45 protein-coding genes and 1 riboswitch are annotated in these 48,492 nt (G+C 66.3%); of the genes, 24 read left to right on the top strand and 21 right to left on the bottom strand.

The genetic code is table 11. The features are described 5' to 3' along the window. Nucleotides 1-695, top strand: a 695-nt coding sequence (locus EG885_RS11805) for a PfkB family carbohydrate kinase (RefSeq protein WP_131574710.1), incomplete at its 5' end; no start/stop codon positions are given. On the opposite strand, the gene aroC is transcribed toward EG885_RS11805, so the two are convergent. Both aroC and mutS read right to left on the bottom strand, forming a co-directional pair. Then, entirely contained in the window at nt 683-1,798 is a 1,116-nt protein-coding gene (gene aroC, locus EG885_RS11800; RefSeq protein ID WP_131574708.1) for a chorismate synthase, read from the bottom strand. The genes EG885_RS11805 and aroC overlap by 13 nt on opposite strands. Next, on the bottom strand, nt 1,795-4,422 hold the full coding sequence (gene mutS, locus EG885_RS11795; RefSeq protein ID WP_131574706.1) for a DNA mismatch repair protein MutS: 2,628 nt from the start codon (nt 4,420-4,422) through the stop codon (nt 1,795-1,797). Before mutS ends, aroC begins: the two co-directional genes overlap by 4 nt. A gap of 59 nt (nt 4,423-4,481) precedes the next feature. Then, a riboswitch (TPP riboswitch) is annotated at nt 4,482-4,580 on the top strand. A 29-nt stretch (nt 4,581-4,609) separates the two neighbouring features. Between mutS and EG885_RS11790 the strand changes: the two genes are divergently transcribed. The 3 genes from EG885_RS11790 to EG885_RS11780 are packed head-to-tail and all read left to right on the top strand — an operon-like array spanning nt 4,610 to nt 7,831. After that, nucleotides 4,610-5,614, top strand: coding sequence for a thiamine ABC transporter substrate-binding protein (locus EG885_RS11790; RefSeq protein WP_131574704.1), 1,005 nt, complete (start codon nt 4,610-4,612; stop codon nt 5,612-5,614). Between the two features lie 17 nt (nt 5,615-5,631). Beyond that, nucleotides 5,632-7,155: a thiamine/thiamine pyrophosphate ABC transporter permease ThiP gene (locus tag EG885_RS11785; RefSeq protein WP_131574720.1), complete on the top strand. Its 1,524-nt coding sequence runs from the start codon at nt 5,632-5,634 to the stop codon at nt 7,153-7,155. Next, nucleotides 7,148-7,831, top strand: a complete 684-nt coding sequence (locus EG885_RS11780; RefSeq protein WP_131574702.1) for a thiamine ABC transporter ATP-binding protein — start codon at nt 7,148-7,150, stop codon at nt 7,829-7,831. Before EG885_RS11785 ends, EG885_RS11780 begins: the two co-directional genes overlap by 8 nt. Nucleotides 7,832-7,834: 3 nt before the next feature. Here EG885_RS11780 and EG885_RS11775 read toward each other — a convergent pair whose 3' ends face one another. From EG885_RS11775 to EG885_RS11760, 4 genes are all read right to left on the bottom strand, one after another. Continuing rightward, nucleotides 7,835-7,939 (bottom strand): DUF2474 family protein, encoded by a 105-nt coding sequence (locus EG885_RS11775; RefSeq protein WP_131574700.1) that lies wholly within the window; start codon nt 7,937-7,939, stop codon nt 7,835-7,837. Beyond that, entirely contained in the window at nt 7,939-8,970 is a 1,032-nt protein-coding gene (gene cydB / locus EG885_RS11770) for a cytochrome d ubiquinol oxidase subunit II (protein ID WP_131574698.1), read from the bottom strand. The genes EG885_RS11775 and cydB overlap by 1 nt, the downstream gene beginning before the upstream one ends. Before the next feature lie 2 nt (nt 8,971-8,972). Next, on the bottom strand, nt 8,973-10,412 hold the full coding sequence (locus tag EG885_RS11765) for a cytochrome ubiquinol oxidase subunit I (protein WP_131574696.1): 1,440 nt from the start codon (nt 10,410-10,412) through the stop codon (nt 8,973-8,975). Between the two features lie 185 nt (nt 10,413-10,597). Then, complete coding sequence (locus EG885_RS11760) at nt 10,598-11,518, bottom strand: LysR family transcriptional regulator ArgP (RefSeq protein ID WP_131574693.1); 921 nt, start codon at nt 11,516-11,518, stop codon at nt 10,598-10,600. Nucleotides 11,519-11,615: 97 nt separating this feature from the next. Between EG885_RS11760 and EG885_RS11755 the strand changes: the two genes are divergently transcribed. The 4 genes from EG885_RS11755 to EG885_RS22725 all read left to right on the top strand — a co-directional run bounded on the left by EG885_RS11755 (nt 11,616) and on the right by EG885_RS22725 (nt 14,273). Continuing rightward, nucleotides 11,616-12,245 carry a LysE/ArgO family amino acid transporter gene (locus EG885_RS11755; RefSeq protein WP_131574691.1) on the top strand — a complete coding sequence of 210 codons (630 nt, stop codon included), beginning with the start codon at nt 11,616-11,618 and terminating at the stop codon, nt 12,243-12,245. Between the two features lie 99 nt (nt 12,246-12,344). Continuing rightward, nucleotides 12,345-13,625 (top strand): hemolysin family protein, encoded by a 1,281-nt coding sequence (locus EG885_RS11750; protein WP_131574689.1) that lies wholly within the window; start codon nt 12,345-12,347, stop codon nt 13,623-13,625. A gap of 9 nt (nt 13,626-13,634) precedes the next feature. Beyond that, nucleotides 13,635-14,036, top strand: coding sequence for a hypothetical protein (locus tag EG885_RS11745; protein ID WP_131574687.1), 402 nt, complete (start codon nt 13,635-13,637; stop codon nt 14,034-14,036). A 63-nt stretch (nt 14,037-14,099) separates the two neighbouring features. Beyond that, a complete protein-coding gene (locus EG885_RS22725) occupies nt 14,100-14,273 on the top strand; it encodes a hypothetical protein (protein ID WP_165571122.1) in 174 nt (57 codons plus the stop codon). 49 nt (nt 14,274-14,322) lie between these two features. Here the strand turns inward: EG885_RS22725 and EG885_RS11740 are convergent, their stop codons facing one another. Next, nucleotides 14,323-15,711 (bottom strand): phosphohexomutase domain-containing protein, encoded by a 1,389-nt coding sequence (locus tag EG885_RS11740; protein ID WP_131574685.1) that lies wholly within the window; start codon nt 15,709-15,711, stop codon nt 14,323-14,325. A 155-nt stretch (nt 15,712-15,866) separates the two neighbouring features. Between EG885_RS11740 and EG885_RS11735 the strand changes: the two genes are divergently transcribed. The 6 genes from EG885_RS11735 to EG885_RS11710 all read left to right on the top strand — a co-directional run bounded on the left by EG885_RS11735 (nt 15,867) and on the right by EG885_RS11710 (nt 20,120). Beyond that, complete coding sequence (locus tag EG885_RS11735; RefSeq protein ID WP_131574718.1) at nt 15,867-16,268, top strand: ketosteroid isomerase-related protein; 402 nt, start codon at nt 15,867-15,869, stop codon at nt 16,266-16,268. Continuing rightward, nucleotides 16,265-16,849 (top strand): GNAT family N-acetyltransferase, encoded by a 585-nt coding sequence (locus EG885_RS11730; protein WP_131574683.1) that lies wholly within the window; start codon nt 16,265-16,267, stop codon nt 16,847-16,849. Before EG885_RS11735 ends, EG885_RS11730 begins: the two co-directional genes overlap by 4 nt. Then, the gene (locus EG885_RS11725) at nt 16,846-17,697 is read left to right on the top strand and encodes a carbon-nitrogen hydrolase family protein (protein WP_131574681.1); all 852 of its coding nucleotides are present in this window, start codon (nt 16,846-16,848) and stop codon (nt 17,695-17,697) included. The genes EG885_RS11730 and EG885_RS11725 overlap by 4 nt, the downstream gene beginning before the upstream one ends. Nucleotides 17,698-17,773: 76 nt before the next feature. Beyond that, the gene (arfB, locus tag EG885_RS11720; RefSeq protein ID WP_131574679.1) at nt 17,774-18,196 is read left to right on the top strand and encodes an alternative ribosome rescue aminoacyl-tRNA hydrolase ArfB; all 423 of its coding nucleotides are present in this window, start codon (nt 17,774-17,776) and stop codon (nt 18,194-18,196) included. After that, entirely contained in the window at nt 18,193-18,681 is a 489-nt protein-coding gene (locus EG885_RS11715; protein WP_131574677.1) for an NUDIX hydrolase, read from the top strand. The genes arfB and EG885_RS11715 overlap by 4 nt, the downstream gene beginning before the upstream one ends. Beyond that, a complete protein-coding gene (locus tag EG885_RS11710) occupies nt 18,678-20,120 on the top strand; it encodes an inorganic phosphate transporter (RefSeq protein ID WP_131574675.1) in 1,443 nt (480 codons plus the stop codon). Before EG885_RS11715 ends, EG885_RS11710 begins: the two co-directional genes overlap by 4 nt. A 6-nt stretch (nt 20,121-20,126) precedes the next feature. Here EG885_RS11710 and pncB read toward each other — a convergent pair whose 3' ends face one another. Then, on the bottom strand, nt 20,127-21,419 hold the full coding sequence (pncB, locus tag EG885_RS11705) for a nicotinate phosphoribosyltransferase (protein WP_131574673.1): 1,293 nt from the start codon (nt 21,417-21,419) through the stop codon (nt 20,127-20,129). Between the two features lie 60 nt (nt 21,420-21,479). Beyond that, the gene (gene pncA, locus EG885_RS11700) at nt 21,480-22,076 is read right to left on the bottom strand and encodes a bifunctional nicotinamidase/pyrazinamidase (RefSeq protein ID WP_131574671.1); all 597 of its coding nucleotides are present in this window, start codon (nt 22,074-22,076) and stop codon (nt 21,480-21,482) included. Between the two features lie 139 nt (nt 22,077-22,215). Here pncA and EG885_RS11695 point away from each other — a divergent pair, with 139 nt between their 5' ends. Then, nucleotides 22,216-23,811, top strand: a complete 1,596-nt coding sequence (locus EG885_RS11695) for an SLC13 family permease (RefSeq protein ID WP_131574669.1) — start codon at nt 22,216-22,218, stop codon at nt 23,809-23,811. A gap of 58 nt (nt 23,812-23,869) precedes the next feature. After that, entirely contained in the window at nt 23,870-24,760 is an 891-nt protein-coding gene (trhO, locus tag EG885_RS11690; RefSeq protein ID WP_131574667.1) for an oxygen-dependent tRNA uridine(34) hydroxylase TrhO, read from the top strand. 110 nt (nt 24,761-24,870) lie between these two features. Here the strand turns inward: trhO and EG885_RS11685 are convergent, their stop codons facing one another. Together EG885_RS11685 and EG885_RS11680 are read right to left on the bottom strand one after the other, a co-directional pair. After that, complete coding sequence (locus EG885_RS11685; RefSeq protein WP_165571121.1) at nt 24,871-27,150, bottom strand: NADP-dependent malic enzyme; 2,280 nt, start codon at nt 27,148-27,150, stop codon at nt 24,871-24,873. 149 nt (nt 27,151-27,299) lie between these two features. After that, complete coding sequence (locus tag EG885_RS11680; RefSeq protein WP_131574665.1) at nt 27,300-28,025, bottom strand: proteasome-type protease; 726 nt, start codon at nt 28,023-28,025, stop codon at nt 27,300-27,302. 205 nt (nt 28,026-28,230) lie between these two features. Here EG885_RS11680 and EG885_RS11675 point away from each other — a divergent pair, with 205 nt between their 5' ends. Next, entirely contained in the window at nt 28,231-30,204 is a 1,974-nt protein-coding gene (locus EG885_RS11675; protein ID WP_242679626.1) for a bifunctional 2',3'-cyclic-nucleotide 2'-phosphodiesterase/3'-nucleotidase, read from the top strand. Nucleotides 30,205-30,298: 94 nt separating this feature from the next. On the opposite strand, the gene EG885_RS11670 is transcribed toward EG885_RS11675, so the two are convergent. From EG885_RS11670 to EG885_RS11655, 4 genes are all read right to left on the bottom strand, one after another. Continuing rightward, nucleotides 30,299-31,111: a transglutaminase family protein gene (locus EG885_RS11670; protein ID WP_131574661.1), complete on the bottom strand. Its 813-nt coding sequence runs from the start codon at nt 31,109-31,111 to the stop codon at nt 30,299-30,301. Nucleotides 31,112-31,114: 3 nt separating this feature from the next. Next, on the bottom strand, nt 31,115-32,071 hold the full coding sequence (locus tag EG885_RS11665) for an alpha-E domain-containing protein (RefSeq protein WP_131574659.1): 957 nt from the start codon (nt 32,069-32,071) through the stop codon (nt 31,115-31,117). Nucleotides 32,072-32,085: 14 nt separating this feature from the next. After that, nucleotides 32,086-33,495, bottom strand: coding sequence for a circularly permuted type 2 ATP-grasp protein (locus tag EG885_RS11660; RefSeq protein WP_165571120.1), 1,410 nt, complete (start codon nt 33,493-33,495; stop codon nt 32,086-32,088). A 178-nt stretch (nt 33,496-33,673) separates the two neighbouring features. Continuing rightward, nucleotides 33,674-34,840: an acetyl-CoA C-acyltransferase gene (locus tag EG885_RS11655; protein WP_131574655.1), complete on the bottom strand. Its 1,167-nt coding sequence runs from the start codon at nt 34,838-34,840 to the stop codon at nt 33,674-33,676. A gap of 73 nt (nt 34,841-34,913) precedes the next feature. Here EG885_RS11655 and EG885_RS11650 point away from each other — a divergent pair, with 73 nt between their 5' ends. Continuing rightward, complete coding sequence (locus tag EG885_RS11650; RefSeq protein WP_242679625.1) at nt 34,914-35,261, top strand: STAS domain-containing protein; 348 nt, start codon at nt 34,914-34,916, stop codon at nt 35,259-35,261. Nucleotides 35,262-35,320: 59 nt separating this feature from the next. Beyond that, the gene (locus tag EG885_RS11645; protein WP_242679624.1) at nt 35,321-35,767 is read left to right on the top strand and encodes an ATP-binding protein; all 447 of its coding nucleotides are present in this window, start codon (nt 35,321-35,323) and stop codon (nt 35,765-35,767) included. Nucleotides 35,768-35,791: 24 nt separating this feature from the next. Here the strand turns inward: EG885_RS11645 and hspQ are convergent, their stop codons facing one another. The 6 genes from hspQ to EG885_RS11615 all read right to left on the bottom strand — a co-directional run bounded on the left by hspQ (nt 35,792) and on the right by EG885_RS11615 (nt 42,692). Beyond that, nucleotides 35,792-36,139, bottom strand: a complete 348-nt coding sequence (hspQ, locus tag EG885_RS11640; protein WP_379105835.1) for a heat shock protein HspQ — start codon at nt 36,137-36,139, stop codon at nt 35,792-35,794. Between the two features lie 76 nt (nt 36,140-36,215). Beyond that, the gene (locus EG885_RS11635; protein WP_131574651.1) at nt 36,216-36,680 is read right to left on the bottom strand and encodes a CreA family protein; all 465 of its coding nucleotides are present in this window, start codon (nt 36,678-36,680) and stop codon (nt 36,216-36,218) included. A gap of 4 nt (nt 36,681-36,684) precedes the next feature. After that, on the bottom strand, nt 36,685-37,407 hold the full coding sequence (locus tag EG885_RS11630; RefSeq protein ID WP_131574650.1) for a metallophosphoesterase: 723 nt from the start codon (nt 37,405-37,407) through the stop codon (nt 36,685-36,687). 70 nt (nt 37,408-37,477) lie between these two features. Further along, nucleotides 37,478-39,067 (bottom strand): phosphoglycerate dehydrogenase, encoded by a 1,590-nt coding sequence (gene serA / locus EG885_RS11625; RefSeq protein WP_165571119.1) that lies wholly within the window; start codon nt 39,065-39,067, stop codon nt 37,478-37,480. Between the two features lie 122 nt (nt 39,068-39,189). Further along, the gene (locus EG885_RS11620) at nt 39,190-40,335 is read right to left on the bottom strand and encodes a phosphoserine transaminase (RefSeq protein WP_131574648.1); all 1,146 of its coding nucleotides are present in this window, start codon (nt 40,333-40,335) and stop codon (nt 39,190-39,192) included. A gap of 146 nt (nt 40,336-40,481) precedes the next feature. Then, nucleotides 40,482-42,692, bottom strand: coding sequence for a hypothetical protein (locus tag EG885_RS11615; RefSeq protein WP_131574647.1), 2,211 nt, complete (start codon nt 42,690-42,692; stop codon nt 40,482-40,484). Nucleotides 42,693-43,136: 444 nt separating this feature from the next. Here EG885_RS11615 and EG885_RS11610 point away from each other — a divergent pair, with 444 nt between their 5' ends. The 5 genes from EG885_RS11610 to serB all read left to right on the top strand — a co-directional run bounded on the left by EG885_RS11610 (nt 43,137) and on the right by serB (nt 48,444). Then, complete coding sequence (locus EG885_RS11610; protein WP_165571118.1) at nt 43,137-44,492, top strand: glycosyltransferase family 61 protein; 1,356 nt, start codon at nt 43,137-43,139, stop codon at nt 44,490-44,492. Beyond that, a complete protein-coding gene (locus EG885_RS23450) occupies nt 44,455-45,342 on the top strand; it encodes a serine O-acetyltransferase (protein ID WP_278248480.1) in 888 nt (295 codons plus the stop codon). Before EG885_RS11610 ends, EG885_RS23450 begins: the two co-directional genes overlap by 38 nt. Before the next feature lie 208 nt (nt 45,343-45,550). Next, complete coding sequence (locus EG885_RS11600) at nt 45,551-45,742, top strand: hypothetical protein (RefSeq protein WP_131574644.1); 192 nt, start codon at nt 45,551-45,553, stop codon at nt 45,740-45,742. 321 nt (nt 45,743-46,063) lie between these two features. After that, nucleotides 46,064-47,485: an NCS1 family nucleobase:cation symporter-1 gene (locus EG885_RS11595; RefSeq protein WP_131574643.1), complete on the top strand. Its 1,422-nt coding sequence runs from the start codon at nt 46,064-46,066 to the stop codon at nt 47,483-47,485. Between the two features lie 80 nt (nt 47,486-47,565). After that, nucleotides 47,566-48,444: a phosphoserine phosphatase SerB gene (gene serB / locus EG885_RS11590; RefSeq protein WP_131574642.1), complete on the top strand. Its 879-nt coding sequence runs from the start codon at nt 47,566-47,568 to the stop codon at nt 48,442-48,444. The last annotated feature ends 48 nt before the right edge of the window (nt 48,445-48,492 follow it).

Raw genomic sequence — 48,492 nt, 5'->3', positions numbered from 1 at the left:
CGGGCGACGCTTGGGTGGCCGCGCGGTTGCAGGACAGCGGCGTCGATGTGTCGGGCATCGCGCGCCTTGACGATCAGGTGACCGGCCATGCGATCATCCTGCTGGACCGTGATGCGGAAAATTCCATCGTCATCCATCCCGGCGCCAACCGCGCCGTGTCGGAGGCCGCCCTGAGCGATGCGCTGGCCGCGATGACGCCCGCCGACACGCTGCTGTTGCAGAACGAAACGAACGGCCAGGTCGCCGCTGCGCGGGCCGCAGCGGTGCAGGGCGCGCGGGTGATCTATTCCGCTGCCCCCTTCGATCTGGATGCGGTGCGTGCGGTGATGCCCCATGTCGCGATTCTGGCGATGAATGAGGGCGAGGCCGAACAGCTGTTCTCGGGCGTGCCGGGCGATCTGCCGGTGCAGGGCCTGTTGATCACGCGCGGGGCCGAGGGGGCCGAGTATCGCTGTCTGACGACGGGGCAGGTGTTCAGCCAGCCCTCGTTCAAGGTCAGCCCGGTGGACACGACGGGGGCGGGCGATACGTTTACCGGCTATTTCGCGGCGGCACTGGATCAGGGCGCCGATATTGCCGGTGCGTTGCGGCTGGCCTCGGCGGCGGCGGCGCTGAAGGTCACGCGCGCTGGCACGGGCGACGCCATCCCGACCCGGGCCGAGGTCGATGCGTTCCTGGCCGCTCAGTCCGCCTGATCGGGACCGATCAGGCCCCGGATGCCGCCGGTCTGCGCGCGGTCCATCAGCAGGTGATCCAGCAGCACGCAGGCAGCCATCGCCTCGGCCACCGGGACCGCGCGGATGCCCACGCAGGGATCGTGGCGGCCCTTGGTGATCACCTCGACATCCTCGCCGCGCGTATTGACCGACCGGCGCGGCGTGGTGATCGAGCTGGTGGGTTTGATCGAGAACCGCACCACGATGTCCTGCCCGGTCGAGATGCCGCCCAGAATTCCGCCCGCATGGTTGGACAGAAAGACCGGGCCGTCATTGCCCATCCGGATCTCGTCGGCATTGGCGACGCCGGTCAGGGCGGCGGCGGCCATCCCCTCGCCGATCTCGACGCCCTTGACGGCGTTGATCGACATCATCGCGGCGGCCAGATCGGTGTCCAGCTTCGCATAGACCGGTGCACCAAGGCCCGGCGGGCAGCCGGTGACCAGAACCTCGATCGCGGCGCCGACGCTGTTCTGATCCTTGCGGATCTTGTCCAGATAATCCGACCACGCCTGCACGGCGCCCGAATCGGGCAAAAAGAACGGATTGTCGTCGATGGCGCGGGCGTCGAACCGCGCCCGGTCCAGATGCAGCGCGCCCATCTGGACCATGTATCCGGTGATCGCCAGACCGGGGACCAGCGCGCCAAGGACCGCCTGCGCCACCGCCCCCGCCGCGACCCGAGACGCGGTCTCGCGCGCGCTGGACCGGCCGCCACCGCGATAGTCGCGCAGCCCGTATTTCAGATGATAGGTGATGTCGGCATGGCCGGGGCGAAAGCTGGTGGCGATATCGCCGTAATCCTTGGACCGCTGGTCGGTATTCTCGATCATCAGCTGGATGGGGGTGCCGGTGGTCACGCCCTCGAAGACGCCGGACAGGATGCGGACGCGGTCATCCTCGCGCCGCTGCGTGGTGTGTTTGCTGGTGCCGGGGCGGCGGCGGTCCATGAAGCGCTGGATGTAATCTTCGGACAGGGGGACGCCGGGGGGCACGCCGTCCACGGTCGCGCCAAGCGCGGGGCCGTGGCTTTCGCCCCATGTGGTAAAGCGAAATTCGCGACCGAAGGTATTATAGCTCATCGGGACGTCTCCTCGGTCAGGGATTTCAGCTCGTAGATCAGGTCCAGCGCCTCGCGCGGGGTCAGGCTGTCGGGATGCACCGCTTTCATCCGCGCGTCCAGCGCCGAGGATTTCGGCGCAGGCGCGGGCGGCACCGCGCGAAACAGCGGCAGGTCGTCGATCAGCGCGGCGGGGCGGCTGGCGCCCTGCCGTTCGCCCTTCTCCAGCGCGTCCAGCACGGTGCGGGCGCGGTCCACGACCGATGCGGGCAGGCCCGCCAGCCGCGCGACCTGCACGCCATAGCTGCGATCGGCGGCGCCCTTGATGACCTCGTGCAGAAAGATCACCTCGCCCTCCCATTCGCGGACGGCGACGGTGGCATTCTCGACCCCGTCCAGCTTGGCCGACAGGGCGGTCATCTCGTGGTAATGGGTGGCGAACAGGGCGCGGCAGCGGTTGAGGCCATGCAGATGTTCCATCACCGCCCAGGCAATCGACAGCCCGTCCCAGGTCGAGGTGCCGCGCCCGATCTCGTCCAGAATGACCAGCGCGCGGTCATCGGCCTGATTGAGGATCGCGGCGGTTTCGACCATCTCGACCATAAAGGTGGACCGGCCCCGCGCGAGATCATCCGCCGCGCCGACGCGGGAAAACAGCTGGCTGACCAGACCCAGATGCGCCGCGCGGGCGGGCACGAAGGCCCCCGCCTGCGCCAGCACCGCGATCAGCGCGTTCTGGCGCAGAAAGGTCGATTTGCCCGCCATGTTGGGACCGGTCAGCAGCCAGATCGCGGGCGTCGCCCCGGTCGTCAGATCGCAGTCATTGGCGACAAAGCTGTCGGCCTTGCGGCGCAGCGCGCGTTCGACGACCGGATGGCGCCCGCCTGTGATCACAAAGGCCCGGCTGTCATCGACGCGGGGCCGCACCCAGCCCTCGCCCGAGGCCAGATCGGCAAAGGCAGCCGCCACATCGATCTCGGCCAAGGCGCGGGCGGCCTGTCCGATCCGCGCGGCCTCGGCCAGAACGGCGGCGCGCAGGCGGTCAAAGACGGCGCGTTCCAGTTCCAGCGCGCGGTCGCGGGCGTTCAGGATGCGGGTCTCCAGCTCGGACAGCTCGACCGTGGTAAAGCGGATCTGGTTGGCCGTGGTCTGGCGGTGGATAAAGGTCTGGTTCAGCGGCGCCGCCATCATGCGTTCGGCATGGGTGGTGGTCGTTTCGATGAAATAGCCCAGCACGTTGTTATGCTTGATCTTGAGGCTGGGCACCCCGGCCAGCGTCGCATAATCCGCCTGCATCCCGGCGATGACGCCGCGCCCCTCGTCGCGCAACCGGCGGGTCTGGTCCAGTTCGGGGTCATGGCCTTCGGCCACGAAACCGCCGTCGCGGGCCAGCAGCGGCGGTTCGGCCACCAGCGCGTCATCCAGAACATCCACCAGCGCCTCGTGGCCGGTCAGATCCGTGGCGGCCTCGCGCAGCACGTCGGGCGCGTCATCCGGCAGGCGGGCGGCGATGGTCGCGCCCTGCGCCAGCCCGGCGCGGATGCCCGCCAGATCGCGCGGCCCGCCCCGGTCCAGCGCCAGCCGCGACAGCGCGCGGTCCATGTCGGGTACCCGGGCCAGGGCGCTGCGCAGATCGGCCATCAGGCGCGGATCGTTCGCCAGTGCGGCCACGGCATCGTGGCGCGCATGGATCAGCGCCAGATCGCGGCTTGGCGCGCTGATGCGGCGTTCCAGCAGCCGCGCGCCCGGCGCGGTCACGGTGCGGTCGATGGCCGCCAGCAGCGAGCCGTCTCGCCCGCCCGACAGCGCCTGTGTCAGTTCCAGATTGCGCCGGGTGGCCGCGTCGATCTGCATCGCACCCCCGGCCTTTTCGCGGACCGGAGGGCGCAGCAGCGGCAGCTTGCCCTTTTGCGTCATGTCCAGATAATCGACGATGGCCCCCATCGCCGCCAGTTCGGGGCGGGTGAAATGGCCGAACCCGTCCAGCGTTTCGACCCCGTACAGCGCGCACAGCCGCCGCGCGCCGGCGCCGCTGTCAAAGGCGCTGGCATGCAGATCGGTCAGCGCGGCACCGGCATCGCCGACCACCTCGTCCAGCGTGCGGTCGTTGGCCAGAACCTCTCGCGGGGCCAGACGGGCCAGTTCGGGGGCCAGACGGGGCAGGGGGCAGTCCATGACCTGAAACGCCCCGGTCGAGATATCGACCCAGGCCAGCGCGCCCTCGTCCCGGACCTGCGCAAAGGCGGCCAGATAGTTGTGGCGCCGCGCCTCCAGCAGCGATTCCTCGGTCAGGGTACCGGGGGTGACAAGGCGCACCACGTCGCGGGCGACCACGGATTTCGATCCGCGCTTGCGGGCCTCGGCGGGGTCTTCCATCTGTTCGGCGATGGCGACGCGGAACCCCTTGCGGATCAGCGTCAGCAGATAGCCTTCGGACGCATGGACCGGCACGCCGCACATCGGGATGGGCTGACCCTCATGCGTGCCGCGTTTGGTCAGGGCGATGTCCAGTGCGGCGGCGGCGGCGACCGCGTCGTCAAAGAACATCTCGTAGAAATCGCCCATGCGATAGAACAGCAACGCGCCGGGGTTGGCGGCGCGGATGGCCAGATATTGCGCCATCATCGGGGTCGGCTGGTCGGTCATGTCCTTTGTCATGCCCGCCGTTCTAGCCGCTTGCGCAGGGCGGTGAAATCCCTACATTCAATTGCACCTCGGGGCGCCCATACGGGCTGAGACGCGACAGCGGACCCGTTGAACCTGATCCGGCTAAGCCCGGCGGAGGGAAGGTGCGGCATGTCCCTTTCTTCGATACCGAAAACGAGGAGGCGACATGAGATTTTTCCCGATCCCCGCGCTGGTGCTGGCCGGTTCCCTGCTGGCGGTTCCCCTGCTGGCGGGCCCGGCGGTGGCGCAGGACCGCGTGCTGACCGTCTATGCCAGCGATTATGTCGCCAGCGAATGGGGCCCCGGTCCCGCGATCGAACAGGGGTTCGAGGCGATCTGCGACTGCGATTTGCAATTCGTGACCGGCGATATCCTGCCCCGCATCCTGATGGAGGGGGCGGGCACGCCCGCCGATATCGTCTTTGGCCTGAACACCGACATGACGGCGCGGGCCCGGGCATCAGGCCTGTTCGCGCCGCATGGGCAGGACACGTCCGAGATGTCGCTGCCGGTGGAATGGGATGACGACATCTTCCTGCCCTATAACTGGGGTGAGACCGCCTTTGTCTATGACACGACCCGGCTGGACAATCCGCCCGCCAGTTTCGCCGACCTGCTGGACGCGCCCGATGATCTGAAGATCGTCATTCAGGATCCGCGCAGCTCCGTCTCGGGGCTGGCGCTGCTGTTATGGGTCAAGCAGGTCTATGGCGATGATGCGCCCGCCGCATGGGAAAAGCTGGCACCCAAGGTGCTGACGGTGACGCGCGGCTGGTCGGAGAGCTATGGCATGTTCACCGATGGAGAGGCCGACATGGTCCTGTCCTATACCACCTCGCCCGCCTATCACATCGCAGCCGAGGATGATCTGACCAAGGTCGCGGCGATTTTCCCCGAGGGGCATTACTTCATGGCCGAACTGGCCGCGCAGGTGGCCGGGACCGATCAGCCCGAACTGGCGCAGGCCTTCATGGACTGGATCCTGACGCCTGATTTTCAGGCCACGATCCCGCTGGCCAACTGGTCGCTGCCCGCGAAACTGCCCGAGGCCGACTGGCCGCAGGTGATGCGCGATCTGCCCCGCCCCGAGGTGACGCTGTTCTATTCCGAGGATGAGGCCGAGGCGCTGCGCCCCGCAGCTCTGGACGAATGGCAACGGGCCTTCCGCTGAACACGGCCTTGCCCATCATGGCCCCAAGCGCCGGGCATGTCCTTGCCGCCCTGCTGGCCGCGCTGATCCTGGGCACGCTGGCCGCTGTCGCCGTCTCGGCGGGCGGGCTGTCGGGTCTGGGCGAATGGGACTGGCGCGCGGTCTGGTTCACCTGTTGGCAGGCGGCTTTGTCAGCCTCGGTCTCGGCCCTGCTGGCGGTGCCGGTGGCGCGCGCGCTGGCGCGGCGGCGGTTCCGGGGGCGGGGGCTGCTGGTCACGCTGCTGGGGGCGCCGTTCATCCTGCCGGTGATCGTGGCGATCATGGGGCTGATCGCCGTCTTTGGCCGCAATGGCGCCGTGAATACGGGGCTGGAGGCCCTCGGCCTGCCGCAATTCAGCGTCTATGGCTGGCAGGGGGTCATTCTGGCGCATGTGTTTTTCAACCTGCCGCTGTCGGTGCGGTTGATCCTGCAGGGCTGGCAGGCGATCCCGTCGGAACGCTTCCGTCTGGCCGCCAGTCTGGATTTCACCCCCCGCGACATCGCCCGGCATCTGGAACGCCCGATGCTGCGCGCGGTGCTGCCGGGAGTCTGGCTGGCGGTGTTTCTGGTCTGCCTGACCTCGTTCACCGTGGCGCTGGCCCTGGGCGGAGGGCCGGGCGCCACCACGGTCGAGCTGGCGATCTATCAGGCGTTCCGGTTCGATTTCGATCTGGGCCGGGCGGCGGCGCTTGGGCTGGTGCAGGTCGCGCTGTGCACAGGCGCGCTGCTGCTGGCGCGCCGGATCGCCGTGCCTGCGGGGTTCGGCGCGGGCATGGATGCGCCGCAGGGGCCGCCCGGCCCGGCGGGCTGGCGGCGCGCGACGGATGCGTTGGTGATCGCGGCGGCTGCGGGGTTTCTGCTGTGGCCGATGCTGGCGGTGACCCTGACGGGCTTGCCGCGCATTCCCGGTCTGCCGGGGGATGTCTGGGCGGCTGCGGGGCGGTCGGCGGTGATGGCGGTCATCTCGGCCCTTTTGTCGGTCGCGGCCTGTCTGGCGCTGGCGCTGACGATCGCGCGGGGTGCCGGGCGGTGGGTCGAGGGGGCGGGGATGCTGCCGCTGATCGCCTCGCCTCTGGTGCTGGGAACGGGGCTGTTCATCCTGCTGCGGGACGTGGCCACGCCGCAGCAGATCGCCCTGCCGGTGACGGTGGCGATCAATGCGGCGATGGCGCTGCCCTTTGGCCTGCGGGCGCTGATCCCGGCGGCGCAGGCGTTGCAGGCCGATTACGGTCAGCTGGCGGCCTCGCTGGATCTGCGCGGATGGGCGCGGCTGCGCTATCTGGTGCTGCCCCGTCTGGCGCGGCCTTTGGGATTTTCCGCCGGTCTGGCGGCGGCGCTGGCCATGGGCGATCTGGGTGTGATCACATTGTTTGCCAGCGATCAGCCGACGCTGCCGCTGAAGCTGTATCAGTTGATGAACAGTTACCGGATGCAGGATGCCGCCGCCTGCGCCGTCCTGCTGATGGCGATCAGCTTTGCGCTGTTCTGGCTGTTCGACCGGGGAGGGCGTCAGGATGCTTGAATTTCAGGGCATCGTCCTGCGTCAGGACGACTTCACGCTGGCCGCGGATCTGAGCCTGCCCCAGGGCCGCCACGCGGTCATCGGCGCCTCGGGCTCGGGGAAATCGACGCTGCTGTCGCTGGTGGCGGGGTTTCTGGCCCCGACGCAGGGGCGGCTGATCTGGGACGGGCAGGACATCACCGATCTGGCGCCGGGGCGGCGTCCGGTCTCGATCCTGTTTCAACACCATAACTTGTTCCCGCATCTTAGCGTCACCCAAAATATGGGGATGGGTCTGCGCCCCGATCTGCGGCTGGACCGGGCGCAGCGGGTGCAGGTCGCGCAGGCGCTGGATCAGGTGGGGCTGACGGGCATGGGCGAGCGTCGCCCCGGCGCGCTGTCGGGCGGCCAGCAAAGCCGCGTCGCGCTGGCCCGGGTGCTGCTGCGCGCCCGGCCCCTGCTGCTGCTGGACGAGCCCTTTGCCGCGCTCGGCCCGGCCCTGAAATCCGAGATGCTGGCCCTGCTGGCGCAGATCGCCACGGATACGACGGTGCTGATGGTCACCCATGACCCCACCGATGCCCGGATCTTTGCCCCCGACACCTTGCTGGTCGAGGATGGGCGCGTCCACCCGCCCCGGCCCACCGGCGCCCTGCTGGACGACCCGCCGCCGGGGCTGCGCGCCTATCTGGGCTAGGCGTCAGACGATCCACAGCCGGATGATCCAGGCGACCGTGCCGATGACCGCGACGCTGGCCAGCCAGATTGCCACGAACCATCCGAACCGGCGCAGGCTTTGGGGCATCAGTGATACCCCTCGTCGGGGTTCATCTTGCCGCGAAACACCCAATAGGAATAGGCGGTATAGGCCAGAATGATCGGGACAAGGACCGCCGCGCCGACCAGCATGAACACCTGGCTGTTTCTGGGGGCCGCCGCCTCCCAGATGGTGATCTGGACCGGGACGATATAGGGGAACATCGAAAACCCAAGGCCCGCAAAGCCCAGCACGAACATGCCAAGCGCAAAGAGGAACGGCCAGTAATCGTGGTGCTTTACCATCAGCGTGCGGAACATCCCGAAGGCCAGCGCCAGAACCGCAGCGCCGACGAAACCCGCCAGAACGATGTTCCAGCCCCCAAACCAGCGGCTGTAATAGCCGTCCTGCAGGAACGGCGTCCACAGGCTGACAATGCCCATGAAGACGACCGTGCCGATGCCCAGCCCCCAGGCCCTGTGGCGCATCCGCGATTGCAACGGGCCTTCGGTCTTCATCACCAGCCATGTCGCGCCCAGCAGCATATAGCCGACCATGACGGCCACGCCGACCATCAGGGTAAAGGGTGTCAGCCAGTCCCACCAGCCGCCCGAATACTGCCGCGCGGCCTTGTCGATCTGGATGCCCTGCAACAGCCCGCCAAGGGTGATGCCCTGCGCCAGCGCCGCCACCGCCGATCCGCCGATGAAGGCCAGATCCCAGACCCTGCGCCAGCGCGTGGTGCGCCAGCGAAACTCGAACGCGACGCCGCGAAAGATCAGGGCCAGCAGCATCGCCATGATCGGCGCATAAAGCGCCGGCAGGATCAGCGCATAGGCCAGCGGAAAGGCCGCGAACAGCCCGCCGCCACCCAGAACCAGCCATGTTTCGTTTCCGTCCCAGACCGGGGCGACCGAATTCATCATCAGGTCGCGGTCCTGGCCCTTTGGCTCGGCGGCGAACAGCATGCCAAGGCCCAGATCGAACCCGTCCAGCACCACATAGACCAGCACGGCAAAGGCGATGATGAACGCCCAGATCACGGTCAGGTCAAAGGATACGCCTTCTGCGATGGGCATGATCACTCTCCGGGATGGGGGTTCTGGGTGGGATGCTGCAGGGCGGGGGTGGTCCCCGCCGTGCGGATCGGGCTGTCGGTCACGTCCTTCAGGCGTGGTTCGGCGCTGGAGGGGGCGCGGTTCATCAGCCGCAGGATATAATAGGTGCCTGCCCCGAAGACCGTGAAGTAAACCACGATGAACGCGATCAGCGACGCCCCGACCGCCGCCGCATCAAGCGGCGCGGCGCTGTCGGCGGTGCGCAGATAGCCATAGACGGTAAAGGGCTGGCGCCCGACCTCGGTCGTGATCCATCCGGCCAGTACCGCGATCAGCCCCGAGGGCGCCATGATCAGCGCCGCCCGGTGCAGCAGCGGGCTGTCGAACAGCACGCCGCGCCAACGCGCCACCAGCGACCATACCCCCAGCCCCAGCATCGCGAAACCAAGCGCGACCATGACCCGGAACGACCAGAAGACGATGGCGACGGGGGGCTGATCCTCGCGCGGGATGGTATCCAGACCGGCCAGCGGCGCGTTCAGATCGTGTTTCAGGATCAGCGAGGACAGTTTGGGGATGCCGATCGCGTAATCCAGACGCTGTTCGGCCTGATTGGGGATGCCGAACAGATACAGCGGCGCGCCGGACTCGTGGCTTTCGAAATGACCCTCCATCGCCATGACCTTGGCGGGCTGGTGTTCCAGCGTGTTGATGCCGTGAAAATCGCCCAAGACGATCTGGACCGGGGCAAAGATCGCCGCCATCCACATTGCCATGCTGAACATGGTGCGCGTGGCCGGGCTGACCCGGTCGCGGCGGTGGCGGTGGCGCAGCAGGTGCAGCGCCGCCACGCCGCCGACGATAAAGGCGGTGGTCAGATAGGCCGCCGTGACCGTGTGCATCAGGCGATAGGGAAAGGACGGGTTGAAGATGACCTGCCAGAAATCGGTGGGCAGGAACTGGCCGGTGACGGCGTCGATCTCGAATCCGGCGGGGGTGTGCATCCAGCTGTTGACGCTGAGGATCCAGAAGGCGGAAAAAGCCGTCCCAAGCGCGACCGCCCCGCAGGCGATCATGTGCAGCGTCGGGCCGACGCGGTCGCGCCCGAACAGCATGATCCCCAGAAACCCGGCCTCAAGGAAGAACGCCGACAGCACCTCATAGGCCATCGGTCCGCCGATGACCGGCCCCGCCTTGTCGGAAAAGGCCGACCAGTTGGTGCCGAACTGATAGGACATGACGATGCCCGACACGACGCCCATGGCAAAGGCCAGGGCAAAGATCTTGACCCAATAGCGGAACAGATCCAGATATTTGTGATCCCGGGTCCACAGCCACAACCCGTTCAGGACGGCCAGAAAGCTGGCCAGTCCGATGGTGAAGGCGGGGAACAGGAAATGAAAGCTGACGGTAAAGGCGAACTGGATGCGGGCCAGCAGAATGGCGTCGGCATTGTCGAACATCTGGAACCTCGTGCGACGAAACCGCCCGTCCGGAGGCTTGCTCAGTCCGGCAGAGGCGGACAAGCCCCCGTGCAGGGCCCGAAAGCAGGGCATCGGCGCAGGTGGCGTTGCTGGTCGTCACGGTCTGCCTTGTCACGCCTGAATGCAAGTGCGGCATCGTCGCAGGCGGTTCGCGACGGACGGGTTCAGGCGAGGGTTCCGGCAGGGGGCTGCAGCGCGTCTCGGGCGGCCTGACGGACGGCGCGGGTCAGCCCCTGCAACCGCTGCAAAGCCATGCGGTTGATCTGCCAGAACAGCGGCACGTCCTGCGTCGCATCCGCGATCAGCGGCACCAGACGCCCCGCCGCCAGATGATCCCGCACAAGGCTGGCGGGGTTCAGAGCCCAGCCCATCCCGGCCAGACAGGCGGTGACAAAGCCCTGGGTCGAGGGCAGGCGGTGGCAGGGAAACCCCGTCGCCTGCGGGCCAAATTGCGCCTCGGCCCAGCTTTGCTGCAACAGATCCTTGCGATCAAAGCTGAGCGCGGGGGCCGCGGCCAGCGCCGTGGCCGTCACGCCATCCGGAAAATGCCGCGCCATGAAGGCAGGGCTGGCCGTCGGGACATAGCGCAGCGCGCCCAGTGCCATCACGTCGCAGCCCTGCACCGGCTGGCCCAGCCCGGTCACGGCGGCCAGCACCCGTCCCCGGCGCAGCCAGTCGGCGGTATGCCCCTCGTCATCGACCGAAAGGTTCAGAAGAAAGCCCGAGCGGTCGGCGAACCGGGCCAGCGCAGGCAGGAACCATGTGCCAAGGCTGTCGGCATTCACCGCCAGCTCGATCGTGACCCGGGGGGCGGTGGTGTCGCCGCCCGACAGGCCGGGCAGGTGGCGGGACAGCCCGGCCTCCAGCATGTCGACCTGTTCCATATGACGGCACAGCCATGCGCCCGAGGGCGTGGCGGTACAGGGACTGCCGCGTTCGATCAGCACGGTGCCCAAGCGTTCCTCCAGCAGCCTGACCCGCTGCGAGATGGCCGAAGGCGTGACGTTCAGCGCCCGCGCCGCGCGATCGAAACTGCCCAAGCGGACGATCGTCGCGACGGCGCGGGCGGCGGCGTAATCCAGCATGGTTCAGTTTTCCTTCACCGCCGTAAGCAACATCAATTTGTCTAATGCGGACGCGCGGGCTAGGGCAAGCCCGACCCTTGGGCAAAGGAACCCTGCCATGGCCGCCGACATCTTTCTGACCGGATTTCTGACCGGTCTTGGCCTGATCGTGGCGATCGGGGCGCAGAACGCCTTTGTCCTGCGGCAGGGTCTGCGGGGCCAGCATGTGCTGGAGGTCTGCCTGACCTGCGCCTTGTCGGATGCGGTGCTGATCGGGTCGGGCGTCGCAGGGGCGGGGGCGCTGATGACGCGCCTGCCCTGGCTGGACCCGGTGATGCGGCTGGCGGGGGCGGCCTTCCTGATCACCTATGGCGCGCGCAGCCTGCGCGCCGCCCTGCAATCGGACGAGGCGCTGGCCGTCGATGCCGCCCGCCCCGCCCAGGGGTTGGGGCGGACGCTGCTGGCCTGTCTGGCGATCACTTGGCTGAACCCGCATGTCTATCTGGATACGGTCGTGCTGCTGGGCGCGATCTCGACCCAGTTTCCGGGTGCGCAGATGGATTTCGCGGCGGGTGCGATGACCGGATCGGTGCTGTTCTTCTTTGGTCTGGGCTATGGCGCGGCATGGCTGCGCCCGGTCTTTGCCCGGCCCACCGCATGGCGGCGGCTGGAGGCGGTGATCGCGCTGGTCATGTGGGCGATTGCGGCCAGGCTGCTGTGGCCGTGGATCGGCGCCCTCTGGACCTGATGCAAGCATGCTGGTCAAGGCCCGGGTTCCGCGATAACCTGCCTCCGGACGACACGCCTGTTCGTTGCCTTGCGCTGACCTTGTCCCCGTGAAAGTCCCATGTTTCTTGAAATCGCCATCGTCCTGCTGTTGATCCTGTTCAACGGCGTTCTTGCCATGTCCGAACTGGCCATCGTCTCGTCCCGGCCCGCGCGGCTGAAGACCATGGCTCAACAGGGCAGCCGGGGGGCGGCCATCGCGCTGGATCTGGGCGCCGATCCGGGCAGGTTCCTGTCCTCGGTCCAGATCGGCATCACGCTGGTGGGCATTCTGTCGGGTGCGTTTTCGGGCGCCACGCTTGGTGCGCGGGCGGCGGCGGCGCTGGTGTCTGCGGGTCTGTCGCCCGCCTTGGCGCATACGCTGGCGGTGGGGGGCGTGGTCGTGGCGATCACCTATCTGTCGCTGATCGTGGGCGAACTGGTCCCCAAGCAGATCGCCCTGCGCGCCCCCGAGGCCGTGGCCGCCCGCATCGCGCCGCTGATCCGCCTGATTTCGCGCGTGGCGGCGCCGGTGGTCTGGGTTCTGGACCGTTCGGGTCGGGTGCTGCTGGCGGTGCTGGGACAATCGGGCAAGGCCGATAGCAGCATGTCCGACGAGGAGATCAAGGTCATGCTGGCCGAGGCGCATAGCGCCGGCGTCATCGCCCCCGCCGAAAACGAGATGATCGCAGGCGTCATGCGCATCGCCGACCGCACCGCGCGCGGCCTGATGACCCCGCGCCACGAGGTGCTGATCGCCGATGCCGATGCCGGTCCAGACGTGCTGGCGCAGATGTTCCGCAACGGCCACCGGTCCCGCATCCTGCTGCGCGACGGGGGCGATGACGATATTCTGGGCGTGATCCATGCGCGCGATCTGATCCGGTTGCAGGCAGCGCCCGATGCCGATCCCCGCTCGTTGATCCAGCCCGTGCCGGTGGTGCGCGACGGCCTGCCTGCGCTGAACGTGATCGAACAGCTGAAATCCTCGGGCGCGCAATTGCTGCTGGTTTACGACGAATATGGCCATTTCGAGGGCGTGATCACCGCCATGGACGTGCTGGAGGCGATCGCGGGCGATTTCCCCGATCCCGGCGTCGACGAGCCCAAGGCGGTCAGACGCGACGATGGCAGCTGGCTGATCGCGGGCTGGATGCCGGTGGACGAATTCGCCGACCTTCTGCAGGTGACCCTGCCCGAGGGGCGCGATTACGAATCGGTGGCCGGGCTGGTGCTGAACCTTGCGGGCGTGCTGCCCGAGGTGGGCGCGCATGTGACCCTGCATGGCTGGCGGATCGAGGTGGTGGATCTGGACGGCCGTCGCATCGACAAGCTGCTGGTCGCCCCGCTGGCTGCCGCCTGATCGGCCCCGATGACACCCGCCATCACCCCTGATCCCGATGCGCTGCCTCGCGGCGTCCCGGCCCCTGCCGTGATGGCGCGGCGCCTTGCCGCGATGATCGCGGTGCTGGCGCTGGTGCTGATGTCGGCGTTTCTGCCCGCGCGCCCGATCGCCGTGGGTGGCATGCAACTGCCCCATGATCATGTGACCGACAGCGCCCTGCTGAGCGGTCAGGCGGTGCTGGTCCGTCCCGCCGCCACGGCCCCCGCGCCCAAGGCGCCGGACCCGGTCATGGTCAGCGCGCCTCTGCCTGCGCCCATGACGGGGCCTTGCCCGTCAGGGGTGGATCATGCCGCCGGCCCGCAGCCCCGTGTCCCGACGGCGGCGCGTCTGCCGGGGCGGCCCCGCGCACCGCCCGTCATCCTTGCCTGACAGCTGTCGCCGGACCCCGCATCGCGGGCCGTCCGAACTGCAATGCCTGCAAGGATTTTCATCATGGACAATGACCAAGCGGACCAGGCGTCCCGACCGACATCCGCATCTGCGCCGACCCAAACGGCCCCTGCCAATCCGGCACCCGTTCATGTCGGGCGCACCACCCTGTTGCACTGGGCGATTTTTCTGGGGCTGATGACCGCCCTGATCGGCGGTGCGGCGGTCCTGTTCTAAGGCGCGCCAAAGGCACCGGGCGGTTCCGCCCGGTGCCTGCATCGGGCTGTCAGCCCTTGAGGATCGCGGCCAGCTCGGCCTGCTTTTCCTTGACCAGCGCCGCATCGCCATCGGCCTCGACGTTCAGGCGAACGACGGGTTCGGTGTTCGACTTGCGCAGGTTGAACCGCCATGTGCCGAAATCCAGCGACACGCCGTCCAGATCGTCGCGGCTGTCCGATTGCGGCTCATAGGTTTCGATCAGCCGGGCGATGGCCGCATCGGGGTCGGCGATGGTATAGTTCGTCTCGCCCGAGGACGGATACAGGCGCATCCGCTCTTCCAGCATCTCGGCCAGCGTCTTGCCCTTGCGCGACAGCAATTCGATCATCAGCAACCACGGGATCATCCCGCTGTCGCAGTAATAAAAGTCGCGGAAATAATGATGCGCCGACATCTCGCCACCATAGATCGCGCTGACATCGCGCATCTTGCGCTTGATGAAGGCATGGCCGGTCTTGCTGACCACGGCCTCGCCTCCCGCCTCGGTGATCATGGCGCGGGTGTTCATGATGACGCGCGGGTCATGCACGACCTTTTCGCCGGGGCTTTTCTCAAGGAAGGCGGCGCCCAGAAGGCCGACGATATATTCGCCCGGAATGAACCGGCCGTTCTCGTCGAAAAAGAAACAGCGGTCGAAATCGCCGTCCCATGCGACGCCCAGATCGGCCTTTTCCTCGACCATCTTGGCGACGGTGGGGGGCTGGTTTTCGTCCAGCAGCGGGTTGGGGATGCCATTGGGAAAGCTTGAATCGACGTTGTGGTGCATGCGCACGAAGGTCAGCGGCGCGCCGCGACGTTCCAGTTCGGCCGCGATCGCGTCAAAGGTCGGGCCTGCGGTGCCATTCCCGGCATTCACGACGATCTTCATCGGCTTCAGCGCGGCCACGTCGACGAAATCGGCCATCCGGCTGGCATATTCGGCGCGGGCATGGCTGAAATCGCTGACGCTGCCCTTGGTGGCCGGCGCAAAGTCGCCCGAGGTCGCCAGATCGATGATCGGCGGCAGTTCGGTGGCCGGATCCAGCGGCGCCGAGCCGCGCCCGACGATCTTCATGCCGTTATAGTTGATCGGGTTATGCGAGGCCGTGACCTCGATCCCGCCATCGGTGTCCTGATTGCCGGTGTGGAAATACACCTCTTCGGTGCCGGCCAGGCCCAGATCCAGCACATCGGCGCCGCCATCGGTCAGCCCATCGATCAGCGCCTTGGCCAGCTCGGGCGACGATTCACGGCTGTCGCGGCCCACCACGACGCGCTTGGCGGCGCGGGCCTGCGCGAAGGCGCGCCCGATGCGATAGGCGACATCGGGGTCAAGGTTCTTGCCCAGCTCGCCCCGCACGTCATAGGCTTTGAAGCAGGTGATCTCGCGTCTGCCCAAGAGATCCGGTTTGTCCATTGTCGATCCTCCGATCCTGATTTGCATCAGCGCTAACAGGTTCAAGCCGAAATTCAAGGCATCGCGGGCAGGGGACGGCGCCTGCACCCTTGGGCGCAGGTGACGCGCCGGGCAAAGGACGCTAATTCTGGCACAGCTGCCAAAGGGAGAAGATGATGAACGCCACGGATGTGATCGCCGCCTATTACGAGGCCTTCAATGCGGGTCAGACCGACCGGATGCTGGAGCTGATGCACCCCGATGTCGAACATCACGTCAACGAGGGGCAGATCCGCAAGGGCCGCGAGATGTTTCGGGCCTTCAACGCCCATATGAGCGCCAGCTATCGCGAGACGCTGACCGACATGGTGATCATGGCGCATCCCTCGGGCAACCGGGCGGCGGCGGAATTCGTGGTGAACGGCACCTATCTGAAGACGGATGAGGGGCTGCCCCCCGCCAGCGGCCAGACCTATATCCTGCCTGCGGGCGCGTTCTTCACGCTGCGCGACGGCCTGATCTCGCGCGTGACGACCTATTACAATCTGGCCGACTGGATGCGGCAGGTCGGCGGATGACCGTCACCACCCGCGTCCTGACTGGAGACGATCTGGCCGCCGCGCTGGAGGATGTGGCGCGGCTGCGCATCGCGGTCTTTCACGACTGGCCTTATCTGTACGACGGCAATCACGATTACGAACGCGATTACCTGCGCGCCTATCAGTCGCCCGGTGCGGTGGTGGTGGCGGCGCTGGATGGCGACCGGATCGTGGGGGCCGCGACCGGCGCGCCGATGTCCGATCATGCCGCCGATTTCGGCGCCGCCTTTGCCGACCGCCCCGAGGCGCTGTCCGACATCTTCTATTGCGCCGAATCGGTGCTGATGCGGCAGTATCGCGGACAGGGCGTGGGCCACGCCTTTTTCGACGCACGCGAGGCGCATGCCCGTGGCCTTGGTGCCCGGTACAGCGCATTTTGCAGCGTGATCCGGCCTGCGGACCATCCGATGCGGCCTGCCGATTACCGCCCCCTGGACGAATTCTGGCGCAAGCGCGGCTATGCGCCCTTGCCCAGTGTCACGGCCACGTTTTCGTGGAAGGATCTGGGCGACGCCTCCGAGACCGACAAGTCCCTGCAATTCAGGATGAAAACGCTGTGAAGATCGCCTCTGCCGCCTATCCGCTGGACTGGTTCGACAGCTTCGACGCCTATCGCACCAAGCTGAGCCATTGGGTCGCCACGGCAGACGCCGACCTGCTGGTCTTTCCCGAATATGCGGTGATGGAGCTGGCCTCGCTTGGCGGGACCGCCACGGCGGCGGATCTGGAGGCGGGGCTGCACGAGGTCGCCCGCCACTGGCCCGCCATCCATGCCCTGCATCAGGAACTGGCCGCCGCGCATGGCTGCCACATCCTTGGCGCCTCGGGGCCGGTCTTTGCGGGGGCGCGGCCCGTGAACCGGGCGGTTCTTTACGGGCCAAAGGGGGTGATCGGCCATCAGGACAAGCAGATCATGACCCGGTTCGAACGCGATCCATGGAATGTGACCGGCGCGCCGGGCCTGCGGGTCTTTGACACCGATCTGGGGCGGATGGGGGTGCTGATCTGTTATGACAGCGAATTCCCCCTGCTGGGCCGGGTTCTGGCGCAGGCCGGGGTTCAGATCCTGCTGGTGCCCAGCTGCACCGACACGGTGGCGGGATTTCACCGGGTCCGCATCGGCGCGATGGCGCGGGCGCTGGAAAGCCAATGCGTCGTGGTCCATTCGCCCACCGTCGGCGATTGCGACTGGCTGCCCGCGCTGGACGAGAACCGGGGCCGCGCCGCGATCTATGGTCCGCCCGACGGGTTCTGGCCCGAAACCGGGATCATCGCCGAAGGCGCGATGGATGCGCCGGGATGGGTCCGGGCGACGGTGGATCTGTCGCGGGTGGACGACAGCCGTCGCGACGGGGCGGTTCTGCCCTTTGCGCATTGGCCCGAACAGGAAAACTGCCGGCTCATCTGACATTCGCGCAAGAACTTAACTCAAGCGAAACGAATTGCGCTTTTAATGGCGGTGATTTGCGCCATATCCTGTGGTCATGCTGTATATCACCGACACCATCTCTGTCGAGGAATGGGAACTTTCCGAACAGTTCACCCGGTCGCAGGGACCGGGCGGACAAAATGTGAACAAGGTGGAAACAGCCGTGGAATTGCGATTCGAGGCCGCCCGTTCCCCAAGCCTGTCGGACGCGGTCAAGCGGCGGCTGCAGCGGTTGGCCGGGCGGCGCTGGACGACCGAAGGGGCGATCCTGATCCTGTCGCAGGAAACCCGCAGTCAGGCCCGCAACCGCGAACTGGCCCGCGAACGGCTGGCCGATCTGATCCGGCAGGCGCTGGCCGCGCCCAAGCGGCGCATCGCCACCCGCCCCACCCTTGGCAGCCAGCGCCGCCGCCTGAAGGCCAAGGCGGTGCGCGGCGACGTCAAATCGCTGCGCGGCAAGGTCGATGACGGCGAATGACGACCTGGCGACGGACCCTTGCGTTGATTCTGGGGCGACGCCCGGTGTCGTTGCAGGTGGGCGCCGTCTGCCGCGATCCCGACAGCGGGCGCGTGCTGCTGATCACCAGCCGTGGCACGGGGCGGTGGGTCATCCCCAAGGGCTGGCCGATGGAGGGGCGGACCCTGTCGGGCGCCGCAGCGCAGGAGGCCTGGGAAGAGGCCGGGGTCCGGGGCCGTGTCCGGCAGGCCGAGCTGGGCCGGTACCGCTATGACAAGGCGCAGGATCAGGGCTTTGCGGTGCCCGTCGACCTGCGGGTCTTTCTGCTGGAGGTGGAGCGCCTGTCCGATGACTTCCCCGAGCATCGGCAGCGCAAGCGCCGCTGGTTCGACCCCGAAGAGGCCGCCCGCATGGTGGTCGAGCCGGGACTGAAACAGATCCTGCTGTCGCTGCCCGCCCGCACCGCCGATCCGGCCCCAGCCTCTGATCCCGCCGGTCACGGATGAGCCGGCGCCCCGGCTTTCGCACGCTGGACAAGGATCTGGGCCGCGTCGGCCATGCCGAGGTCGCGCAGATGCATGCCTTTCGCCCGGTCCTCAGGCTGGGGCTGGCGATGCTGGCGCTGGTGGGCGCGCTGTTCGTCGTCATGGCCCTGTCGGGCGCGGCGCCGGGGGTGCTGGTGCTGGGCACCGGGCTGATCGTCGCCGCCTGGCTGGGCGTGGCGATCGGTGCCAACGATGTTGCGAACTCGCTTGGCCCGGCAGTGGGTGCCGGGGCCATCGGGCTGGTTCCGGGGCTGATCCTTGTCGCGGTGGCCGGGATGGCGGGGGCCATTCTGGCGGGCAGCGCGGTGTCGCAGCGGCTGGCGCAGGGCCTGCTGGATCTGGGCCCGGTCGCCGAAGGATCGCGCGCGCCGATGATCATGGTCGCGGCGCTGATCGGGGCGGCCTCGTGGATCACGCTGGCCACGGGCATCGGCCTGCCGGTCAGCACCTCGCATTCCATCGTCGGCGGCATTGCCGGGGCTGGCGCCGTGGCCCTTGGCATCGGCGGCGTGGCCTGGGGAACGGTGGCGATGATCGCGCTGGTCTGGGTGGTGACACCGGTCCTGTCGGGGGCGCTGGCGGGCGTGTTCCTGATCGCGCTGCGCCGGCAGGTGGTCGAGGCGTCGGACCGCGCGGGCGCCGCTTTGCGCTGGTTGCCGTTGATGGTCGGGACGATGGCGGGGCTGTTTGCCGCCTATGTCGCGCTGCTGCTGGCGGCAGGCGGCGGGCAGGGGGCTTTGCCTGCGATGGCCGTGGGCATCGTGGCCGGGCTGGCCGGGTATCTGGCCACCCGCCGGGGCGTGCAGCGGGAACTGGCCCAGAACCCCCGCAAACCCGGCATCCGCAAGTTGCTGCGTCCGGCGCTGGTGCTGGCCGTGGTGATTTTGGGCTTTGCGCATGGGGCCAATGACGTGGGCAATATCGCGGGGCCGTTGTCGGTGATCCTGCAGGGGCGGACCGGGCCTGCGGGCCTTGGACTGGTGTCCGCGCTGGTGCTGGCGGGCGGCGGGCTGGCCATCGCCACGGGCACGCTGCTTTTTGGCAGTCGGCTGGTCAACATGGTCGGCAGCGGCATCACCCGTCTGAATGCGGGCCGCGCGTTCTGCGTGTCGCTGGCGACCGCCGTGACGGTGCTGGGCGCGGCGGCTTTGGGCCTGCCGGTTTCGACCACGCATGTGGCGGTTGGGGGCGTCTTTGGCGTGGGCTTTGCGCGCGAATGGATGGACCGCCGCCGCGACCGCCCCGAGGGCGCGCTGCCCGCCGAGGAAAGCCGCCGCCGCATTCTGGTGCGCCGCAGCCATGTCATCACCATCACCGCCGCATGGCTGGTGACGCTGCCGATCACCGCATCGCTTGGGGCGCTGGCCTGCGCGCTGGTCCTGTGGACGGTCGGCGGCTGAGCCGGTTCAGACCGTGACCGCCTGCGCCTGCTGGGTGCCGACCCCGAAGACCTGCTTGTACCGCGCGATCTGATCCGCCGGGCCGGTGGCCTTGGCGGGGTTGTCCGACAGCTTGACGGTCGGGCGTCCATCGGCGGCCACGGCCTTGCACACAAGGCTGAAGGGCGCCAGCCCGTCGCCCGGCACCAGCCCCCGGAAATCATTGGTCAACAGCGTGCCCCAGCCAAAGCTGACCTTGACACGGCCATGAAACTGCCGGTGCAGCGCGACGATCCGGTCCACGTCCAGCCCGTCGGAAAAGATCACCAGCTTGCCGCGCGGATCCTCGCCGCGTTCGCGCCACCAGCGGATGGCGTTTTCGGCCCCCGTCGCCGGATCGCCGCTGTCGATGCGGATGCCGGTCCAGCCCGCCAGCCAGTCCGGCGCGCCCGCCAGAAAGCCTTCGGTGCCATAGGTGTCGGGCAGGATGATGCGCAGATTGCCCTCGTGCTCCTGTTGCCAGTCGGCCAGCACGTCATAGGGCGCCGCCCGCAGCGCCGCATCGCTGTCGGCCAGCGCCGCATGGACCATCGGCAATTCATGCGCATTGGTGCCGATCGCCTCGATATCGCGGCGCATGGCGATGGCGCAGTTCGAGGTGCCGGTAAAGCGGTGGCCCAGCCCCTCGATCATGGCCTGAACCGCCCAATCCTGCCACAGATAGCTGTGGCGCCGCCGCGTGCCGAAATCGGCGATGCGCAGATCGTCCAGCGGGCGCATGGCGGCGATCTTTTCCCACAGCCGGGTCATCGCGCGGGCATAGAGCACCTGCAGCTCGAACCGGCCCATATCCTTCAGCACGGCGCGGGACCGCAGCTCCATCAGGATCGCCAGCGCCGGAATTTCCCACAGCATGACCTGGGGCCAGGGGCCTTCGAAGGTCAGTTCGAACTGACCGTCGCGCTTGTCCAGATGATAGGGGGGCAGGCGCAGGCCTTCCAGAAACTCCATGAAATCGGGGCGGAACATCTGCCGCTTGCCGTAAAAGGTGTTGCCGCGCAGCCATGTGCTTTCGCCACGGCTCAGCGACAGGGACCGGACATGATCCAGCTGTTCGCGCAACTCCCCCTCGTCGATCAGATCGGCCATGCGGACATCATGGCTGCGGTTGATCAGGCTGAAGGTGACGCGGGTGTCGGGGCTGTTGCGAAAAACCGACTGACACATCAGCAGCTTGTAGAAATCGGTATCGATCAGCGACCGGACGATCGGATCGATCTTCCATTTGTGGTTGTAGACGCGCGTGGCGATATCGACCATTGGTCCCGATCCCTCAAGATTTCTCCCTTGGTGCCCAAAAGTGCCGCGGGCTGCAAGCGCTCAGACCAGCGCGACGCCGGCCTGTCGCATCGCGTCGCGAGCCTTGGCCAGACTGCCATCCAGATCGATGGCCCGGCAGGCCTGTTCGACCACCTGCGCCCTGAACCCAAGGCGGGCGGCGTCCATCGCGCTCCAGGCGACGCAGAAATCATAGGCGAGGCCCGCAAAGGACAGCCGGTCGATCCCCCGGTCGCGCAGATATCCGGCAAGCCCCGTGGCGGTGCTGCGGTCGTTTTCGAAAAAGGCGGAATAGCTGTCGATCCCGGAGCGAAATCCCTTGCGCAGGATCAGATCGGCCCGCCCCACGTCCAGACCGGGATGAAACGCCGCGCCTTGCGTGCCCGTCACGCAATGCGCGGGCCACAGCACCTGCGGGCCATAGGGCATCTGCACCACCGAATAGGGCGCCGCACCGGGATGGTTGTCGGCAAAGCTGGCGTGATCGGCGGGATGCCAGTCCTGCGTCAGGATCACCGCATCCGCCCCGGCCATCAGCGCATTGATGGGCGCCACGACGTGATCGCCGCCCGCCACGGCCAGCCTGCCGCCCGGGCAGAAATCCATCTGCACATCGATCACGATCAGAGCATGGGTCATCGCGGCCTCGGGGTTGTTGCGGCCACCATAAGCAGACTGCGCGCCAAGGGCGTCAAGTCCGGTCAGCAAGGGTGGTTGCGAAAGATCGTTTGCTTTATGGCCTCCGATACTTACGCTGAATCAAAAAGGGAGGATCACGATGGGCATACAGGACGACCTGCATCACCCCGCCGCATATGACGAAAACGAGGTGCCGACCCGGTCCGCGCGGACCATCTGGACGCTGCGCGCCCTTGGTCTGGCCATGGCCGCGTTGGTCTGGGTTCTGCTGGGCGGACAAGAGGGGCTGTCCGAGGATGCCCGCATCGTCGCCGCCGTCGGCACGCTGATGGCCATCTGGTGGATGACCGAGGCGATCCCGCTGTCGGCCACCGCGCTTTTGCCCATCGTGCTGATCCCGGCCCTGACGGAAACCACCGTCGGTCAGGCGACCCAGCCCTATGCCAGCTCTATCGTGTTCCTGTTTCTGGGCGGCTTTCTGATCGCCATCGCGATGGAGAAATGGCACCTGCATACCCGCATCGCGCTGATGACCTTGCGCAAGGTCGGCACGGCGCCGCGCCAGATCGTGCTGGGCATGATGCTGGCCACCGGCTTTTTGTCGATGTGGGTGTCCAATACCGCCACCACGCTGATGATGCTGCCGATCGGCCTGTCGGTCCTGTCGCTGGTCGTTGACCGCAGCTCGCGTCAGGACGGCGCCGCCGCCGAAGAGGCGCTCAAGGGCGGCAATACCATCACCGATGTCGTGAAGGATCCCAACATCAGCGCCTTTGGCGTCTGTCTGGTGCTGTCGATTGCCTGGGCGGCCTCGATGGGGGGGCTTGGCACGTTGCTGGGCAGCCCGCCCAATGCCATCGTCGCGGGCTATGCCTCGGACGAGCTGGGGCGCAACATCGGCTTTCTGGAATGGATGATGCTGGGCACGCCGCTGGCCTTCATCTTCATCATCATCGCGTGGTTCCTGATGACCCGCGTTCTCTATCGCTTCGATCTGCCGGAAATTCCCGGCGGCCGCGAGATGATCGAGGAGCAGGTCCGTGGTCTGGGCCCGCTGAGCCAAGGCGAAAAGATGGTGCTGGGGGTGTTTCTGGGCGCCGCCTTCCTGTGGATCGTGCCGGGCCTTCTGGCCACCATCCCCGCCATCGGGGCTGCGGCACCGTGGCTGGACAGTCTGGACGACACGGCCATCGCCATCGGTGCGGGTCTGGTGATGTTCCTGTTGCCGGGCAAGGGCCGCAACAAGATGGTGCTGGACTGGAAGGACGCCGAGGCTGGCCTGCCCTGGGGCGTGCTGCTGCTGTTCGGGGGCGGCCTCAGCCTCGCCTCGGCGGTTGCCTCGTCGGGTCTGGACGGATGGTTCGGCCAGCAGGTCACGGGTCTGGGGTCGCTGCCGACGATCTTCCTGGTGGCAGCCGTGGTCACGATCATCCTGTTTCTGACCGAGATCACCTCGAACACCGCGACGGCAGCGACCTTCATCCCGATTCTGGGTGGGGTGGCTTTGGGCATCGGTGCCGATGCCATGACGCTGCTGATCCCGGCGGCGCTGGCGGCGACCTGCGCCTTCATGCTGCCGGTGGGCACGCCGCCCAATGCCATCGTCTTCGGCACCGGCACGGTGACCATTGCGCAGATGGCCAAGGGCGGGTTCGTCCTGAACATCATCGGCATCCTGCTGATCACCTGCCTGACCTATCTTCTGGGCGGTCTGGCCCTGGGCCTGACGTTCTAGGGGGCCTGATCTTCTAGGGACTTGCACGACAGGGCGTGGCCGCGATAAGGCCACGCCCATGCTGCCACATCCACAGATCACCGTCGCCGCCCTCTATTATTTCGCGCGCCTGCCCGATCCGGACTCCCGTCAGGGACCGCTTCTGGATCTGTGCCGCATACATGGGCTGGTCGGCACGCTGCTGCTGGCGCCCGAAGGTGTGAACGGCACCATCGCCGGTCCCCGCGCAGGCATCGACGCCGTCATCGCCCATCTGCGCGACTGGCCGGGCTTCGCCGCGCTGGACTGGAAAGCCAGCACGGCAGACAGCCCACCCTTTGCCCGCATGAAGGTCCGCCTGAAACGCGAGATCGTGACCATGGGCCAGCCCGATGTGGACCCGACCGCGGCGGTCGGCCGCTATGTGGCGCCGGCCGATTGGAACGCCCTGATCGCCGCCCCCGATGTGGCGGTGATCGACACCCGCAACGACTATGAAACAGCCATCGGCAGCTTTCAGGGCGCCGTGGATCCGGGCACGAAGACGTTTCGCGATTTTCCCGCATGGTGGGCCGAGAATGCTCAGCGCTTTCAGGGCAAGCGCATTGCCATGTTCTGCACCGGCGGCATCCGCTGCGAAAAATCGACGAACTACCTGATCGCGCAGGGCGTCCCGCAGGTCCATCACCTGCAGGGCGGCATCCTCAAATATCTCGAAGAGATTCCCGAACCCGACAGCCTGTGGCAGGGCGACTGCTTCGTCTTCGACCAGCGCGTCGCCCTGACCCACGGTCTGGCGCCGGGCCGCCACGGCCTCTGCCATGCCTGCCGCCGCCCCCTGTCACCCGAGGATCGCGTTCGCCCCGAATATGAAGAGGGCGCCTGCTGCCACCGCTGCATCGACGAATACAGCGATGCCGACCGCGCCCGCTTTCGCGACCGCCAGCGTCAGTTCGACGGCAACGCCTGACCCGTCATCTTGGCAAAAAATATCCCGGGGCTGAGCCGCGTCCGAAAAAGGTCCGGGGGACCTTTTTCAGCGGCGAAGGCGCGGGACGGGGGGCAGCGCCCCCCTTGTCCTCAGCTGGCCGCCCCAAGCCCCCCGGCGGCAATCGCCGCCATGTTCAGGATATCGCTGACCGTCGAATTGGTCGAACAGATCTGGATCGGCCGCCCCACCCCGGTCAGGATCGGCCCGATCACCGTGGCGCCCGCCATTTCCTGCAGCAGCTTGACGGAAATCGAGGCCGAATGCCGCGCCGGCACCACCAGCACATTGGCCGGTGCACTCAGCCGGCTGAACGGATAGCGGGCGGCGGCGTCCATGTTCAGGGCGACATCGACGGTCATCTCGCCCTCGTATTCGAAATCGGCGCCGCGCGCGTCCAGAACGCGGGGGGCCTCGGCCATCTTGGTCGCGCGTTCGCTGACCGGATAGCCGAAATTCGAGAATGACAGGAAGGCCACGCGCGGCTCCAGCCCCAGACCGCGGGCGACGGCGGCGCCGCGCGTGGCGATATCGGCCAGATCCTCGGGCTCGGGCCATTCATGAACCAGCGTGTCGCCGATCAGCACGATCCGGCCCCGGTGCAGCACGGCGGTGATCCCCACCGCGCCGTCCTGCGGGCGCACGTCGAAGACCTGCCCGATCTGCGCCAGAACCGGGGCGTTCTTGCGCGTCACCCCGGTGACCAGCCCGTCGCCATGCCCATGGGCCAGCATCAGGGCGGCGAAGACATGGCGGTCGCGATTGGCCAGCTTGAAGGCATCCTCGCGGTCCACGCCCTTGCGTTGCAGGCGCTGGTAAAGAAACTCGTGATAGCTATCCAGATGGCGGGTATTGGCGGCATTCACGACGCTGATCTCGCGATAGGCGTCGCCCATGCCAAGCGCCTCCAGTTCGGCGCGGACCTCGGCCTCGCGGCCCACGACCAACGACTGGCCCATGCCGCCGCGCTGCCATGCGACGGCGGCGCGCAGCACGCGGGGATCGTCGCCCTCGGCAAAGATCATCCGCGCCTGCTTGGACCGGGCGCGGGCATGGATGCCCTGAAGGATCGCCGCTGTCGGGTCCATGCGGGCCTTCAGCGTCTGGACATAGCCCTCCATGTCGATGATCGGGCGGCGGGCGACGCCGGTCTCCATCCCCGCCTTGGCCACGGCGGGCGGGATCACATGGATCAGGCGGGGGTCGAAGGGCGTCGGGATGATGTAATCGCGCCCGAATTGCAGCTTGCGGCCATAGGCGACGGCGACCTCGTCGGGCACATCCTCGCGCGCCAGTTTCGCCAGAGCCTCGGCGCAGGCGATCTTCATCTCGTCATTGATGGCGCGGGCATGGATGTCCAGCGCGCCCCGGAACAGATAGGGAAAGCCCAGAACGTTGTTGACCTGATTGGGATAGTCGCTGCGCCCGGTGGCCACGATCGCGTCGGGGCGGACGGCATGGGCATCTTCGGGGGTGATTTCGGGATCGGGATTGGCCATTGCGAAGATGACCGGGTTGTCGGCCATGCTGGCCACCATGTCCTGCGTCACCGCGCCCTTGGCCGAGACGCCCAGAAACACGTCGGCGCCCTTCATGGCCTCTTCCAGGCTGCGCGCGGCGGTCACGACCGCATGGGCCGATTTCCACTGGTTCATGCCCTCGGTCCGGCCTTGGTAGATGACCCCCTTGGTGTCGCACATGATGCAGTTTTCATGCCGCGCACCCATGGATTTCAGCAGTTCCAGACAGGCGATGCCAGCCGCTCCGGCGCCGTTCAGCACGATGCGCACGTCGCCGATATTCTTGCCCGACAGTTCCAGCGCGTTCAGAAGACCCGCCGCGCAGATCACCGCCGTGCCGTGCTGGTCGTCATGAAAGACCGGGATGTCCATCAGCTCTTTCAGGCGCTGTTCGATGATGAAGCATTCGGGCGCCTTGATATCCTCGAGGTTGATGCCCCCGAAGGTCGGACCCATCAGCTTGACCGCGTTGATGAATTCGTCGGCGTCTTCGGTGTCCAGTTCAAGATCGATGGCGTTCACATCGGCGAAGCGCTTGAACAGCACCGCCTTGCCCTCCATCACCGGCTTGGAGGCCAGCGCGCCCAGATTGCCCATCCCCAGGATCGCCGTGCCGTTCGAGATCACCGCGACCATATTGCCCTTGGTGGTATAGTCATAGGCGGTCTCGGGGTTGTCGGCGATGGCCTGCACCGGCACCGCGACGCCCGGCGAATAGGCCAGCGACAGGTCGCGCTGCGTGGTCATGGGGGTCGAGGGGACGATGTCGTATTTCCCCGGCCGCGGCTCCATGTGATAGGCCAGCGCCTCTTCGGGGGTGATGCGGGTGCGGATGATGGTCTTGTCGGTCATGGTCTGGATCCCCCGGGGCTGTGTCCTGCCCTGCTTAACGCGGGGGCAGGGGCACGGCAACGCGCGTCGCGCGGCTGGAGGGGCCGAGGGGGGGGCGCTGCCCCCGTCCTGCGGACTCCCCGGGGATATTTTTACCAAGATGAAAGGGTCTAGAGGGTGACCTTGACGAAGCTGTCGCGCAGGGCGGCGGACCAGGCGGCGCTCATCTGCGCGAAATCGGGATCGCCGTCGAGGATGCGGCGGCGCGTGGTGACCGCGCAGGCGCCCTGTTCGATCACCGCCATGTCCAGCGGCATGCCGACCGACAGGTTCGACCGCAGCGTCGAATCCATCGACAACAGCACGGCCTTTTGCGCGTCGGCCAGGCTGGTCGCCGGGGTGACCACCCGGTCGAGGATCGGCTTGCCGTATTTATGTTCGCCGATCTGCAGGAAGGGCGTATCCTCGGTCGCCTCGATGAAGTTGCCTTCGGGATAGATCAGGAACAGGCGCATGTCGCCGCCCGCGCGCTGGCCCGCCACGATCATGCTGGCCGAGGCCTGCTGTTTCAGGTCGCGGCATTGTTCGGCGATCTCGCGCCTTGTGCGGCAAAGCGTGTCGCCGATGATCGTGGCGACGCGCAGCATCGTCGGCGCCTGCAGGATCGAGGTCGTCTCATCCGCCAGATCATCCTCGATCGCCTCTTCCAGACGGGCGATGGTGGTCTGGGTGACCGACAGCGATCCGGCGGTCAGGATCGTGATGATGCGTTCGCCGGGGTTTTCAAAGAAGAACATCTTGCGATAGCATGAGATGTTGTCCAGCCCGGCATTGGTGCGGGTGTCGGACAACAGCACCAGCCCGGCATCCAGTTTCAGTCCGACGCAATAGGTCATCGGCAGGTCTTTCCATGTCCAGATCGCGCAGAGACTAGGACCGGGGCGCGGGGCGCGCAATCGCTCGTTTCAGACAACTGTCATGAAATGGGTCGCTGGTGCGGCAAGGGACCGCCGGTGCGCGCGGGGGGCGTGCCATGGGGGGGTCGCCTTGGGCAAACGGATGGCACATGCTGGGTGTTCCAACACAGATGGGATGACACGCATGACCAACGCCTTTGCCCTGACACGCCGCGGCTTTCTGATCTCTGGTGCGGCGGGGGCGTCGTTGGTGGCGCTGCATCCGTTCTCGGCCCGGGCGGAAGCGGGGCAGGCGCATCTGCGGATCATGGAGACGACGGATCTGCATGTGCATGTCTGGCCCTATGATTATTACGCCGACCGGGTGGCGGACACGGTGGGTCTGGCGCGCACGGCGGCGCTGGTGGGTGCGGTGCGGGCCGAGGCCACCAACAGCCTGCTGCTGGACAATGGCGATTTCCTGCAGGGCAATCCGATGGGCGATTACATCGCCTATGAGCGGGGGATGCCCGAAGGGGCCAGCCATCCCGTCATTCAGGCGATGGCGGCTTTGCGCTATGACGGCGGCACGCTTGGCAATCACGAATTCAACTATGGGCTGGCGTTTCTGCAGGCCAGTCTGGCCGGGGCGGGCTGGCCAGTGGTCTGCGCGAATGTCGTGCGCCAGGAGGGTGCCAGCCCCGGTGAGGACCGGACACTAGTGCCGCCCTATGCCGTGCTGGAACGCGATCTGGTCGATGGCGCGGGCGAGGCCCATCCGATCCGCATCGGGATCATCGGATTCGTGCCGCCGCAGATCATGCAATGGGATCGGGGTCATCTGGAGGGGCAGGTCACCACCCGCGACATCGTCGAGGCCGCCGAAGCCTGGGTGCCGAAGCTGCGGGCCGAGGGGGTCGATCTGGTCATCGCGCTGGCCCATTGCGGGATCGGCGGCGCCTTGGCCGAGCCGGGGATGGAGAATGCCGCTATTCCGCTGGCCGGGATCGAGGGGATCGACGTGATCCTGACCGGCCATGCGCATCAGGTCTTTCCCGGTCCTGATTTCGAAGGGGTCGAGGGCGTCGATGCCGCGCTTGGCACGATCGGCGGCAAGCCGGGCGTGATGGCCGGGTTCTGGGGGTCGCATATGGGGCTGGTCGATCTGCTGATGCAGCGTCAGGGCGATGGATGGGTCGTGGCCGGCCACGAGGTCGAGGCGCGCCCGATTGCCGAACGCGATGACGAAGGCGAGGTGACGGCGTTGGTCGACAGCGTCGCGGCCATCGAGGCGGCGACCGCCGCCGAGCATCAGGAAACGCTGGATTATGTGCGCCGCCCGGTGGGGCAGACGACGGCGCCGCTGTACAGCTATTTCGCGATGGTGGCCGACGATCCGTCGGTGCAGATCGTCTCGAACGCGCAAAGCTGGTATATCGCGCAGATGCTGGCGGGGACCGAGCATGAGGGGCTGCCGATCCTGTCGGCGGCGGCGCCCTTCAAGGCGGGCGGGCGCGGGGGGCCGGATTACTTTACCGACGTCCCGGCGGGCGATATCGCGATCCGCAATGTGGCCGATCTGTATCTGTATCCCAACACCATCCGCGCGGTGCAGGTGACGGGCACGCAGGTCAAGGACTGGCTGGAGCGCAGCGCCGGGGCGTTTTTGCAGATCACCCCGGGCGAGGCGGATCAGATGCTGCTGGATCCGGATTTCCGCAGCTATAATTTCGATGTGATCGATGGGGTGAGCTATCGGATCGATCTGTCTCAGCCGTCACGCTTTGATGCCGATGGGCTGCTGGTCGATGCCGGGGCCAGCCGGATCGTCGATCTGTCCTTTGACGGGCAGCCGGTCGATCCGGAGGCGGTGTTCATCATCGCGACGAACAATTACCGCGCCTCGGGCGGGGGGGCGTTTCCGGGGGCGGATGGATCGACCATCGTCTTTGAGGGGCCGGATACCAATCGCGACGTGATCGTGCGTTACATCGTCGAGGAGGGGACCATCGATCCGGCGGCGGACGGGAACTGGTCGTTCGTGCCGCTGGAGGGGGCGACGGTGCTGTTTGACACGGGACCGGGGGCTGCGGCCTATCTGGGCGATGTCACGACGCTGAGCATCGAGGATGCGGGCGCGGCGGCGGACGGGTTCGTGCGGTATCGCATCACCTTGTGAGGGTGGGCTTTCGGGGGCGCCGGACCGGGGGCTTCGCGCCCCCGGACCCCCGCGGGATATTTTTGCCAAGATGAAAGAGGCCAGCGTTCGGGGTCTACTGGGTCATTTCCTCGACGCGCACGCTGACGTCGAGTTCCTCGGCGCCGGTGCCGTGGGCCACGCCACGGATCGGCGCGGCGTCGGCGGCGTCGAGCCCCGAGCCGAGACGGACATAGCGTTCGTCGGGGCAGCAGCTGTTGGCGGCGTCGAAGCCGATCCAGCCCAGACCCTCGACATGGATCTCGGCCCAAGCATGGGCGGCGTCATGGGCGAGGCCGTCGATGGTCGAATGCAGGTAGCCCGAGACATAGCGCGCCGGCAGGTCGCGCAGGCGGGCAATCGCCGTCAGCGCGTGGCTGTGATCCTGACAGACGCCCTCGCCCAACGCCAGGGCTTCGGCGGCGGTGGTGCCGGTGCCGGTGACGCCGGGGCGAAAGGCGATGCGTCCGCTGACCGCCGCCGACAGATGATGGGCCAGATCCAGTGCATCGGCGGTGCTGCCTTTGATCGAGGCCGCCAGATCGCGCAGGGCCGCGTCGGGCAGGGTCTTGGGGCTGTCGCGCAGATAGGCCAGCGGATGGATCATTTCGCGATGCCCGCGCAGCACGCCCGCCATGTCGCGCGTGTCGATGCGCCCGTCGATGCGGACGGTGACGTGATCGACCGGGCCGCGCACGGTCCAGCCCTCGATCCAGTCGCCCGCGCCGTCGCGAAACCCGGGGCCGCGAATGCCGCCCGACACCTCGATCTTCCATTCATGGGTCTTCTGGCCTTCGAAGACCGAGGGGGTGAGGCGCAGGCTTTGGACCAGATTGCGGATCGGCTGGTCGTAGCGATAGACGGTTTCATGCGAGATCTTGAGCTTCATGGCCTAGACGCCTCCCAGCAGGTAATCCTGGTGGACCAGGTTGGAAATCTCGGACAGTTCGCGGATGAACCAGCTGAGAAATTCGTGCAGCCCCTCGTCGAAGATCATTTCGATATCACGGGCCTGCAGGGCGGTCAGCACCTCGCGCGCCTTGTCGCGGGCCGCATGGGGGACGCCGTCGCCATAGCGGCGCGCCAAGCCTTCCAGATGCCAGACGGTCTCGTAAAGCGACGTGATCAGCGCGCGCGGGCTTTCGCCGTTCAGGATCAGGAAGTCGGCCACCTGACCCGCCGTGATGTCGCCGCCATACGCCCAGTGATAGGCCCGGTGCGCCGACAGGGCGCGCAGGATCACCTGCCATTGATAGGTATCAAGGCCCGATCCCACGAATTCGATCCGGGGCAGCAGGACGAAATACTTGACGTCCAGCAGGCGTGCCGTCGCATCGGCCCGTTCCAGACCATAGCCCAGATTCATGAAATGCCAGCCATCGTTCCGCAGCTGCGTCGCATTGATCGCGCCGCGCACGGTCGAGGTGTGGCCGGTGGTGAAATCGGTCAGTGAGGCCGTGTCCAGCGTCGACCGGGGCTGGCGTTCGATCTTGCGCAATTCCTGATAGGACACGTTCAGCGCGTCCCAGACCTGAGAGGTCAGGGCGGTGCGCACGATCCGCCCGGCCTCGCGCGCCTTTTCCAGACAGCTGGCCACCGATGACGGGTTGGCACGGTCGAAAAAGATGAACTCTTCGATGTTTTCCTGCGTGATCTCGCCGTATTTTTCCCGGAACAGGTCCGAGCTGCCCGAGGCCTGCAGCAGCGAATTCCATTCGTTCTGATAGCCCAGTTCGGTGTTGGGCAGCAGCGTGATGCGCTGGCCCACATCCAGAAGGCGTGCGGCGGTTTCGGCGCGTTCCAGATTGCGGCCCATCCAGAACAGGTTCGATGCGGTGCGGCTGAGCATTGTGGTTCCCCCCCTCATTCCGACAACACCCAGGTGTCCTTGACGCCCCCGCCCTGCGACGAGTTCACCACGAGGCTGCCGTCGCGCAAAGCGACGCGGGTCAGGCCGCCCGGCACCAGTTCGATCCTGTCGCCGCACAGGCAATAGGGCCGCAGGTCCACATGGCGCGGTGCGATGCCTTCGTCGACGAAGGTCGGGCAGGTCGACAAGGCCAGCGTGGGCTGGGCGATGTAATTTGATGGATTGGCCTGGATCTTCAGGCGGAAGGTCTCGATTTCCTCTTTCGTGGATTTCGGACCGACCAGCATGCCATAGCCGCCCGAGCCATGGACCTCTTTGACCACCAGTTCGGGCAGGTGTTCCATGACATAGCGGTAATCGTCATCCTTCCACAGGGTCCAGGTCTGGACGTTGTTCAGGATGGGTTCCTCGCCCAGATAAAACCGGATCATCTCGGGGACGAAGGTATAGATGGCCTTGTCATCGGCCACGCCCGCGCCCGGTGCCGAACAGATCGATACCCCGCCCGAGCGATAGACATCCATCAGCCCCGGAATGCCCAGCATCGAATCGGGGCGGAAACACAGCGGATCCAGATAGGGATCGTCGATCCGGCGATAGATCACGTCCACGCGTTTCGGACCCGTCGTCGTGCGCATATAGACGAATTCGCCGTCCACGAACAGATCCTGCCCCTCGACCAGTTCCACGCCCATCAGGTTGGCCAGAAAGCTGTGTTCATAATAGGCGCTGTTGAAATGGCCCGGCGTCAGGATCACGCAGGTTGGGCGGTCGCTGCATTTGGCGGGCGCCACCGATTCCAGCGTGCGGCGCAGCAGGTCGGGATACTGGTCCACAGGCTCGATCCGGTTGTTGCGGAACAGCTGCGGGAACATGCGCATCATGATTTCCCGGTTTTCCAGCATATAGCTGACCCCCGAGGGCGTGCGGCAGTTATCTTCCAGCACATAGAATTCGTCCTTGGCGGTGCGCACAAGGTCGATGCCGATGATATGGGAATAGACCCCGCGCGGCGGCACGACGCCGACCACGGATTTCTCATAGGCCTCGTTCTGATAGACCAGACGGCCCGGAATGCGACCGGCGCGCACGATCTCGCCGCGACCATAGACATCGCGCAGAAAGGCGTTCAGGGCGCGGGCGCGCTGCTTGATGCCGCGTTCCAGCTTGCGCCATTCGGCCTGCTCGAACACGCGGGGCATCATGTCGAAGGGGATCAGGCGGTCCGGATCGCCCCCCTCGCCATAGACGGCAAAGGTGATGCCGATGCGCCGGAACAGCGCCTCGGCCTCGGCCTGTTTCATCTGGCGAAAATCGTCGGGCATCGTCTCGACCCATTCCCTGAGACGGGCATAGGGGTCGCGCACGCTGTCGCCTTCGAACATCTCGTTGTAATAACTCATTATCCCCCCAATGTCTGGTGCATCGTCTGTCCGGGCTGTTCTGGCATCGATGATCCGCGCCCGGTTCGGCGATGTCTACAGAAGAACCGGTGCGGTTGCCCATAAGTTCCGCAGGCACCCCAGGACCGAACCACCGCAAGGCGGGCGCAAGGGGTGGCATGCCGGATTATTGTGCAACTTATGTTAACTCGATGGCGATCGCGGTGCCCTCGCCTCCGCCGATGCAGATGGCGGCGATCCCGCGCCTGAGCCCGCGCGCCTGCAGGGCATGGATCAGCGTCACGATGATCCGCGCCCCCGAGGCGCCGATCGGATGGCCAAGCGCGCAGGCGCCGCCATTCACGTTCACCACGTCATGGGCGATATCCATCCGCGCCATGAAGGCCATGGGCACGACGGCAAACGCCTCGTTCACCTCCCACAGATCGACATCGGACGGCGTCCAGCCAAGGCGTGCCAGCAGCTTGGCTGCGGCGGGAACCGGGGCGGTCGGAAACTGCCCGGGTGCCTGAGCGTGGCTGGCATGGCCCAGAATGCGGGCGATGGCGCCTGCCGGATCGGCGCCGATCACCAGCGCCGCCGCCCCGTCCGAGATGCTGGAGCTGTTGGCCGCCGTCACCGTGCCGTCCTTGCGAAAGGCGGGCTTCAGCCGGGCGATCTTGTCGGGGCGGGCCAGGCCGGGCTGTTCATCCGTATCCACGATCCGGTCGCCGTCCCGACCCGGCACGGTGACCGCGGCGATCTCCGCCGCGAAGGCGCCCGAGGCGATGGCCGCCTGCGCCCGCGACAGGCTGGCCCGGGCATAATCGTCCTGCTGCTGGCGGGAAAAGGCGAATTCGGTGGCGCAATCCTCGGCAAAGCTGCCCATCAGGCGGCCTTTGTCATAGGCATCCTCCAGCCCGTCCAGAAACATGTGATCCAGCACCTGCGCATGGCCCAACCGCGCCCCGGCCCGCATCCGGGGCAGCAGATAGGGGGCATTCGACATGCTTTCCATCCCGCCGGCGACGACCAGACCGGCACTGCCGGCGGCAATGGCGTCGGCGGCCATCATCACGGCCTGCATGCCCGATCCGCACATCTTGTTCAGCGTGGTGGCGGGCACCGATTGCGGCAGGCCCGCTGCAAAGCCTGCCTGCCGTGCCGGGGCCTGACCCTGACCGGCGGGCAGCACGCAGCCCATGATCAGCGCATCGGGCGCCCGGTCCGCGACCCCGGCCCGCGCCAGCGCCTCCGCGATCGCCGCCCCGCCCAGATCCGGCGCGGGCAGGCCCGACAACGCCCCCATCAGCCCGCCCATCGGCGTCCGGGCGGCGCCCAGAATACAGATGCCTCGATTTGTCATGACTTTCCCCCGATCCCCTGCCTTCGGCTTACCGGATCGCAACCTTTGGCGTCTAGTCATCAGGGACGCGGACATGAAAGGACCCCTCATGCAGTTCATCGTCGAAGATTCCGACACCCATCTGCATATCAGGGTGATGGAACCCCGGATCGATGCCGCCGTCGCCACGATGTTCAAGGACAAGCTGCGCGACATCGTCGCCCCCTGTGGAAAATCCGTCTGTCTGGACATGGCGGCGGTCGATTTCATGGACAGTTCGGGCCTTGGGGCGATGATATCGGTCCGCAAAAGCCTGCCCGGTAATCTGGCCATCGTGCTGCAGGCCCTGACGCCCAATGTGGAACGCGTCTTCCGCCTGACGCGGATGGACAGCGTGTTCGATCTGCAGCCCCAACCCGCAAGGAAGGAACCTGATGCATGACCCATCCCGGATTATCCGGCCCGGAGCCTGGCAGCCGATCGGCAGTCCGGACCCAACCGATGTTCCATCGCGTGTTGAAGGCCCATCCGGTCACCGTGCGCGCCACCTTGCATGATGTGCGCCAGCGGTTCAGCCGCGAGGTCAGCGAAGAGACCTTGGGCCGGCTGGAGCTGGTTCTGGCTGAGGTGATGAACAACGTCACCGAACATGCCCCGCGCACCGGGCGCCAGACAGCCATGGCGCCGCCGCGCCCCCCGGTCATCCATCTGTGCATCGTCCATCAGGATGCCTGCATCGCCTGCGCCCTGACCGATGACGGCAACACGCTGCCCGACGATTGCATGCTGCCCCGCAGCCTGCCGACGCTGGCCATGGATGATCTGCCCGAAGGGGGGTTCGGCTGGTTCCTGATCCAGGATCTGACGCAGGCCCTGTGCTATTACCGCGAGGAAAGCCGCAACTATCTGGCCTTCAGCATCCCGCTGACGCCGCCCGCAAAGGCGTGACGCCCGCCAAGGGGTAAGGGACCGTCAGTTCACCGGCCCGGACAGGCTGTAACGTCCGTCCACAAAGGTGCTGAACATATCACCCAGCTCGGGGTGGTCCAGCGGCTCGCCCGAGACGTCGGGTTCCAGATTCTGTTCCGAGACATAGGCGACGTAATAGGTCGCCTCGGTTTCGGCCAACAGATGGTAAAAGGGCTGATCCTTGTGCGGGCGTGATTCCTCGGGGATCGATTCGTACCATTCTTCGGTATTGGCGAATTCGGGGTCGACATCGAAGATCACGCCGCGAAACGGCCGCGAGCGGTGGCGCACGATCTGTCCCAGACTGTATTTCGCTTGGCGGCTTTGGGCCTGCATCCGGGGGGCGTCCATCCGTGAGTATCCGCAATCGTGCAAAGTCAGCGCGTCTTCTAACCCGCCGGGGCGATTCTGTCCACCGGATGCCCGGTCAGGGTGCCAGATCGCCCTCGGCCAGTGGCACCGTCGCCATGGACATCTTGGCCGAGCCTTCGCTCAGCTCGCTGGCATGGGCCAGATAGACCAGCACCCGGTTTTCGGCGTCCCAGATCCGGCGCACGCGCAGCGATTTGAAGACCAGCGACCGCCCCTCTCGGAACACATCCTCTCCGTCGCTGTCGGGGTCCAGCCCCGATGCGTCGATGGGGCCGGTCCGGGCGCATTCGATGGCGCTGTTCGAGGGATCCTCGAACCAGTTGCCCTGACTCAGCCGGTCCAGAACCGAGCGGCTGAAATAGGCCAGATGGCAGGTCACGCCGGGCACCTCGGGGTCGCGGATCGCCTCGATGATGACGTCATTGCCGACCCAATCGACGCCGACCCGGCCGATTTCCTCGGCTTGGGCCACGGGCATGGTGGTCAGGAACAGGGCGGCGGCACAGGGGATCAGGCGCATCGGGTCACTCTGCGGTCAGGGGATGACGGCCGGCATCGGTCAGCAGATGCACCGTTCCGGGTTCGATCACGACCGCCGACAAGGCCCGGCCATAGGCCGCCCCACCATCCAGGTTCAGCCGGTTGCGATACAGGGTCGGGCGTTCCAGCGCGGTATGGCCATGCACCAGCAGCGGCCCGAAATTGGCATCGCTGTCCAGAAACCCCTGCCGGATCCAGACCAGATCATGTTCGCTCTGCGCCTGCAGATCGACGCCGGGCCGCAGGCCCGCATGCACGACCAGGGCCCGCGGATGCAGATACCACAGCGGCAGCGATGCCAGAAACTGCGCGTGATCCTGAGGCACTGCCCGGCGCGCGGCCTCCAGCAGTGCGGCGCGCGGCTGATCGGGGTCCACGCCATAGGACCGCAGCGTCGTGGCCGCCCCCAGTCCCGGATGATCCACCCAATGCTGCCCCGAGGACAGGCCCGGATCGGTCCAGTCCGGGCTGTTCAGAAAGGCGGGCAGAAAGCGATCGTGATTGCCGCGCGTGACGATCCACCGCCGCCCGGCACGCTGCCCGCGCAGCAGATAATCAACCACGCCACGCGAATCAGGGCCGCGGTCGATCAGATCGCCGACATGGGCGATCGGCGCATCCGGCCCGCCATCGTCGAAGATCCGTTGATGGGCCGCCTTCAGCAGGTCCAGATGTCCGTGAATGTCGCCAATCGCGTAAAGTCGCATCGCTCACCCTTGCCCGGCCTGCGGCAGGAAATGCCGCGCGCCCCTTGGGTAGGTGCGCGCGGGGTCAAGGTCAAACCTCGAATTGCAGCCGGCGGGTCTGCAGGAACTTGCCGGTCTGCTGCAGGGTGGCCAGGGCCTCATCGCTGATCGCCTCGTCCAGATAGATTATCGCGATCGCATCCGCGCCATTCGCGGCCCGGCCCAGGGTAAAGTTCGCGATGTTCACGCCCAGATCGCCAAGCGTCATCCCAAGCGCGCCGATCACGCCCGGCACGTCCTTGTTGCGGGTGTACAGCATGTGCTGGCCCACCTCGGCATCGACATTGATGCCCCGGATCTGGATGAAGCGCGGCTTGCCGTCGCTGAAGACGGTGCCCGCGATCGACCGTTCGCGCGTTTCGGTCACGCAGGTCAGCTTGACATAGCCCTCGTAAACGCCCGCCTTGTCCTGCCGTGTGGTGGACACCTGCACGCCGCGCTCCTTGGCCATCACCGGGGCCGAGACCATGTTCACGTCCGGGTTGCCCGCCTTCATCACGCCGGCGATCACGGCGGCATTCAGCGCGTTCAGGTTCATCTCGGATACGGTGCCGTCATACAGCACATTGATCGCCTTGATCGGCTCGTCCGTCATCTGGCCGACAAAGGCGCCCAGATGGGATGCCAGCTTGATCCACGGCCCCATGACCGCAGCCTCCTCGGCGGTGACCGAGGGCATGTTCAGCGCGTTCTGCACCGCGCCGGTCAGCAGATAATCGGCCATCTGCTCGGCCACCTGCAGGGCGACGTTCTCCTGCGCCTCGGTGGTGGCGGCGCCCAGATGCGGGGTCACGACGACATTGGGCAGGTTGAACAGCGGGCTGTCCGTCGCAGGCTCGACGGCAAACACGTCGAACGCCGCCCCGGCCACGCGACCGTCCTTCAGCGCCTCGGCCAAAGCCTCTTCATCGACCAGACCGCCGCGCGCGCAATTGATGATCCGCACGCCCGGCTTCAGCTTGGCGATCGCCTCGCGCGACAGGATGTTGCGGGTCTTGTCGGTCAGCGGCACGTGGAAGGTGATGAAATCGGCCCGCCCCAGCAGCTCGTCCAGCTCGACCTTGGTCACGCCCAGCTCTTTCGCCCGGTCCTCGGACAGGAACGGATCATAGGCCAGCACCTTCATATGCAGCCCCAAAGCCCGGTCGATCACGATGCCGCCGATATTGCCCGCGCCGATCACGCCAAGCGTCTTGTTGAACAGCTCGACCCCCATGAAGCGGTTCTTCTCCCACTTCCCGGCATGGGTGGAAACGCTGGCCTCGGGCAGCTGCCGCGCCACGGCGAACATCATCGCGATGGCATGTTCGGCGGTGGTCACGCTGTTGCCAAAGGGCGTGTTCATCACGATCACGCCCTTCTTGCTGGCCGCCGGAATGTCGACATTGTCGACCCCGATGCCCGCGCGCCCGATGACCTTCAGATTGGTCGCGGCTTCCAGCAGCTTCTCGGTGACCTTGGTGGCCGAGCGGATGGCCAGCCCGTCATACTGCCCGATCACCTCGGCCAGCTTGTCCTTGTCCTTGCCCAGATCGGGCAGGTAATCCACCTCGACGCCGCGATCGCGAAAGATCTGGACGGCGGTTTCCGACAGCTTGTCGGACACGAGAACCTTCGGCATGTCATTCATCCTTTGTATCGCGTCCGGGCCCTTGGCCGCGCCGACGCTTCATCCTGCATTGGTCTGGAAATATCCTCGGGGGTCCGGGGGCAGACAGCCCCCGGCAGTCGCGGGACGCAAAACTACTGCGCGGCCAGCTCGCTGCGATAGGCCCACTCGATCCAGGGCATCAGCGCCGCGACATCCGCCGTCTCGACGGTGGACCCGCACCAGATCCGCAGCCCCGCCGGCGCATCGCGATAGGCGCCCGCATCCAGGGCGACGCCTTCCTTCTCCAGCCGCTTGGCGACGGCCTTGGCGAATGCCGCGCCATCCCGGATCACGGGATCGGTGAATTTCAGACAGACGCTGGTGGTCGATCCGGTCGCCGGATCCTCCGCCAGATCGGCGATCCAGTCCTTGTCCGCGATGAAATCGCGCACGGCGCCGGCATTGGCATCCGCCCGGGCGATCAGCGCGGGCAGCCCGCCCAGACCCTGCGCCCAGGTCAGGGCGACCAGATAATCCTCGACCGCCAGCATGGAGGGCGTGTTGATCGTCTCGCCCTTGAAGATGCCCTCGATCAGCTTGCCACCCTTGGTCATCCGGAAGATCTTGGGCAGCGGCCAGGCGGGGGTATAGGTTTCCAGCCGCTCGACGGCGCGGGGGCTCAGGATCAGCACGCCATGCGCGCCCTCTCCGCCCAGAACCTTCTGCCAGCTAAAGGTCACCACATCCAGCTTGTCCCATGGCAGGTCCATGGCAAAGGCCGCGCTGGTCGCGTCGCAGATGGTCAGCCCGGCACGGTCGGCAGGGATCGCATCGCCATTCGGGACGCGCACGCCGCTGGTCGTGCCGTTCCAGGTAAAGACGACATCGCGGTCGAAATCGACCTCGGCCAGATTGACGATCTTGCCATAGTCGGCGGTGCGGACAACGGCGTCCAGCTTCAGCTGCTTGACGGCGTCGGTGACCCAGCCCTCGCCAAAGCTTTCCCAGGCCAGCATCTCGACCGGGCGGGCGCCCAGCAAGGTCCACATCGCCATCTCGACCGCGCCGGTGTCGGATCCGGGAACGATGCCGATGCGATAGCCTTCGGGAACGCCCAGAACCTCGCGGGTCAGGTCGATCGCCAAAGCCAGCTTGGCCTTGCCGACGGCGGCACGATGCGACCGGCCAAGCGGCGCGTCCGACAGCATGTCCAGCGAATAATGGGGGATCTTGGCGCAAGGGCCCGAGGAAAAACGCGGATTTTCCGGCCGCGTGGCCGGGATCGGAAGATCGGTCATATGGCTAGCCTTCCAGCTAATAGCCCCTCGTTGGGGAGGGGTGTCCCGCCGTGGGACATACGCCTGTGCCCGATATCGTGCAAGCCCTGTTGATCAGACACGCTGCAAATTGGACCCTGCGGTTCAGGCCTGCGTCCCGGCAGGCGTCACAGACGGACCGCCGAACTGCGCGCATATTGCAGCCGACGGCCATGGCCGGGATCAGTGCCGCCTGCGGGGCCTGCCGCGCCCATCGTCCACCACAGATCGAAGGCCAGCGTTCCGGCATCCGCGTCATGGACCGGCACGAAGGACGCCTTGTAAAGCGAGGCCGGGCGGGGATCCAGAACAGGCTCGGTGCTCCAGTCGATGTCGGTCCAGGAACCGGGCCGGAAGATGCCGAAATACAGGTTCCCCGACCCCCGGGCATACAAAAGGCAGACCAGCCGGTCTCCCACCCATTTTACCTCGTGATGATGGGGCATCCTGAACATGCCCAGGGGCATCGCGGCACTGTCCAGCGACCAGGGGCCGGTCAGGGCGGGGGCGGTCCAGTGGTGCATGCTGGGGCGGTCGATCGTCCACATGTGCCACAGGCCCCCGGCAGGATCGAAGATCATCGTCGGCGACAGCATGATCATGTCATCGGCGGGCCTGCGCATCAGTTCGACCGGCGCGGACCAGCGGTGCCCGTCGCCGGTGCTGCGGCATTTCAGGACCACATCGGCATTGCTGGCCGAGGGCGAGGCGTCCGTGCGCGGCTCATAGGACCGATATCCCACGACCAGCTGCCCGCTTTGCGGATCATGGGTGATGAACGTGTCGCTGTTATACGCGCCCGGCACCGGTTTTCGCACATCCAGCGGCTGCGGCACGCCCGTCAGCAGGGTCCAGTTCACCCCGTCATTCGAGCCGTGGACGAACGGATCCTCGAAGGCCGGGCCACGGGGATAGGCGGTGATGGCGCACAGATAGCGGTATCCGCGAAAGGGCTGGCGAAACGCGACCACGCAGGGATGGATCACGTTTTCCGCCGGGGCATAGGTCGTGGTCATCGCGGCGGGTCTCAGCGGCAGGGCGGCCCGGACCTTGCCCAGCCAGTGCGAGCCGGGTCGAAAGGCCGGGTCGGGCGACAGGTCCATCGGCTGCGGTAGCCCGTTCGGGGCAGTTGTGGTGGCATCCGTGACGGGGCCAAGGCTGTCCGACACCGCCCATCGCCGCCCCGTCGCGGCGCCCCGGATGCGGACACGCAGCCACGCCCCGGTCAGATCCGCGGGTATCCAAAGGGTGGGCGATGTGGCGCCGGGGATGACCGCCCATCCGTCAGGCCCCTCCCCGGTCTGGTGGCACTGCCAGCTGATGTCGCAGGACAAGGCCGGTTCGCGGGCCAGTTGCAGGGTCAGGGTCCGGCCCGTTTCGGCAACCCCGTCGATGGTCGGCGTGACATCGGACCCGTCCAGCGGAACGGCCTTGTCGATGCCCCAGAACGGCGCGCGACCGTTCAGGGCCGCAACCCGGCTGCTGGCCGAGCGCAGGACCAGACAGTCATCCTCGACGCAGAGCATGGCTGCGGCAGCGGTTCGGGGCATCGTCAGGCGGCCGCCGGTCCCCAAAAGGTCGATCCGGCACCAGCCCTGAGGCAGGCTGTCGGGGGGCAAACTTTTGGGGGGCAGGTCGGCGGGCGGCAGGGCGTCGGGGCGCGGCTCGGTTCCCTGATCGGCCAAGGGCACCCATGCGCAGCGCGCGGGGCCTTGGGTCAGGACCAGGTGACAGGTGGCCGGGATCTGGTCCGGCGCAAAGGATGGTCCGGGCAGCAGCACGGGGCGCAGGGTCGCGACGATGCGGATCTGGCCGTCGATGGTCCCGGTATCGCCCACGCGCCGCCACCATCTGCCGCCCGCCATCCGCAGATCGTCCACCGGGCCGGACATCCGGTGCGGCGCCACTGCCTGCCACAGCGCGACCGGACTACCTTCGCACGGGGTTACCGCAAGATCGCCTGTGACATCCTGCAGGGGGTGATCCCGCGACGCCCCGGGGCAGGGCGCCAGCGCGATGACGTCCAGGCGACCCCAGAAGGGATAACCCGGAAACAGGGGATCGGTGATCCGGTTGGGGCCGCGGATGACAAGGCTGACCCCCTCTGCCGTGTCCTCCAGCGTGCAGATCCGGCGCAACGAAGGCCGCAACCGACCGGCGCCCGCCGATGCCGCCGCCTTGCGGGACAGGAAAAACCGTTGCGCATGCTGCAGAAGAGCCGGGTTCAGCGCGCTGACCAAGGCGGTCAGATCGCCCGCCTTGCGCATCATGGGCCTGTTCGCATCTGGCGCAGCGCCCCCGGTTTCATGGGTGGGCTTCTGCACGGCCGGTTCGGTCATCCTGTGGTCCCCTGCCGCGACGGTCAGTGTGGGTCGCCGACGGAGCCAAGGCTAGGGTCGTCGGACCCGGCAGGCAACACGATAAAAATCAGGCAAAACCGATTAAATTAAAGCCCGGCTGAATAGAATATATCTTTTTGGGCAGGAAAGCAGGAGCGCGCCGCAAACAATGTTAATGGAACCTTTTCGCCCTGACTGAAAAGGCAACTGGCCTGACGTAAAGTTGACTTTTGCCCTGATCCAACCGCCCGAACCTGCCGTTTTATACAGGCGCGACTCCGTCGACATGGAAAATCATACCGTTTAGTCTTGTGAGACTGAGGATATACCGGTGTTTTCGGCGTGAATGCCGGCGGGGGCTTTTAATTCACGTCGTCGTGTAAAACTTAAAGAGCAACAGGTGTTTGGATGCGTGATAAATGGCGACAGCCAGCTGATGAAGTATTGCATCTTCCGGCTGTTCATGGCGATGTTTTCTATATCGATACGGCCCCCGACTGGATCGTCCGCACTGCCGATGCGGCAGAGATCCGGGGCTTCGCCGCCAGTGACGACGACAGCATGCACCTGAGGCAACAGAATTATACGGCGCGGCGCTTGTCGTCGCTGCCCAAGGGCGCGATCGAAGTGCGCAGCATCCCCGTCGTTCTGGAAAACGCCCGCTTTGCGCATGGCATGGTCAGCCTTTCGGGGCGCTATCTGCTGAACGGGGCCTCGGGTCTGCGCGCCCGCACGAAATTCGAGGCTGCCAATCCCGACAAGGCAAAGCGTGACGATTATCTGCAGATGATGCGGGCGTTCCACCGTGAGGGCACATCGGAACTGGCCGTGCGCAGTGCGGCCGAGGCGAACACGCTGGACATCTCGATCGAGCTGAAGAACGGCTTCAACTATTACCATTTCCTGACCGAGACGCTTGGCGCGCTGGCCCATTATCTGGACGACGAGACGGGCTGCCCGATCGTCATCCACCTGCCGGACCGCCCGATCAAGAACTTTGTCAGGCAGTTCGTCGATGCGATCTATCCCTCGCTGGCGCACAGGGTGTGGTTCGACGTCCGGCCCGCCCGCTTCGAAGCGGTCCGTTCGGTCTATAGCCACCAGCACTATCTGTCATCGGTCGGCGATGCCTCGGTCCAGGAACTGCTGGGCGCCGAGGGCATGGACCCGCTGTGGCTGAGCACGGCGATGAACCCCCGGCTGGTCAAAAAGACCGGCATGCAATCCTATGACACCAGCCTGCGCCTGCTGCGTCAGGCAGCGCTGGAGCAGGTCGATTACGCCGAGGTCGGGCCGACGCCGCGCCTGATCTGGATGGGCCGCGACGAGGGCGGAAAGGCCCGGGCCCGTGGCCTTAGCGGTCACGAGCCGCTGTTGCAGTCCCTGAAGGCGCGCGGGTTCGAGCCGGTGATCTTCGAACGGCTGTCCCCGCTGGAACAGATCGCGACGATGAACCGCGCCGATATCGTGATCGCCCCGCATGGGGCCGGTCTGGCCAACATGGTCTTTGCCAAGCCGGGCGCCCGGGTGATCGAACTGGGCAATCGCCAGACTCAGGTGCATCGTTGGGGTGATTTCTTCAAATGCGCCCATGTGTCGGGCTGCCGCTACGATACCGTCTTTGCCGATATCGACGGGCTGGACGACCTGTCCGACACGCCGCCCATCGGCGACGGGCTGCGGGGGATCAGGCTGGGCAAGCGGGCCACCGATTGCATCCTGCAGATCGTGGACGAGACGCTTGCAACGATGGATCGTCCCGATGCCGGTCCGCGTCGCCACGCGGTTCGTGCGGCCTGACGGGGCCGGGGTGACAGGCATCCTCACAGCGCTTGGGATCGGGCGGGTCGAGGCGTTCATGCGGCGTATCGCGCGGGCGTTGCGGTTGCGCCGGACCGCCAAGGCGCCCCTGCAGGGTGGCGCGGATCGTCCGGCCATGACCCGCGTGACCCAAGGGTCCGGGACGGTCGAGGAATGGCGGCGGCGTGCCACGCTGGACCCGCGTTTTGCCCCCACCGAGGGAAGCCCGGATCGCAATCCACCGGGCATTTCCCTGCGCGGGCTGATCGCCGAAGATTACCGCACGCAAGGCAGCGACTGGCTGTCCGAAGGGTTCTGGGTGTTGTTCTGGCACCGGATCGGCAACTGGCGCATGGGCCTGCCCAAGCCGCTTCGCGCGCCGATGACGCTGGTCTATCGCGTCATGTTCCGATGGGTGTCCCGATCGACGGGCATCTATCTGCCCTATACCGTGCGGGTCGGACGGCGGGTCCGGCTGGATCATTTCGGCGGCATGATTCTGGTTGCGCAATGGATCGGCGATGATGTCACGATCCGCCAGAACACCACCTTTGGCATCGCGCGAAAACACGCGCTGCAGGACCGCCCGGTCATCGGCAACCGGGTCGAGATCGGGGCAGGCGCGGTGATTCTGGGCGCGGTCAGCATCGGCGACGATGCGGTCGTCGGGGCGAACTCGGTCGTTCGCCGCGATGTCGCGCCGGGATCGGTGGTCGGTGGCGTCCCGGCCCGTGACATCGGCGCGACCGCGCTGCGCCATGCCCCATCCCGGCCTGTCACCGCCCGCCGCACCGTGCCGCGCGACGTCCTGCCTGCCGAACGATATTCGACCGCCATTCAGAAAAATTAATCCGGCCGTTTAATTGATCTATATGCCTGACCCTCTGCCTTTATTCTAAAGAGGCGTAAAATATCCACGCCCACACGTCATGATTGAATTGGGGCGGGCGGACAGGTCTTGTGATGAAGCGCCGGAAAATCGTGATGAAACCCATGTGGTGCATCATTCGTCTAGCTGCAAGAATCTCATTCTCCCCATCCGACGACGGAGTTTATCCTTGAAAATTCCCCTACCAGAGCTTCTTTCCGAAGAAGAAATCAACCTGATCGTCTGTGCGCTTTCCGCGTATCAGCATAACAAGCAATACAGTGCCCTTCATCTTAAACTGAAACGCATTGCCAAGGTGATGCCGCAGCGCAATGTCCGCGACGGCCATCCCAAACCCCCGGACTTTCCCGAGGCCCGCTAAGGCCCGGGCCAGCCCCGCGATCCCGGCCCCAAGCCCGACCCCTGCCGCCGATCCCCCAGTCCCCTGAACAGTTCCGACAGGACAGCGCTGCCAGAAGTCCCATCCACCAAGGGGCCTGCCATCCCTGATCCGATGACGGCATCTGCGCTTTTCATGGGCATTGCACGGCCAAGGCCCGGTTTCAGCGCCAACGCTTCCGGTACCACACATTTCGTTGAAGATATCCGGCGGGTTGCTATCACTATGGCAGCAGATGCCCGCAACCGCTGTCCGGGCCATCATCACGGCCGCCAGCAGGCCCGGCCCGTCAATGAGGTATCGATGCCGAACCCCCCGCACCAGACGCCGCCGATCCCGTCCGATCATGACACGCTGAACCCCGTCCTGCCGCGCGACAAGACCTGGGGATGGTTCGCGATCTTCAATGTCTGGGCCAATGACGTGCAGTCGCTGTTCGGATACAGTCTGGTCGCCTCGCTGTTCATCTCCTACGGCGTCAGTGGCTGGACGGCCTTTGCGGCCCTGATCACGGCGGGCCTGCTGGTGATGTTTCTGGTCAACCTGTCCGGCGCCGCGGGCGAGAAATACGGCATCCCCTATCCGGTCTTCGCCCGGGCCAGCATGGGCACATCCGGCGCCCGCCTGCCCGCGCTGCTGCGGGCCATCGTCGCGGTCTTCTGGTACGGGGTGCAGGTCTATTTCGCATCATCCGCGCTGGCCCTGCTGATCCGGTCGCTGACGGGGATCAGCGACGGCGCGCTGTTCATGGGGATGACGGGCGTGGACTGGCTGTCCTTCCTGCTGGTCTGGGTCTTTCACATCCTGATCTTCTGGCGCGGCATGGGCTGGGTCGAAACGTTCCTGAACATCGCCGGCCCCTTCGTCTATCTGGTCATGATCGGGCTGGTCGTGGTGCTGTGGAACCGCGCGGACGGACAGCTGCTGTCACAGGCGCAGACGATCTTTTCCAATCCCGAGGGCACGGTCTGGACCGAAACCTCGGGCTTTGTCGCCATCGTCGGCACGATGGTGGCCTATTTCGCCGCCGTCATGATCAATTTCAGCGATTTTTCACGCTTTGCCCGGGACAAGCGCGCGATGACGATCGGCAACCTGACCGGTCTGCCGCTGAACATGATCCTGTTCTCGGCGCTGGCGCTGCTGACCACCGCCGGTGCGGCGGTCGTCTTCGGCGAGGCGCTGATCAACCCGACCGAGATCGTCGAGCGGACCGACAGCGTCATTCTGGCCGTCATCGCGGCGATCACCTTCTTCGCCGCCACGGTGGGCATCAATCTGGTCGCGAATTTCATCCCGGCGGTGAACGGCATCGCGAACATGGCACCCAAACGCATCGGCTTTCGCATGGCGGGGATCATCACCTCGGTCTTTGCGCTGATCATCGGCGGGTTCTGGACCAGCTTCATCAGTCAGGTGGGCATCGACGGCTTCGTCAACACGCTCGGCGCGACGCTGGCGCCGCTTTATGGCATCCTGATCGCGGACTATTACCTGATCCGCAAACAGCAGCTGAGCCTCGACGATCTCTATGCGCCCAAGGGCGGGCTCTACTACTATGGCAACGGCTGGAACGATCACGCGCTGGTGGCTTTCGGGGTCGCGGCGGTCTTTTCGGTGGCGGCGGTCTGGGTGCCGGTTCTCAATCAGCTGTCGGGCTATGCCTGGCTGATCGGGGCGCTGCTGGGCGGGGCGATCTATTACCGGCGCAGCAAGCCTGCCTGACGCTGCGGGTCGCAGTCCGGCTGGCGCCGGAAAGGTCTTTGGCATAGATCAGGGCCAAGCCCTCCAAAAGGACGCCGCCCATGTTCACCGTCTCGTTGATCGCCGCTCCGGTCGCCGCCAATCTGGACCCGGATCTGCCGGGTGGTCTGTCCGACCGGTGGGGTGGCGATACGCCGCTGTGGCTGTCGCCGGGGGTCGCTGCCGAATTCGACATCACGACCCTGCCCGCCGATGCGGATCAGGTCTGGGCCGATCTGCAGCTGATCGGCATCGATCTGGCCATCCAGCCCGCCGGAGGGCGACGCAAGCGGATCCTGATCGCCGACATGGATTCCACCATGATCGATCAGGAATGCATCGACGAGCTGGCCGATTTCGCCGGCGTCGGCCCCCGCGTGGCCGACATCACCGCCCGCGCCATGAATGGCGAACTGGATTTCAACCAGGCCCTGACCGAACGGGTCGCCCTGCTGGCGGGGCTGCCCGACAGCGTGATCACGCAGGTTCTGGAACAGCGGATCACGCTGGCCCAGGGCGGCGCGCAGCTGGTCGCCACGATGCGCGCGCATAATGCCTATACGGCGCTGGTTTCGGGCGGATTCACATCCTTTACGCAAGCCGTGGCGGATCAGCTGGGCTTTGACGAAAACCGCGCCAACAGCCTGTTGTCGGAAGAGGGCAGGCTGACCGGTCAGGTCGCCCTGCCGATTCTGGGTCAGCAGGCCAAGGTCGACGCGCTGACCCAGATCGCCGCCCGCCTTGGAACCACGCCCCAGAACGCCATCGCGGTGGGCGATGGGGCCAATGATCTGGGCATGATCCAGCTGGCCGGTGCGGGCGTGGCGCTGCATGCCAAACCCGTGGTGGCCGCGCAGGCCCATATCCGCATCAATCACGGCGACCTGACCGCGCTTCTCTACCTTCAGGGCTATGCCGACGCCGATTTCGTGACCCCCTGAGCCACGCCATCCTGCCCCCTCCCGGCCCGCCTTCATCTTGGCAGAAAT

Source organism: Paracoccus nototheniae (assembly GCF_004335005.1).
Lineage (GTDB): Bacteria > Pseudomonadota > Alphaproteobacteria > Rhodobacterales > Rhodobacteraceae > Paracoccus > Paracoccus nototheniae.
Note: the sequence above shows the minus strand (reverse complement) of the source record. Positions and strands in the feature narration are given on the sequence as shown.

Bases quoted from the DNA above. Each gene is read 5' to 3' on its own strand.
- aroC (WP_131574708.1), bottom strand. From the start codon at position 1,798: ATGAGCTATAATACCTTCGGTCGCGAATTTCGCTTTACCACATGGGGC.
- mutS (WP_131574706.1), bottom strand. From the start codon at position 4,422: ATGACCGACCAGCCGACCCCGATGATGGCGCAATATCTGGCCATCCGC.
- EG885_RS11790 (WP_131574704.1), top strand. From the start codon at position 4,610: ATGAGATTTTTCCCGATCCCCGCGCTGGTGCTGGCCGGTTCCCTGCTG.
- EG885_RS11785 (WP_131574720.1), top strand. From the start codon at position 5,632: ATGGCCCCAAGCGCCGGGCATGTCCTTGCCGCCCTGCTGGCCGCGCTG.
- EG885_RS11780 (WP_131574702.1), top strand. From the start codon at position 7,148: ATGCTTGAATTTCAGGGCATCGTCCTGCGTCAGGACGACTTCACGCTG.
- EG885_RS11775 (WP_131574700.1), bottom strand. From the start codon at position 7,939: ATGCCCCAAAGCCTGCGCCGGTTCGGATGGTTCGTGGCAATCTGGCTG.
- cydB (WP_131574698.1), bottom strand. From the start codon at position 8,970: ATGCCCATCGCAGAAGGCGTATCCTTTGACCTGACCGTGATCTGGGCG.
- EG885_RS11765 (WP_131574696.1), bottom strand. From the start codon at position 10,412: ATGTTCGACAATGCCGACGCCATTCTGCTGGCCCGCATCCAGTTCGCC.
- EG885_RS11760 (WP_131574693.1), bottom strand. From the start codon at position 11,518: ATGCTGGATTACGCCGCCGCCCGCGCCGTCGCGACGATCGTCCGCTTG.
- EG885_RS11755 (WP_131574691.1), top strand. From the start codon at position 11,616: ATGGCCGCCGACATCTTTCTGACCGGATTTCTGACCGGTCTTGGCCTG.
- EG885_RS11750 (WP_131574689.1), top strand. From the start codon at position 12,345: ATGTTTCTTGAAATCGCCATCGTCCTGCTGTTGATCCTGTTCAACGGC.
- EG885_RS11745 (WP_131574687.1), top strand. From the start codon at position 13,635: ATGACACCCGCCATCACCCCTGATCCCGATGCGCTGCCTCGCGGCGTC.
- EG885_RS22725 (WP_165571122.1), top strand. From the start codon at position 14,100: ATGGACAATGACCAAGCGGACCAGGCGTCCCGACCGACATCCGCATCT.
- EG885_RS11740 (WP_131574685.1), bottom strand. From the start codon at position 15,711: ATGGACAAACCGGATCTCTTGGGCAGACGCGAGATCACCTGCTTCAAA.
- EG885_RS11735 (WP_131574718.1), top strand. From the start codon at position 15,867: ATGAACGCCACGGATGTGATCGCCGCCTATTACGAGGCCTTCAATGCG.
- EG885_RS11730 (WP_131574683.1), top strand. From the start codon at position 16,265: ATGACCGTCACCACCCGCGTCCTGACTGGAGACGATCTGGCCGCCGCG.
- arfB (WP_131574679.1), top strand. From the start codon at position 17,774: ATGCTGTATATCACCGACACCATCTCTGTCGAGGAATGGGAACTTTCC.
- EG885_RS11715 (WP_131574677.1), top strand. From the start codon at position 18,193: ATGACGACCTGGCGACGGACCCTTGCGTTGATTCTGGGGCGACGCCCG.
- EG885_RS11710 (WP_131574675.1), top strand. From the start codon at position 18,678: ATGAGCCGGCGCCCCGGCTTTCGCACGCTGGACAAGGATCTGGGCCGC.
- pncB (WP_131574673.1), bottom strand. From the start codon at position 21,419: ATGGTCGATATCGCCACGCGCGTCTACAACCACAAATGGAAGATCGAT.
- pncA (WP_131574671.1), bottom strand. From the start codon at position 22,076: ATGACCCATGCTCTGATCGTGATCGATGTGCAGATGGATTTCTGCCCG.
- EG885_RS11695 (WP_131574669.1), top strand. From the start codon at position 22,216: ATGGGCATACAGGACGACCTGCATCACCCCGCCGCATATGACGAAAAC.
- trhO (WP_131574667.1), top strand. From the start codon at position 23,870: ATGCTGCCACATCCACAGATCACCGTCGCCGCCCTCTATTATTTCGCG.
- EG885_RS11685 (WP_165571121.1), bottom strand. From the start codon at position 27,150: ATGACCGACAAGACCATCATCCGCACCCGCATCACCCCCGAAGAGGCG.
- EG885_RS11680 (WP_131574665.1), bottom strand. From the start codon at position 28,025: ATGACCTATTGCGTCGGACTGAAACTGGATGCCGGGCTGGTGCTGTTG.
- EG885_RS11675 (WP_242679626.1), top strand. From the start codon at position 28,231: ATGACCAACGCCTTTGCCCTGACACGCCGCGGCTTTCTGATCTCTGGT.
- EG885_RS11670 (WP_131574661.1), bottom strand. From the start codon at position 31,111: ATGAAGCTCAAGATCTCGCATGAAACCGTCTATCGCTACGACCAGCCG.
- EG885_RS11665 (WP_131574659.1), bottom strand. From the start codon at position 32,071: ATGCTCAGCCGCACCGCATCGAACCTGTTCTGGATGGGCCGCAATCTG.
- EG885_RS11660 (WP_165571120.1), bottom strand. From the start codon at position 33,495: ATGAGTTATTACAACGAGATGTTCGAAGGCGACAGCGTGCGCGACCCC.
- EG885_RS11655 (WP_131574655.1), bottom strand. From the start codon at position 34,840: ATGACAAATCGAGGCATCTGTATTCTGGGCGCCGCCCGGACGCCGATG.
- EG885_RS11650 (WP_242679625.1), top strand. From the start codon at position 34,914: ATGAAAGGACCCCTCATGCAGTTCATCGTCGAAGATTCCGACACCCAT.
- EG885_RS11645 (WP_242679624.1), top strand. From the start codon at position 35,321: ATGTTCCATCGCGTGTTGAAGGCCCATCCGGTCACCGTGCGCGCCACC.
- hspQ (WP_379105835.1), bottom strand. From the start codon at position 36,139: ATGGACGCCCCCCGGATGCAGGCCCAAAGCCGCCAAGCGAAATACAGT.
- EG885_RS11635 (WP_131574651.1), bottom strand. From the start codon at position 36,680: ATGCGCCTGATCCCCTGTGCCGCCGCCCTGTTCCTGACCACCATGCCC.
- EG885_RS11630 (WP_131574650.1), bottom strand. From the start codon at position 37,407: ATGCGACTTTACGCGATTGGCGACATTCACGGACATCTGGACCTGCTG.
- serA (WP_165571119.1), bottom strand. From the start codon at position 39,067: ATGCCGAAGGTTCTCGTGTCCGACAAGCTGTCGGAAACCGCCGTCCAG.
- EG885_RS11620 (WP_131574648.1), bottom strand. From the start codon at position 40,335: ATGACCGATCTTCCGATCCCGGCCACGCGGCCGGAAAATCCGCGTTTT.
- EG885_RS11615 (WP_131574647.1), bottom strand. From the start codon at position 42,692: ATGACCGAACCGGCCGTGCAGAAGCCCACCCATGAAACCGGGGGCGCT.
- EG885_RS23450 (WP_278248480.1), top strand. From the start codon at position 44,455: ATGCCGGTCCGCGTCGCCACGCGGTTCGTGCGGCCTGACGGGGCCGGG.
- EG885_RS11595 (WP_131574643.1), top strand. From the start codon at position 46,064: ATGCCGAACCCCCCGCACCAGACGCCGCCGATCCCGTCCGATCATGAC.
- serB (WP_131574642.1), top strand. From the start codon at position 47,566: ATGTTCACCGTCTCGTTGATCGCCGCTCCGGTCGCCGCCAATCTGGAC.